Below are 57,671 nucleotides of genomic sequence, written 5' to 3'. Positions count from 1 at the left end.
GTTTGTTCGGTAATCAAGTTTGGGATGGTACAACTAGTACACTATCCATCAATCCAATCGCTCTAGCTCCAACCGGTGATACCGATTTCGAGCTTAAAGTAGTAGACAACAAGACAAATATCAGTGTTCTTAAGAATGTTACAATTACAAGACAACCACTACCATATACAATTATTTCCCCTGTACTTGTAAAGGGAGATAAAGATGAGTGGTTTGCAAACATCAAATCTAACTTCTACAACATTGAAATTAAGGCAGAAGGTGCAGACTCCGTTTTATTTGGCAAAGATCCTGCAACTCGTGTAGGTCTTTCAGATCACTTCCAATACACAGTCACGAAACTTAAGAAGGGTAAGAACTCCATTAAGTTTACAGTGAATCGTGGAAAAGAGAAGATTAATGGCAGCTTTGTCTTGAACTACTTAGAAAGTGGTATTCAAGGCACAGAAGTATTAACACCAATGAGCAATAAGATCAATGTCTTTAGTGGTGCCGTTAAGCTTGATTTCCCTAAGGATACGAAGCTAATGCGTTTCAAGCCAGATGATAAATACAAAGAACAGTTCCAAACAACAGACCGTAAGGTTTATATTGGTATTGCGGATGAGACAGATGGTCGAGTAGATAAAGTAAAGTATGGAACAGACAGCTACTTTGGATCAATCATTAACTCGAAGACAGAGCGTGATATGTTTAAAGAAGCAAGTGATCTGTACTTCATTGATGCTGGTTACATTCCAGAAGAAGCAGAGACAGGTATGATTCGAGATAAGTATTATGCAAGTGCGCTAAAAGGTACTGGTAATGATCCTTACTCCTATAACAATCCGAAGTATTATAGTCGTTTTAATATGAACGGTAACGTTGTACCTACTCAGCGTGGTAAAATCACACTTCAGTATGATCCTAATATTCGTGAAGAAGCTTGGAAGTACGTAACGGTGTTCCATTTTGGTCCTTACGAGAACCTAAATGGTGCAGCACAAATGGGCTGGTCCAATATTGGTGGAGTAGTAGATAAGAAGAACAATACAATTACAGTTCCATTCGATCAATTTGGCTATTACCAAGTCATGTACACGTATAAGAGCTATGATGATATTACAGGGCACTCATGGGCTCGTAATGAACTAGATATGATGTATGCGAAAGGTATAATGCACAATAGTATGCCTAACGCATTTGACCCAAACATTAACATTACACGTGGTGAGTTCGCACAAATTCTTGTGAAGGTGTTTGATGTTCCACTTAACTACAGTGGTCCAGGTACATTCTCTGATGTTTCTAAGTCGGTGAACTACGGTAATTTATTCGAGTACAAGTATATTGAGACAGCAGCGCGAGCTGGTATTATTCGTGGGGGCAGTAACAATAAGTTCGACCCAGAAGATCCAATCTCCAGACAAGATGCAGCTGCAATGATCGCTAGAGTCAAGGAAATGAAGCTAAGTAGTGACATTGATAAGACAACAGCTAACCTGGTGAAGTTGTATACAGATGCGCTTCTAATTGATAGTTATGCTAGAACATCTGTTGAAGCCGTATCCAAGGCAGGCTTTATGATGGGTATTGAGAATGCTATCGTACCAGGTCAGAAGAAGCCAACATATCGCTTTGATGGTGAATTGCCACTTAAGCGTGCTGAGGCAGCTATGATTGTTACGAAAGTAATGAAGTCCGAAGGTAGAATTCCTAAATAATTGAAGATCCACAAAGTGCGGTTCTAACCAAACCGCACTTTTCATTGTAAATCTTTTCAAATTGGAAAAACTTTGATAATGACGTTTATGCCCAAGACTTGTATACTTAGGGCATAGGTATCAATAGATTACATAATATGACACTACATACATAGAAATTTGGCGAAAAAACTTTTTTTCATGATCGCGCAACTTTTACGGAAAACTTGCGTTTAAGATAACATACATGAAAAAAACATAAGGAAAATAGCTTCATAATCGCGTAAATTGGCATGATTTCACAATTATGTACTTTACGTCAGTATGTAGGCGTTGTATAATGTGTAAGGTGACACCATCCGTGTCTACTTTTCTATCTATTTGGTTACTAGATTCTTGGTGGTGTTAACCACACATGAATATTAGTGTATATAATTAAACGCTCTTACTCTGGAAAGGGGGTGAATCGACAATGAGTACTACGAGCTCTCATAATTCCAATAAAAAATTAAATTTAAACGCAACTCAAGGAGGAGAAAAAAAGGTTATGAAAAAAAGTTTATCCGTAATTCTTTCAACTACTATGGCATTATCCGCATTCTCTACAGCAGCTCTTGCAGCGACTAGCGCAGATTTCTCTGATCTGTCCAAATTGTCCGCAGCTGACAAAGCAATCTTCGATCAATTGATCAAAGACGGTATCTTCTTAGGTAAAGGCGATGGCAAATTCGGCGTTGACGACAACATGAAGCGTTCCGAGTTCGCAGTAGCAATCTCCAAAGCATTGAAATTGACTGCTGATGCTAAGACTAGCTCTTTTGCAGACGTTAAAGAAGATGCTCCAGAACTTCCTTACATAGAAGCAGCTTACAAAGCAAAAGTTGCGAATGGTAATGGAACAACTCCTAATACGTTCTCACCTGCTGACGAAGTTAGCAAAGAGCACTTGGCAGTATTCTTGGTTGGTGCACTTGGTGCAGACGCTAAGAAAGAAGCTGAAGGCGCTAAAGGAACTGACAAAACTGTATCCGACTGGGCTCAAGGTTATGTAGCTACAGCTGTTAAATACAAATTGTTGGTAGCTAAAGCAGATGGTACTTTTGGTGGTACTGATAAAGCTACTCGTTACGAACTAGCTAAAGGTGTTGCAGCTACTCAAGCAGCAATCGCAGCTAAGAGCCAAGCTACTAAAGTTGAAGCAGTAACTGCTGAAAACTTAAAAGAAGTTGAAGTTAAATTCAACGGTAAAGTAGATCAAGCAAGTGCAGAAAACAAAGATAACTATTCCTTGTCTTCTGGTAAAGTATACTCTGCTGAATTGAATGCTGATGGAACATCAGTAAGATTGACAGTTGAAGGTAGACTATCCAACCAAACGGCAAACAAATTGTCCGTTAGCAATATTAAAGCAGGTAATAACATTGTAGAAACTAAGAATGTTGCTTTCACACCAATTGACAACACATTGCCAACTGTTGTAGAAGTTAAAAACTTGGGAACAAAAGCTCTAAAAGTTGTGTTCTCTGAGCCAGTTGAAAAAGCTCCAGTAGGTAGCTTCAAAATTGATGGTAAAACTTTCTATGGCGCACCAAGTGGTGAAGGCACTCGTGAAATCATCTTGACTCCATATGATGGTTCCCTAACAGTTGGTGAACACACTATTACTGTATCTGGTGTTGTTGATTTCTTCGGTTTGAAATCTTTGAGCACAGAGCACAAATTCGAAGTAGTTGAAGATAAAACAGCTCCAACAGTAACTAATGTTGATGCAACTCTTGAAAGAGCAGTAGTAACTTTCAGTGAAGAAGTGGATTCCACAACAGTTGCAGCTTCCAACGTATACTGGAAGAATGGTGATTCCAAGAAGAAAGCAGGTCTTGTTAGAAAGATCGCTGCTAACAAATATGAGTTTGACTTTACTGCTAACCCACTACCAGGATTTGAAACAATCCTATTCGTAGAAGGCGTTAAAGACTACTCCGGTAATGCAATTACTGAAACTCAAGTTAAAGTAAATGCAGAAGTTGATAAAGTGCGTCCTGAGGTTGTTGACGTTAAAGCTAGCACAGCTGCACCTAAGAAAATCACTGTTAAATTCAGCAAGCCAGTTGATGCTGCTGATAAGAAGTTCTTCACAGTGAAAAACAGCGATGGTGACGTTCTTTCAATTCGCTCAGTAACACGCGCTGCAGGTGATTATTCTTACAAAGTGTTTGAAGTTGAGTTGTTCGAAGACTTGACAGCAGGTACAAACACAATTAAAGTATCTGGCGTTCAAGACAAAACTGCTCTTAAAAACATGATGTTAGATTATGAAACAAGCATTAAATTAGCTGATGAGGCTGCTCCAACAATTGGTACTGGTAGCGTTTCTGCTAATAGTGCTGAAAGAACAATCTACATCAACTATGGTAAGAAAATGGATCTAGCTACAATTAACGATTCCCGTAACTACCTAATTAAGTACAACGGTGGATTCAAAAACTTGCCTGAAGGAACAGAAGTTACTCCAGTTCAAGACGGTAAAGCAGTTCGCATCATTCTTCCACAATACATTGGAGACATGAAAGTAACCTTCACTGCTAATGGTGTTGCAGGTTCCGTAAGTGAAATCCAAGTTGTAGGTGTAAGAGATGCTGCTGGTAACCCACTTCAAGGTCAAGGTGTAGGAATCGCATTAGCACAAGTTAATGCTGGTCTTGCAGCATATGACACTTCCAAGTACGGTAACAGCCATGCAGTATTGACTGAGAAGAACTTAATTAAAGTTAAATTCAACCAACCTATTGGTGTTGTTCGTGCTTCCGACTTCACAGTTGCTGGTCGTGACATCGTAGGTACTGAAGTTGATGGTAACGTAGTTACATTGAAACTTAATGATTCCAATTCAACTTATGTTGCAGCTAATGCGCTTGTTGTAAAAGCTAACAATGCAATTACAACAACTACTGGTAATCAAATTGGTAGCGGTGTAGCAATCACTGCTGATATCTTTGATGCAGTAAAACCAGAAGTAAGAGTAACGACTCCGGATGGAAAATTAGCAAACTCCGGTAATGTTATCTACTTAACATTCAGCGAAAACCTTCGTTCTGGTATTGGATCTTTCTACAAAGAGGATCTAGTTGTAACAAGATTGAATGGTGGTGGAGTTGTTCCTACAACTCAACTAGACACAGCAGTAGTAACTGGTAATACAATTGCAATTACTGTAAATGATGCTGTTTCTGGTGCGAAAGAATACTCTGTAAAAGTTAAAGCTAACGCTGGATACATTGCTGACTTAGCAGGTAATAAAGCTGCTGAATCAAGCACATACGAAACAAATCTTGAGTATGTATCTGTACCAGTTGCACCAACATCACCTACATTGGCACAAGGTACTACTGCTGGTCAGGTAAAAATCAATGGTGTAACTACAGCAATGGAATACCGTTTGAACTATGATGCTAATGGTTGGACTACTATTACTACAACTTCTGTAGATGTTCCTGCAAACATTGGTGATACACTTGAAGTTCGTTATGCACCAGTAGGTACTACACCTGGAAGCACTCCAAAAGTTTTCACTGTTAAAGCTACTGACATCAAAGCAGTCGCTGCTCCAACAGCAAGTTTCGCTAAGGGAGCAACTGTAGGTGCAACTACTATTACTGGTTTAACAGCTGGAACAGATGTTTACCGTGTAAATGGTGGTGCTTGGATCGAAGTACCAGCAGCATTGGTACTAAATGTAGCGCCAGGTACTGTTATCGAGTACAAAGTAAAAGCAGAAACAAATGGTAAACCAGCTAACGCAATTGGTACACACACTGTATCTCTAACTGATATTAAATTAGCAGCAGCTCCTTCTGTTACATTGGCACAAGGTACTGCTGTAGGTACTACTAATATCACTGGATTAACTGCTAATGTTGTATATGAGTATCGCCAAGTGCCTACAGTTCAAGTTCCAAACGTTGACTATACTTGGACTACACTTACTGGTGTAACAGCACAAGAAGTTAATGCTACTAGTGGCCTTAATTTTGAAATTAGAATTAAGGATGCTGGAAACGGTCTTGCATCAGATTCATACGTAGTTCTTTTAGATGCTACTAACGTTAAATTATAATACTGTAACTAATATTTAGATCAGTATGTAGGAAAGTGCAGTAATCTCTTATAGAGATTAACTGCACTTTTTTATTTTTGGGTTTTGATTCTTTGACCAATCCCCAAATCTCCATTACAATTACCTTATCCTAACAACCGAGGTGACCCATGAAAAAATACATAGCAACCTTAGCTCTTGTTTCATCGCTATCCTTTGTATCAACAGCCAACGCGAACGCACCAGTTCCTGGTTCTGTTGACGATCCGATGATTACGAAGAGCTATTTTGACCAGAATGTACAGAAGGCAGTGAAGGACGAAGTAACCAAAGCTCTAGCAGGTGGAGGAGGTAATAATACTGCAGGAGATTCGACATCAACTGGTGGAGGATCTACAGAACTTAAAGTCGTACAATTGAAAGCTGGACAGACTTTGCTTGCAAAGGCTGGCGCTGAGGTGATTGTGCGTCGTGGTAAGCTTGTTGCGGTGAGTACGGATGGAGAGAGTATTCCAGATGTGACTAGTGGCAAGGACTTGAACCCTGGGGCTCCTGTAGAGCTGAATCACTTGCTTGTCTTCCCACGTGATGGACGTGGTGTGAAGCCAGATGCGAAGAATACTGGCGATATCTTCATTATGGTACGTGGTGGCTACACGATAAAGTAAGCTTGGTCTTATAACTACATATATAATCTACATATAGTATTGCCCAATATATTGATCATGCACGGATGAACTTACATGGTAAAGACATCAGGATGAACTAGATATTGGGCATCTTTATGTCTTAGTCACATAAATTTTACCCGTATTAACAGATTGTTATTCGGGTGAGAAGATCGGAACTAGCCATAATAAATGTAATTCATCTATGAAGGAGGCATTACAATTATGGCTAGAAATCGACAATTGGTACCTGGGTGTCAGAAGGCATTGCACGCAATGAAGCATGAGTTCGCAGCGGAGATGGGCTTGTACGGTGGTGGAGCAGGACTTGGTGATGTTCATTCTGAATTTGCTTCCGAGCTTGGAGCTGCTCCAAGTGGTGGTGCAGTAAGTGGTAAGAGCTACTGGGGTAACTATTCCTCACGTGACATGGGGTACATTGGTGGATCTATCACGAAGCGCTTGATCCAGCAGGCAGAAGATACGTTATTTACTCTTTAAGAAATACAGCGTCATAAAGTAAGGACTTTCCCAGACGTGGTCAGGGTTTAGGCTATGCCAAATAATTGACATCATTTTCAGAATTTATTACATTGACAGAGATCGACAAATCACGTAATATGTTTTCTTGAAGGTCATACCTGTAACCTTTTCCGATCGGAAAAGGTTCATTTTTTGTCTTTTTGCATATACTATACTTGATCTGGGGAGGTCGATACTAATGACGCTTGAACGCGGTCGACGTTTATTTACATCCGAGTCTGTAACTGAAGGACATCCGGATAAAATTTGTGATCAAATCTCTGATTCTGTACTTGATGCTTTTCTTAAGAATGACCCGAATGCTCGTGTTGCGTGTGAAGTCTCTGTAGCAACAGGCTTAGTACTGGTAATCGGAGAAATCACATCCCAATCGGAATATGTGGATATTCAATCTATCGTTAGAGATACGATTAAGGATATTGGCTATACACGAGCGAAGTTTGGCTTTGACTATAAGACTTGTGCGGTATTGGTATCGCTTAACGAGCAATCACCAGACATTGCACAGGGTGTTAACCAAGCTCTTGAAGCTAGAGAAGGCAACATGTCTGACGCTGAGATCGAAGCGATTGGTGCAGGTGACCAAGGCTTAATGTTCGGCTATGCAGTAAATGAAACGCCCGAACTAATGCCACTTCCAATTTCCATGTCCCATCAACTAGCACGCCGCTTGGCTGAAGTTCGTAAGAATGGAACACTTCCATACCTACGTCCTGATGGTAAGACTCAAGTTTCTGTTGAGTATGAAGGCGATGTGCCAGTACGTGTAGATACAATTGTTGTGTCCACACAGCATGCGGAAGAAATCACATTGGAACAAATCCAGAAGGATATCAAGGAACACGTTATTAATCCAATCGTTCCTGCGAAATTCTTGGATGAGAATACGAAGTATTTCATTAACCCAACTGGACGTTTCGTAATCGGTGGTCCTCAAGGGGATGCTGGTTTAACTGGACGTAAGATTATCGTTGATACTTACGGTGGATATGCTCGTCACGGTGGTGGCGCATTCTCCGGTAAAGATCCAACGAAGGTTGACCGCTCTGGTGCTTACGCTGCTCGTTATGTAGCGAAGAACATCGTAGCTGCAGGCCTTGCTGATCGTTGTGAAGTACAACTTGCTTACGCGATTGGTGTTGCTAGACCGGTATCGATTTCTGTTGATACATTCGGTACAGCAAAAGTTAGCGAAGACAAATTGGTTGAGCTAATCTACAAACACTTTGACTTGCGCCCAGCGGGCATTATTCGTGAGCTTGACTTGCGTCGCCCGATCTATAAGCAAACAGCTGCATATGGTCACTTTGGACGTACAGACGTGGATCTTCCATGGGAACGTACAGACAAAGCAGATGCGCTTAAAGCTGACGCTCTTCAATAGGATATCATTAATAAGCCTGAGACATTCGTTCTCGGGCTTTTTTGCATGTAAAAATAGGGTTGGATTTGGTTTATAATAGATCATAATAAGGATTGGAAAATAGATTAGTTAAATAATATTATGGGAATGATTTCAATATACAGAACAAACGTTTGTGTTATAATGGACAAGAAGATGTACATATAGGAGGTGGGTATGGCGTGAATAACGAGTTAAAGGAAATGCTACAAGAAGTTGTTCAAGATGCGTTGAAACCGATCAGAGAAGATATTGCTTCGATGAAAGATGACATCAGATCGGTGAAAGAAGATATCGTAACGATCAAGGAAGACATCGTGGCGATTAAAGCTGAGCAACAGGTAATGAAAGAGGATATCCAGTCGATCAAAGCTGAACAGCAGGTGATGAAAGAAGATATCACATCGATGAAAGAGGATATCAAAGTAATCAAAGATGAACAACGATCGATGAAAGTTAGTTTAGATCAAGTTTCACAAGCTGTTCTTGAGACGAATGAGGCTGTGAAGCGCCTTGAAGTTGCTCATGAGCGAAATCAACAAAAGAAACAACAATTGATCGAGTTCTTAACTTAGTAATTTAGAGAATCCTTCTTACAATCAAATTACAATATAAGTAAGCCCCATATGAAAGAAGCACACTCTCGATTGGACAAGTCCCTTCGAAGTGTGCTTCTTCTGCTTCCTCTATATCTTTACTTAAGCCAATGCTCTGCAACGAGATTGCTAAGCCACTGCGCACCGCGAGAGTTCAAATGGTTTACATCGCGGAAATTATCCTTCACATCCAAGCCTTCAGCCGAGATGATCTCAAACTCTGCTCCATTGCGGTTAGCAATTGCGCGAACCTTCTCGTGGAAGGTTTGTTGCTGCGCTGCATATTTACTTCGCATATAATCCTCAAACTGTGGTGTACGAGGGATCTGCAAGATCGTTACTTTCACTCCTTGCGAACGCAAATCGCGTACAAGCGATTCAAGTGAATCGGTCAGAATCCCATTCGTATCATAGAATTCCATCCAGCGATCAACAGAATCTTTAGCCCATTTCTCGCTCAGATCGCCACCGCCATCTGGCTTAGGTGCAAGACCGAGCGGATAGAACGGAACGTCGAATGAGATTTTCTTCTTCGGAGTGGAGCCTTCCGTATTTTCCTTCTGAGACTCTAACGCTTTATCTAAGATGCCAGTCCAGCTGCTGCGCAGGTCGAACGACTTCAGAGCGTACCCAACGAGCAAGTCACCGTAGTTGTCCATGTTCATCACTTTGAAGCGATCTGTTAGACCCGCATAATAGCGGAACATGGGCTGCTGCTCGATCTTCGGAGTCGCATTATTGATCTGATGCTCATTGACGACGACAATAGCTTGCTTCAAGTTCGGCATCTGATCTTTGTATTTCAAGTACGTATGGTAAATCTCGAACGCCTTACCACCGGATAGACTAAAGTTAAACAATTGTTCGGGATTCATACCTGTAGCCTTCGCAAGCATCTCAGGTCTAAGTCCATCAATACTCTGTGAATCTCCGAATATGGCGGTGTTGATTGCTTCATGATTCGTGGATTGAAAGGAATGTTCAATTTCTGCAAATTGGGCTATAAATTTCTTCTCTGGTACATAGAAGTTCATGTTGCGGAAGATGAAGATTTCACTGAGTACTAAGAGTATCAGAAAACCGATCATCCCCCATGCAATTTTCTTCTTTACACCCTGTTTCTTACCATGCTTGTCCATCCGCGATACTGCCCGCTCAGCGAGCTCCTCATGACCTTGGGGGTTGTTGTTAGAATTGGAAGTAGATAAACCCATATTTCTCCCCCTTCATGTAGTAGATAATCGTAAGAAGCAGACACAGATAGAAGATGCTGCGAATTGGGAACGGAACTTTCGTCCAGAAGCGTCCAATTTTCGTTTCATACTTACGCAGTAACATCTCTAGGATATGCAGCAGGAACAGTCCGCAGATCCAGATGAATGCTGGCGTTTGCACGACTGCAAGCCAGCTGCTCGGATGTAACATTTTGCGAGTCATATCTAGGGCTAGAGTCATGCTGTGCGCCCGGAAGAATACCCATGTCCAGATCGTCACTTGGAAGAAGATGAACACGGCGATTACACGATACACCATGTTCGAACGCAAAGCATGAATCCACTCAATACGATTGAGCTTCAGAGATAATCTGTGAATGACAAGTAATGCCCCCCAGATCGCGCCCCAGATCACGTATGTCCACAAAGCACCATGCCATAGACCCGAGATTAGCATCGCGAGGAACAAGTTCACATAGGTACGAAATGCCCCTTTGCGATTACCTCCTAGCCCAATGTAGATGTAATCTTTGATCCAACGAGATAACGTCATGTGCCAACGATTCCAAAATTCTTGCGCATTTGCCGATAAATAAGGTGCGTCGAAGTTTTTCATGAATCGAAGCCCTAATATATAGCCAAGCCCGACAGCCATGTCGGTATAGGCAGAGAAATCATAATAGATTTGGAAAGCGAATGCAGTCGAACCAATCCAAGCTTCCGTGCCGGTCATGGCGGTTCCTTTTATAAAAATATCATCTGCTACACCAGCAATTGTATCCGCGATCACGACCTTCTTGAGAAGACCGACTATGAACATGTAGACGCCGTATTGAATATCAGCCCACGGAATTTTACGGTTAGGTAGATCATTCAGCTGTGGAATGAGTTCATCCCCCCGCATGATCGGTCCTGCAATTAAGTGCGGGAACGTCGAGACGAAGATCCAGAACTTCGTGAAAGAACGTGTTGGCGTGGAATGTCCGCGGCGTACATCGATTAAGTAAGACAAGAACTCGAATGTGTAGAACGAGATCCCGATCGGCACGACAATACTCGTCTTTGCCCAATCCGTGACCAAAAGCTCAGTCCCAGCAAACTTCTGAACGGTCGTCAATATAAATAAGCTGTATTTGAAAAAGATTAGATTCGCTAAATTCAGCCCAATTGCGATCCAGAACGTCCATTTGAGCCCTGGCCGCTGCATCAGATGTACAATCACGAAGGTGATGAGGCACATCGCGACAAAGAGCAGCAGGATGCCAAGCCCCGAGAAACCATAAAACACGGCGTTGGCGATGGCGAGCAGGATCAGCCTTTTTTTGCGGAAAGTGAAATACGGGATAAGTAAAAGGATGAAAAACACCAAGAAATTTGGCGAATGAAATAGCATGAACTCACCTCTCGGATTGTATTATATCACTCGGGTTTTTGGGTGTAAAACGACTGCTTCCAAATCTATAAATAATTTCCTGTGCCTAAAACCGTAACCTTTTGGTATATTTAGGAGTCTATTAGTTTACGTACATAGAATGAATCTATTTCTATGAAATAGATTCAAATGCACAAAAAAAGAATAGGAGTGGATATGCAGCATGAAAATACGCAAAAGCGTGTTAAGCGGTGCTTTGGCCGTTGCAATGATTTGTCAGACGTGGACTTTCGTCCCACTAGCTAAAGCAGATTCAGTAGACTTGGTCTACAGCCAAATGATTACGGCAGGCGCAGTTATGAGAGATTACAACTGGACGTCGGTGCGTAATAAGAAGACGGTCACAACTAGAGCGAATGTGATTGAAGTGGATTTAACGAATCCGTATGTATCGCTCGACACGATTACAGGCAAGGGCGGTAACTTTACGAAGAAGCAATCTATTCTTGGTATGACGAAGGAATCAGGCGCTGTAGCTGGTATTAATGGTGACTTCTTCAACACCCAAGCGGAAGGTGTGCCAATTGGTCCACAAATCAATGGGGGTCAGATTATAGCTTCGACACCGGATAATATGACGGGTTTGTACGCTTTTGCAATTGATAAGAACAATGAACCTATGGTTGATAAGTTCGCATTCAAGGGCTCGGTTACGGCAAAAGATGGTTCCACGTATAAGCTGGACGGTGTGAATAAGACGTACTACTGGTACGACGATGGTACACACAGTCATATTGATGGCATGTTCTTGTATACAAGTGCATGGGCGCAGGAAGATCGTTCGAATGATGGAAAGTCTGTTCCGACGGAAATTCTCGTGCGTAACGGCATTATCGAAGATATGGCGATTGATACAGTTCTCAAAATTGTTGCACCTAAAGATGGTTACATCATCCGTGCAGGTGGTAAAGCAGGGGAATACGCGAAAGCGCATTTCAAAATTGGCGATCCCCTTCAAGTCGATTACCAGCTAACATCATCTGATGGTAGTAAGGTGTATGACAAGGATTATTTTAAAACAATGATCGGTGGTCACTCCATCCTTCTAGACAACGGTAAAGCAACTGATTTCTCTCGTGATGTATCCGGTCTAAATGGATATCGCGCACGTACAGCGGTTGGTTACTCCAAAGATAAGAAAACAGCTTACCTAATTACAGTAGATAAAGCTGCAGGCAGTGACGGTATGTCTTTCTCGGAATTGCAATCATTCATGGCGAAAATTGGCGTATGGAAGGCAGTAAATCTCGATGGCGGTGGTTCCACACAGATGGTGTCTCGTGAACTTGGGGACAAAGAACCAACACTTAAGAACTCCCCTGAAGGCGGCGGGTACCAAAGACCTGTTGTTAACGGATTTGGTGTGTTCTCAAATGCGCCTAAAGGCACATTAGCTGCACTGTTCCTCAAAGGACCAAGTGAAGTGTTCCTCGGTGAGCGCGTTCAGTTTACACTAGAAGGTTATGATCAGTACTATAACCCACTTACAGTCGATGAGACGATGCAGAAGAAATGGTCAGTCGCTGGCGGAATGGGTACATTCGATGGCGATACATTCATCCCGGGCAAAGTCGGTAAAGCAACAATTACGGCTGAAGTGGGCAATGGTGTACAATCCAAGGAAATTCGTGTAATGGGTAAAGGTGACATAGCATCACTTGGCATGACAGCGTCCAACCAAGTGCTTAAAGCGAATGAAACGTACAAGTTCACGGTAACAGCTACGGATAAAAAAGGTCGTAAGAAGACCCTAGACTCCTCCGCTCTTAAGTGGGAAGTTAAAGGTACGAAGGCTGAGATCAAAGACGGTCAGATGAAGCTAGATAGCATTGATGGCGTTAAAGCGATTCAAGTTATTGGGACGTATGATGGCATGTCAGCGATGTTCACACTATCTTCTGGCTATGAAAAAATGTGGTATGACATGGACAACACAGCTGTTCAAACAAATGGCAGCACATACCCAGCAGAAATTGAAGGCAGTGTAACAACGCACAAAGAAGAAAACGGCAATAAGAGTCTAGAAATCAACTACGATTTCACGAATGGTACAGGCAACAAAGCCGTATACGCAGACTTTAACAATAAGAATGGTGCTCCAATTGAAGGCAGCCCACAAGCAATGAAAATTAAAGTATTCGGTGACAATTCCCGTAACTGGGTTCGTGCTGAAGTAGTAGATGCGGATGGCGACTTAAACCGTATTGATATCTCGAAAAATGTAGATTGGACAGGCTGGAAAGAGCTTGAAGTTAACCTTGCAGAGTACCACCTAACATATCCTTTTACAATTAAAAATGTGTATGTAGCAACACCGGCTGAAAGCCCGGATGAGCGTGAACTAAAGGGTCAAATGCTGATCGATGACATTGCATTCATGTACAAGGGCGGTGTATCAACACCACCGAAGAAAAAAGTGAAATTAACGATGGATCAGAAGACGGTTTACCTAGATGGAAAAGCATTTACGCTGGATCAAGCCCCTGTAGAAGTTGGGTATCGCGCAATGGTGCCAATTCGTTTCGTAATGGAAGCATTCGGCGGTGAAGTGTTGTGGGATCCTAATGACTGGAGAGCTTCCATTCTGTATGGTGATAAGCTCGTACAAATGTGGAACAACAATCCGGACATTGCCTTCACAGGTAAAAAAGTAACAAATGATGTTGCACCACAAATTATTAACGGTCTGATGATGGTTCCACTTCGTGCTGTGTCTGAGTACCTGAACTGGAAAGTTGGTTGGGATGCAGAGACACGTACGATTACGCTAGAGTAGAAGAAATAGTTCTTTTTGGGCAGTCTCAACAATAAGGAAATATGTTACTATAGATCAATGAGAGTTTTATAGTGAAGGAGACTGCCCGACCTTGCAAGCGGATGCGATCGATCAAGTCATCAAGAGTGCGATAGAAGTAATGGAAAGTAGTAAATATCAAATTTTCGATTTAGCTGAGAATGCTCGACATGAGCGTAATGAGTTAATGAAAGAACAGGAAGAAGTGAAAGCCGAGGCGATCAAGACGATTGATCTCGTCGATAAGCTTGAACTGGACCTTCGGCGGTCGCGCATACGACTGTCGGAGGTTTCCCGTGATTTCAGACGTTTTCATGAAGCAGACATCAAGACAGCTTACGATAATGCGAATTTAATGCAGCTCCAGCTCACTTTGATGCGCGAGAAGGAAAACCATCTTCGTACCAGACGAGATGAACTGCAAAAAAGGATCAAAAGCGCCGATAAACTTGTGCAGCGAGCAGAGCGAATTGTGTTTCAGATGGACATTGTACTTGGGTATTTATCCGGCGATTTAAGCGAAGTTTCGCACATCTTAGAGACAGCGAAGAACCGGCAGATGCTAGGTCTTAAGATTATTCTGGCTCAAGAAGAAGAGAGACGCCGAATCGCAAGAGAAATCCATGATGGCATGGCCCAAACACTCGCGAATCTCGTGCTGCGCAGTGAAATTGCAGAGCGGCTCCTTGCTAAGCAAGAATATGATGTGGTAAAAGAAGAGCTTCAAGTGCTGAAGAGTCAAGTGCGTGGAGGACTGGAAGAAGTCCGCAAGATGATCTTCAATCTTCGCCCGATGGCGCTGGACGATCTAGGCTTAGTTCCGGCTGTGCGCAAGTATGCGCAGGATTTTGAAGAGCGTACACGTATTCTGACAAAGCTTGAAGTAAAGGGTAAAGAAATGCGACTTCCATCTGGAATGGAAGCAGCGATTTTCCGATTAATCCAAGAGGCCTTTAGTAATGTGTTTAAGCATGCTAAAGCGACTTTCGTTGAAGTAGAGCTCTTATTCGGAATGGATTATATTCATGTGAAATTCTCGGATAATGGCATTGGCTTCAATGTAGGGAAGACGGAACAAATCATTACCAATGGAACGAATTTCGGGATTCTAGGTATGCGTGAGCGACTAGACCTGTTAGAAGGTAAAATGGAAATTGTATCTGAAATTAACTTAGGAACGAAAATCAACATGGAAATTCCGATTCGACCGCAGAACAAGGAGGAGAACACCGATGGATAATGCGAGCAACATAAAGAATAAGGTGAAGCTCATTCTTGCCGATGATCATCAACTATTCCGTGAAGGTTTGAAACGAATTATTAATATGGAAGATGACATGGAAGTCATTGGCGAAGCGGGCGATGGCATTCAAGCGCTTGAGCTGTGCAACACTTTGCAGAATGATGTACATGTTGTGCTGATGGATATTAATATGCCGGAGGAAAACGGGGTTATCGCAACAGAGAAGCTCAAGGTTATTTTCCCGAATATTAAAGTCATCATTCTATCCATTCATGACGATGAAAGTTATGTGTTCGAGACGCTTCGCAAAGGTGCGTCCGGTTACTTGCTTAAAGATATGGAAGCAGAGTCACTTATCAATGCGATTCGCTCTGTTGTAGCAGGTCATGCTTACATTCATCCGAAAGTAACAGGCAAGCTAATTAATCAATTGCGCCGTATGACGTATTTGGATGATCATGGTGTAGTAGGACCTGGCGAAGCCGTTCGTGAGAATGGACTGAAGTATGTACATGCACCAAGTTCACCACTGACCAAGCGTGAATCAGAAGTTCTACGACTGATGTCGGAGGGCAAGAGTAACAAGTTAATCGGAGAATTCCTCTACATAAGTGAAAAGACAGTTAAGAATCACGTAAGTTCTATTCTACAAAAGATGGAAGTTGATGACCGTACACAAGCGGTTATTATAGCAATTAAGTACGGATGGGTGACCTTGTAAGGCGTAGACCGGTTGCTCGAATGCGAGAAAGCACGGAACCTCTCACTTCTTGGCGGCATATATTGCTCCAAAGGAGGGAGACACCATGTGGATCGGCCTTAGTCTAATCGTAGGCACCTACGGTTTATGTGTCGCGTTAATCCATCTGTATTATGCCATGAGCAAGTGGCAGAAAGCTTCACCACAGCGTGTGTTAGTCGTAACAAGTAACAACCAACAGCAAGTGGAATGGGTTCTTCGCTCATTGTTCTTCTCCTCGTGGCTGCGAGGACGTCCAATTTCGGCAGTCGTTATCGATTCCTGCTCAACGGACGATACCCTGAAGATCATTGAGCGATTAGCCTATCAGTATTCGTTAGAGGTACACCATCACACATCCCCTACACCTCTAGACGAAATCTTCCGTAATTACCCCCACGATGTAGCCATCGTCTGCCCGAGTGTCGCGGCTTAAAGGCTAAAGTGAAACCGTAAACAATACGATTGAATAGAGATATAACAGTACACGAAGTATACGTAGTTTTTTAACCCCAGTTTATTTGAAAATACTCCTTTTATTTATTCCTTTTTAAAGTTAGATGAAAACAGTTACTAAAAAAGAACTCACAGGTAAGGTGATCTATGCTCGTTCAATGTTATGCAGTGAAGCTGCATGAAGGATGGTCGTGGCATTTCTCACTGGATGTGAGGGTCGATGTTCATTATAGGTCCGAGTGTGATCATGCCCCTCTTGGCATGGTGATACTGGAGCCTTCTATTGCGTATGGACAAGCCCTGCGTTTAGTTGAGGAGCTGCGTAGAAGTGGAACGTTGGGGGGAACTGACTCCCATGTGAAGAATAGCAAAGAAGTTGCACCGGAAGATCGGAAGCATTCGTATGGATATGAGTCGTCACATGTAACTGAGGAAGATCTTATCGAATTGCAGCGGCAGTTATCGTCTGCTCTTCGAGTGTGTAAATTACCTGCTCGTGAGCAAAAGTGGAGGCTGGTGCTTGCAGAGAAAGAGTTAGAAGCGGATCAAAAGCATATGCCTGTGAAAGAACATGAATATCGGATGTTGGTGGATGCGCTAGCAGGACGAGCATTGTTGGAGTCTGAAGTACAGTCAGTGGTGGACACCGTGTGCAGTAAAATGGGACAAGATGTTGGCTTATCGGAACATTGGAAGTCGTATGTGCAGCTAGCTGTACTTCGGGGTGATGTCGTTATGGAGCTGGGTATGCGTGTGTCTGAGCGGCGTGAGATGCCTTACTTCTGGAGGGAAGTACATACCTATACGTGTAAACGATGTGGGACAAGTGGAGAGCGGATTCATAAGACGACTTGTATAGAGTGTCATGGGGAGTGCTTCTATTGTCAGGCTTGTCTCACGATGGGCAGGGTGAAGAGTTGCTCGGTGTTGATATGGGGTGTGGGTAGAAGGTTGGATAATGGAATAGGACATTGTTCAGTGAATGAAAGTTATGCGAATGTGAAACAAGGCGTTAGTGTTGCTGATGGCGATGATGTAATGGGTATGCAACACTTCCTTCAACCCTGGGGGCTAAGCCCTGCTCAATCTGCGGCAGCGACGGCTGGCTTGGAATGGTTAAGAGGTAACTTAATGTCCACTCATAGAGGACATCCTGCATCTTTAAAGAACAACAAGTCGCAATTCTTGATCTGGGCGGTGACTGGAGCGGGTAAGACGGAGATGATCTTCCCGTTCGTTGGATATACCCTTGCTCAAGGAGGCAAGGTACTCATAGCTACGCCCCGTCGGGACGTCGTGCTTGAGCTCGCGCCGCGTATTGCGCGGGCGTTCCCTGATCAGGCCGTCGTCGTCCTCTACGGCGGCAGTGAACAGCGATGGGACAGTGGTCCCATCACGATTGCAACGACGCATCAGCTCATTCGCTTCCGAGAGGCGTACGACCTCGTCATCATCGATGAACTCGATGCGTTTCCCTACCACGGCGACCCGATGCTCGCGTTCGCCGCAGATCAAGCGTGCAAGCCCGGCGGCTGCACGCTGTTGCTCTCCGCAACGCCGCCGCAGGCGTTGCAGCGAGACTGCGTGAGGGGGCGACTCCCTCACGTGAAGGTGCCAGCGCGATTCCACGGCCATCCACTGCCCGTTCCGGGGCAGCTGGCCATTCCCGCGCTGAGGCGGGTTTTGCGGGCGGGGCAGGTGCCGCCCGCCCTGCTGACGAAGCTCCGCGCGTCGCTTGCGCGCGGAGCGCAGTTGTTCTTGTTCGTGCCGAGCATTGCGATGGTCGAACCGCTCGTGCTCCTACTGCGCAGCGCTTTGCAGGCGGGGGATTTGTCCGTGCAAGCGACAAAGTCAGTCAGCGCTGAGCAAGTACAGTCACATCTAGCTTCACCAGATGATACTGTACCTCTACATAAAGTATCATCAAATGCACGAACACCTAAGGGCGCGGAACAAACTGCCTCACATCTAGATACCACTTTAACCATCGAAGGCACCTCCTCCAAAGATCCCCTGCGCACGGAGAAAGTACAACAATTCCGAAGTGGTGAGATTCGCATTCTAGTTACCACAACCATTCTAGAACGCGGGGTCACCGTACCGAAGACCGATGTCTTCATCCTTGATGCGGATTCCAAGCAATTCGATGAAGCGGCACTCGTTCAAATGTCCGGTCGAGCTGGACGCTCGAAGGATGATCCCGCTGGAAATGTCTATTTTGCCGCCAAAGAACGCACGAAAGCGCAGTACGCCGCTATCTCACAGATCAAAAGCATGAACAAGATTGCGAGAAAACAAGGATTTTTGAAGGAGAAAAGTAACTAGCTTATCAATGATTAACTTTAAAGGAGGCACTCCCATCACACCCCCATCTTCATTCATCCAACACCTCAACCCAATCAATTGGCTTCGCCATTTCCCCAAACTATTAGCTCCAACTGGGCAGAGCTGTATGGGTTGCAATAATGAAGCGCATATCCAATCCTCACACTTAGGTTTATGCGATAGATGCTATAATAGCCTCGCGTGGATTCGGGATATTCATTGTTCACGTTGTGGTCGTTACGAGAATTGCCCCGATTGTCCGCGTATCACAGATTCTCCACTCACCTTAAACCGGAGCAGCGTTCAATATAACTCCGACATGCGTGAAATGCTAGCACGTTACAAGTATCGTGGGGATGAGCAGTTGTGTGATCTATTTGCAGAAATGCTTTGTTATTCGTACGCACTTACTCAACAAACTGACCCCACACCGCGGCGCACCCAAGAGATCTTAACCTATGTCCCACTCAGTTCAGCCCGCCTTGTCGAACGTGGATTCAATCAAGCGGAACAAATGGCACAAAGTTTAGGTGCGAAGCTCAGACTTCCCGTTGTTCCTCTTCTCTTACGTAATCGGCATACCGAGAAGCAAAGCTTAAAATCTCGGAATGAAAGACTTCTAGATTTACAGCATGTTTTTGCAATAGATTTAGTGGGTAGAGAGCAATTGACGAGTCTTCCAATCACTACAGCGCCGCGTATTTATATCATTGACGATGTCTATACAACGGGCAGTACACTTGCAGAGTGTGCCTCGATCATTCAAGAAAGTGTACCTTTTGCAAGCGTATATGGCTTGACATGGGCGCGATAAATTGCGATAAATGATATGCAATGCATTGATAGTCAAAGGGGAGGGATAAGCATGGGCTTCCAGAATATTTTCAATTGCCCAAGCTGTGGTCGTGTTTTTGTAAAGGGGGTAAGAGATATATGTAATGTTTGTTATCAGAAGGTAGAGGAGCAATATGACGCTTGTGTCAAATACCTGAGAGAACAGAAAACAGCAACCCTATACGAAGTCAGCGATGTGACGGGAGTCTCTGTGAAACAAATTACTAAATTTGTGAGGGAAGGCCGAATTTCACTTGCTGGGCACCCGAACATGACTTACCCGTGTGAGATCTGCTCCACACCAATCCGTGACAACATGATGTGCGACTCTTGCCGGAATAAGCTAGCGAAAGATTATAAACAAGTTCAAGCGAGTGAACAGCATCGCAAAGCTGCAGCAGAAGAGGATACGAAGCTTTCTTATAATATTCAAGATCGTATTAATAATCGTAGATAGCATTTTGTCAACAATCGAATATAAAGTTTTCATTACCAAGTGCCGATAATAGAATTAAATGTTATCGGCTATTTATTTTTTCGTTGGAAGATGAGGTGAAATTCCATGAAAATCAGCGACATACACCGTATTGGGGCGATGAACCCATATAAACAGGCAGGTGGAGCGAAAGCACAAAGCGGTTTGAACCGATCCTTACGCAAGGATGAAGTCCAAATTTCGCCTGAAGCAATGGAATTATTGGAAAATAAAGTTACGAATAAAACCGAGCGTATTGCTGAACTTAAACAATCGGTTGCAACAGGAACTTACCATGTAGAAGCAAACAAAATCGCGGAGAAACTATTGCCTTTTATCAAATAAAAAGGTGAAAAGTAATGTTAAAGGAGCGGGTTTTCGAACATGTCTATTACAGCACTTCTTGAGGTGATGGGGGAAATAACGGAAGTTCATACAGAATTGCTTGCGTTAGCCAAAGAGAAGACCCCTCTGCTTGTCCGTAATGAAGTTGAAGAATTAAATCGAGTTATTCATAAAGAAAATAATTGTATTAAACGGATGACGGAGCTGGACCAGAGCCGCCTGCATTTCTTAGGGGAGTATCTGGTGAAACGTGGTTATCATCCGAATCCGAAAGTGACGATAAGCGATCTAATTCGCATTATTTATAAAGCAGAAGAGAAGCAGTCTCTTACAGACGCACAAGTTGCGCTTGCGAAGGTGATTGCTGAATTACAGACAGTAAATACGCTTAATCAGGAGATGATTAAGCAGTCCCTTGCGTTTATCGATTATTCGCTTGATTTGCTTGTCGGTTCCCCTGAGAACGAAGTGACCTATCAGCACCCAGCTATGCAGAAGCAGACAGGCACTCGCGCAGGTGTTTTTAATGCGAAGGCTTAACACGGAAGGGGTATCCTCATGAGATCAACATTTACAGGACTCGAAATATCGAAGCGCAGTTTGTTCACGCAACAAGCCGCTTTGCAAACAACGGGACATAACATTTCCAATGTGAACACACGCGGATTTTCCAGACAAGTCGTAAATATGGTTGCGTCCAGCCCGCTTGAAGCGTACGGCATGATGCGCAGCACCGTTCCCGGTCAGATGGGACAAGGTGTTGAGTTTGACCATATCAATCGAATCCGCGATCAATTCTTGGATCATCAATACTACAATGAGAATAAAGGCTTGGGTGAGTGGACAACGAAGAAACTTGCGCTTGAGAAGCTTGAGAACATTGTGAATGAACCGTCCGACTCCGGGGTTCGTCAAGTTATCCAAAATTTCTGGAATTCATGGCAAGAACTAAGTAAAGCGCCTGAGAATCTAAGTGCACGTGCAGTTGTGAAGGAAAGCGCGCTCGCGATGACAGAGGCTTTTAATCATACAGCAACACAGCTTAAAGATTTTGAAAAAGATTTAACCGATAACATCAACGTAAAAGCGAAACAGGTTGACTCTCTATTGGGTCAAGTTGCGAACTTAAATAAAGAAATTTACCGCATTGAAGGCTTGGGCGATAACGCGAATGATCTTCGTGACCAGCGTGATGTGCTCATGGATGACATGTCGAAAATTGTTAATATCGAGATGGTAGAAGATTCGACAGGTTATAACATCACAATGGGTGGAGTTGAACTACTTAACTCGGCAGATACAGAGCCAGCAGTTGAAGTAACGGGCGACTTCCTAGTAACGAGTGTGCAGGGTGGCACGTTAAATAGTGGTGAAGTATATGGACTTGTGTATTCTCGCGATACGCTTGTGAAGAGCTACCGTGATCAATTAGACAACATGGTGAAGACTTTCGTTGGCGGAGATATTAAAGTAACGCTTCCAGCAGGCAGTGTAATCCCTAGAGGCGTTGTCGTTGACGGTGTATCAGGAACGCTTACTAAAGATACAGAAGTTACGGTAAAAGGATTTAACCAGCTGCACCAGCTCGGTTATACCGGTGAGAAAACATTGTCCGCAGGCGGCGTGTTCTTCACAATGAAGCCAGGGGCAACCGAAATTAATGCAGAGAGCATTACGGTTAACCCAGCTATCGTTGCAGACGTTGGTAAAATTGCATCCTCCATGCGTACTTATATGGATGGCGGTGTAGAGAAAGTCGTATCCGGGAATAACTCCCTTGCTCTTCTCATGGCAGGGATGAAAGATATGAAGTTCGATTATGATCCAGGCAATACAGGAACCGCGGTTCTGAATGCAGGTACTTTGGATGAATACTTACGCTCTGTTGTTGGCAGTATCGGGGTACTTAGCCAAGAAGCGAAGCGTCAGACAGTAAACCAAGACTTGCTGGTTCAGCAAATTGAATCCTATCGCCAGGCAGTAAGCGGCGTTTCACTCGACGAGGAAATGGCGAATTTAATTAAATTTCAACATGCTTATAATGCAGCGGCACGTGCTATGACAACATACGATCAAGTGCTGGATAAGGTCATTAACAGCATGGGTGTCGTAGGCAGATAATCTTTCGAACTTGAACTTGTAGGAGGTATATAGATGGCTAGAGTCACGCAGAACATGCTGAGTTCACAGCTACTTACGAACCTGAACAGAAACCTGAACAGATCACAAATCTATCAAAACCAGCTATCCACTGGCCAAAAAATTAACAAACCTTCCGATGATCCCGTTGGAATCAGCTTCTCTATGCGCTACCGCAACGAGTTGTCGGTGAATGATCAGTACGAGAAGAACGTGGATAACGCAATCTCATGGTTGGATTATTCGGATACGATGATGAGCCAAGTGGGTAAAGTATTGGATCGTGCGCGGGAATTAACGGTTAATGCATCGAACAGCCCGAATCCAGATACGGCGCTTGATGCGATTAATAGTGAAATTAAGCAGCTCTATAGTCAATTAGTTACGATAGGCAATAGTCAATTTAATGGTAAGTATGTGTTTAATGGTGAGAAGACCGATGTAAAACCATACACTGAGGCAAAAGCATTTGATGAATCGACAGATAACGGTATTATCAAAATAGAAACAGGCGTCGGCGTTACGATGGGCGTTAATATAACAGGTAATGAAGTGTTTGGAGAACCTGGGAGCGACAATGCCTTTCAAATCCTAAAAGATTTAAGTGCAAAGCTTACGGCAGTGCCCGTAGATTCCGTTGCAATATCGGACATGTTAACAAGATTCGATAGTCGTATCGATAAGAATCTTGAGACAAGAGCGGATATTGGCGCAAAAGCGAATCGTATTGAGCTATCTCAAGATCGCTTGGCTGACATCAATCTCAATTTGACCAGTCTTCGATCTAAGACAGAAGATGCTGATATGTCGGAAGTCATTTTGCATATGAAAGAAAATGAGAATATTTATCAAGCTTCACTATCCGCAGGATCGAAAATTATTCAGCCAAGTCTTGTTGATTTCTTAAGATAATCGAATTTAGTAGCTAGGAGGGTAGTTTATGGTTTCATTCCCTGTTGTTCAAATTCAGACGCAGAATGCGAAGTTAGGTATTGTTGCTAATCGTGGTGTGTTAGATTTCGAGCAGCCGCGTGCAACGATGGAAATCAAGACTACACCTCCTAAGCTGAATATAAATTCAGAGAATGGTGAGTTACATATTGACCAAAGCCGAGCATGGGATGCATACGGTACAGGCGGTCATTTAAAAATGATGAATAGTATCTATCAAGAAGCTCGGCGTGTTGGGATGGAAGGCATTGCTCGCATCGTAGATGAGGGGAATCGAATGGCAGCTATTCAGAATAAAGCGGATGCTTTTGTCGAGCTAGCACATTTTGCTCCGATACGATTTAATGAGTTCAATTACTGCGGAGATGCATCCTTCGATAATGTAGATATCAATTATATCGCGCATAAGCCGGACATTCAGGTGCAAGATGGTCAGCTATCTATTGAAACGCAGGTCAACAAGCCAATTATGAATAACCGAAGCGGTATACTAGATATTTATATGATTCAATATCAACAAATTCAGTTCACGCCACCACAGATTGATGTGATGAAGTGATCAGATCAGGTATAATTAGCGATAGATGAGAGTCTATGGCTATTTTTTATATGAAGATAACTTGATACTAGGAGATGATCTTGGTGCTAACAATTGATACTATACATTTTGGTGAAATGAACATAACAGAAGAACGAATGATTGAATTTTCCCATGGACTACCTGGTTTTGAAGAATTAACGAACTTTATAGTCGTTGTGCCAGACGAGAGTTTGCCATTTGCTTATCTACAGAGTGTTGACAGCGCAGAAGTGAGTTTCTTAATGGCAGATCCCTTTCAATTCTACGGCGACTATGAGTTTGAATTGAGTGAAGCAGCACAAGCTGAACTTGAAGTCAGTGTACCTGCGGATGTACAAGTGCGCGTGATTGTAACAGTGCAGGAAAGCTTGCAAAGTGCGACAATGAACCTATTAGCTCCAATTATAATAAATCCAGTTAGACGCAAGGGTAAGCAGATTGTGCTGCACCAGACCTCTTACACAACCAAGCACTCTCTTATTCAAGTGACATCAGATGCGAAATCACCCACGAAAGCCGGTGAATCCACATGCTAGTGTTATCTCGTAAGAAAGGGGAGACGATCGTCATAGATGGGAACATCGAGGTAACTATTCTGGACACAGAGGGTGATTCTGTTCGCATTGGGATCAACGCCCCGAAGCATATCGACATTTATCGGCAAGAAGTGTTCCTTGCTATTCAACAATCGAATCAAGAAGCGGCAAGAACGATCGTTAATCCTCTAGATTTAAAAATTTTTGATAAAAAATAAATTTTGATCTTCATTTCTAAAGAGGATAGTACGATAAATAAGTATAAACGATTTACGAGGGCGGCCGACCTTAGTAAGTCGTGAGGGCCCCGCAAGGATGTGGGGTACTAACAGACACCTTCAAGGAGGAAGAAAATAATGATTATTAACCACAACTTAGCTGCAATGAACACACACCGTCAACTAGGTGTTAACACTGGTGCTTCTGCGAAGAACCTTGAGAAATTATCCTCAGGTCTTAAAATCAACCGTGCTGGCGATGACGCTGCAGGTCTAGCAATCTCCGAAAAAATGCGCGGTCAAATCCGTGGTTTGGACATGGCTACTAAGAATGCTCAAGATGGTATTTCCCTAATTCAAACAGCTGAAGGTGCTTTGACAGAAACTCACAGCATTCTACAACGTATGCGTGAACTTGCGGTTCAATCCTCAACTGATACGAACGAAGGCGTTGACCGTCAGAAGTTACAAGCTGAAGTTAATGAGCTTTCCAAAGAAATCAAACGTATTTCCACGGATACAGAGTTTAATAACCAAAAAGTATTGAACGGTGAATTCAAAGATAAGACTTTCCATATTGGTGCAAACTCCGGTCAAAACATCAAGCTTACAATCAATGATATGAGCAACATTTCACTTGGTGTGAATGGTTACGATGGTAAGACAACTCCAGTTACTGGAACAAATATTTCAATTGTAAATCATGATAATGCAGCGTATGATATTAGTTTTGCTGATACAACTGCTAAAGATAATGCTGCAGTGGAAAAGACAACTGCAACTAGAGATAAAGATGGAAACATTACAATTACTTTAGCACAAGCTAAAGGTACTACTGGAGCTGCAGGTGCTGTAACTGCAACGGAACAAGATGTTCTTGACGCTTTGAAAAAGTTAGATGTTGATGCTATAGGAACTGGTGCTTTAGGTGGTCTTGTTGATCCTACAAAAGCTACTGGCGATAATATTGCAGCTGCAGATATTAAAAATGATACAATCGGTGTTAACATCTCGACTCAATTTGCAGCTGACAAAGCGATCACAACAATCAACAACGCTCTTAACAATGTATCAGTTGAGCGCTCCAAGCTTGGTGCAAACCAAAACCGTCTTGAGCACACAATCAACAACTTGGGAGCTACTTCCGAGAACCTATCTGCTGCTGAATCCCGTATTCGTGACGTAGACATGGCAAAAGAAATGATGAACTTCACGAAGAACAACATCTTGACTCAAGCAGCTCAAGCAATGTTGGCTCAAGCGAACCAACAGCCACAAGGCGTTCTTCAATTGCTTCGTTAATCTTAATTGAAAAGCACGGGAGACCTTAGTTTATCTAAGGTCTCTTTTTTTTCTGAATTATTTTACTTTCACATATGTGAGAAATTATCTTCAATTAGAAGTAAGGAGTGACGATAAAGGGGTAAGCGCGATGAATAGAAGTATTGACAAATTAAGGCCGGGCTTATTATTATCGCGAACACTCCACAAGGATGTGGGGGATACAAATTACTTACTTCAAGGAGGAAGAACAAGATGATTATCAATCACAACTTAGCAGCAATGAACACACACCGTCAGTTAGGTGTGAACACAGGAGCTTCCGCAAAAAACTTGGAAAAACTATCTTCAGGATTGAAAATTAACCGTGCAGGAGACGATGCAGCAGGTCTAGCAATCTCCGAAAAAATGCGCGGTCAGATCCGTGGTTTGGACATGGCAACTAAGAATGCACAAGACGGTATTTCCTTGATTCAAACAGCAGAAGGTGCATTAACAGAAACACACAGCATCTTGCAACGTATGCGTGAGCTTGCAGTTCAATCTGCAACTGACACAAACGAAGGTGTTGATCGTCAGAAGTTACAAGCTGAGGTGGACGAGCTTTCCAAAGAAATCAAGCGTATCTCCACAGATACAGAGTTCAATAACCAAAAAGTATTGAACGGTGATTTCGACGATAAGACGTTCCATATCGGTGCAAACTCTGGTCAGAACATTAAGCTGACAATTAATGATATGAGTAACTCAAAGTTGGGTGTGTCTGGTTTTGAAGGTAAAGAGACAACACTTGCTGACCTTGGGGTAATCGTAACTAATTCTGATAATGTCGATGCAATTAATATTCAAATTGGAGCCGATGCAGGTAAAGACGTTAATGAAACTACCGCAACAGTAGATAAAAATGGGAATGTAACTTTAAAATTAGCACAAGATGCTAGTGGTGCTGTTACTGCTACAAAAGCTGATGTGCTAAAAGCGCTTCAAGACGCTGGGCTAGATGTGAAGACAGATGGATCAGCGGCAGGAACCATAGATGATGGTCAACTAGGTGCAGCACATGCGGCTGTTGTAGCAGATGTACAAGATGACTCCAAAGGTGTTAACATCTCCACTCAAAAAGCTGCTGACCGCGCAATTACAACGATTAATGACGCTTTAAATACAGTATCGGTTGAGCGTTCCAAGCTAGGTGCAAACCAAAATCGCCTAGAGCACACAATCAACAACTTAGGTGCTACTTCTGAGAACCTATCTGCTGCAGAATCCCGTATTCGTGACGTAGATATGGCGAATGAAATGATGCAATTCACGAAGAACAACATCTTGACTCAAGCGGCTCAAGCGATGCTTGCACAAGCTAACCAACAGCCACAAGGCGTACTTCAATTGCTACGCTAATCATAAAACTTAATGTCAAAGAGGCTCTAGTAGGACTAGAGTCTCTTTTCTTTTTGGAAATAGGTAATTTTTAATCCGTTTACTAAAAAATGATCTAATATCGATTGTCCGATCTTCCGATATATATAGTACTTATATATCGAGGTGGGGGGTATCGTTATGAATGTAAATTTTTCAGGTGGAAACTCGGGTTCACCAACTGGTTCAGAGAAAGCCTCAGTTGACGCTGCAAGTCAAATGTTGGCTACCAATGATGGAATTCGTATTCAGCAGATTTCAACATCAACGGAGTTGAAGAATGCCGTTGCACAAGGGCAACCGATTCCGGTTAGTGAGGAGCAACTAATTAAGGCTATTGATCGGGCTATTAAAGCTGTTCAGGGTACTTCAACGTCATTGAATTTCTCGGTTCACGAGAAGACAAAGCAAATTATGGTCAAGGTGATTGATAATGATTCTGGAAAAATCATTCGTGAGATCCCCCCAGAGAAAAATCTTGATTTTCTAGCAAAGGTATGGGAAATGGCTGGTTTACTAGTAGATGAGAGAAGATAAATTTTATATTTAATCGGAGGAGGAATAGTAGATGGTGGATCGTATTGGTGGTTTGGCTTCTGGAATAAATACAGATGAGGAAGTTCAAAAATTGTTGAAGGCAAATAGACAGCCTGTGAATAAGCTGTTCCAGAAGAAACAAACTTTGCAGTGGGCAAGGGAAGATTATCGGAACATAAATTCCAAGATCTTGGAATTCCATGATAGTAAATTACATAAGTATCGGTTGCAGAGTACATTTGCTGCGAGAACAACATCTATCAGCGGAACGGATGCAAGCTCATTATCAGCTAAGGCAACTGGCGCTTCTTTTGCAGGTGCGATAACGGTTACGAATACGAAAATCGCTACTCCAGAATCAATGGAGGGTGTCTTAGATTTACGTACGGTAAGCAAGGACTTTAACCCTAATTTGCCGCTCGCTTCTCAATTAGGTAATAAACCTGTTGATTTGAGTAAAGAGGAGAATCGAGTATTTAAGATTAATGGTAAAGAGGTGAAATTCGGAGAGAAGGAATCTTTGAATGATGTCATTCGAAAAATTAACCTCACTACGGATATGAACGCTGCGTATAACTCATTGACAGGAAAGCTTACCTTAAGTTCGAAGACAACAGGCGAAAAGGTACCTAGTGAAGAGATGAAGCTATCTGGTGATTTCTTAACACAGACACTGGGTATGTCAGGGACAATAAAGACGGGTTCGAATGCAGAAGCTACGATTAATGGTGTACCTATGAAGCAAAAAAGTAATACATTCAACGTGAATGGAACAGAAATTACAATAAAGACGAATAGTACGGCAACAACTACGATTAATGTGACTACGGATACAGATGGTATTGTTAACGCAGTCAAAGATTTTGTCAAAGATTTTAACGAGATGTTAAAAGCTCTTCAAGATAAGGTCGGCGAAGCCAAATATCGTGATTATAAACCTCTTACTGACGATCAACGCAAAGCGATGAAGGAAGATGAAGTTAAGAAGTGGGAAGAAAAAGCTAGAAGTGGTATGCTAAAGAATGATGATATTCTTAGCGATGCGATTAGCAAATTACGTCTATCCGCGGTAAGCAGCGTTAGTGGAGGAGATCCAAGATATAACACGTTATCTTCCATTGGTATTTCGAGTGGAAGTTATTTAGATAACGGAAAGCTATATGTGGATGAGGACAAGCTTCGCAAAGCGATTGAGGCGAATCCAGATGCCATTGCACACATATTTGCTGCTCCAGGTGATGGGGGCAATGATAAATCTAGCAGTGGTCTGGCTGATCGCATGTATGCAGATATGAAGAATTCGCTTGATAAAATTAAAAGTCGTTCTGGATTAAGCTCGGTTGGTATTGATGCTTCAGATGAAAGTACAATTGGTCTTCAACTACGTCGTGTGAAGGAAGACATTACGGCTGGCAATGCAAAACTGAAGCAAGCGGAAGATCGATATTATAGAAAATTTGCGGCAATGGAAGCTGCAATTAGTAAATTGAATGCCCAAGGAAGCAACTTGTTAAGTCAATTTGGGGGATAATAGTTATTTAGGGGGATCCACATGATAAATTCACAACTTCAGAAGAATCGTTATTTGGAAACAGCTGTACAGACTGCGACGCCTGCTCAACTTCTCATTATGCTGTGTGACGGAGCGGTGCGCTTTACAAGGCTTGCCATTGAAGCGATGAAAAATCATCAGTATGAGGATGCGAATCGCAATTTATATCGGACACAAGACATCATTAAAGAATTTATGGTGACCTTGGATCAAAACTCCCCAATTGCGGAACAGTTAATGCCTTTGTATGAATACTACCTTCAACGGCTTATTGAAGCTAACGTGAAGAAACAGATCGAGCCTGCTGAAGAAGTGCTAAACTATCTTATAGAATTAAAAGAAACATGGTTTCAAGCTGCAAAAATTGCTGCTACAGGCACACCTGGAGTTGTAACTCATGGATAGTTGGATTACACAATTAGAAGAATTAACAGAAGACATGCTTACCCGTTTGCAATTTGCAGATTCAGATGATTTAGAGGAGTTCATAGAGAGCCGCGATCATATTGTCGTTCAGTTGAATGGTTATGATCAGGATCCTACTTCACAGCAGTGTGAGCGAGTATTAAAAGTGCAATCCTATGATGTTCTAATTGCAACAAGGATGGAGCAGCTTCGATTAGAGGCGAGTCAGGGGATTTCTAAGATGGACACGGCTCGCATGCAGCGAAATATGTATGAATCTAGCTTCGATCAGGAAAGCGTCTTTTTTGATAAGCGAAAATAGATTGAACTCCTATTGGTTAATTGACCGTAGGAGTTTTTTTGTGAACAGAATTCATCCCCACTTATTCACACCCTGTGTACAATGTGGATAACTCTGTGTATAACTCTGTTGGTAAGTGATAAAAACCCGCCAAAATCAGCTTTTTTCCACATGTGGATGACTATTAAAAATGTTTGAACAAGTTGTGAATAGCTTTGTGGATGAAATGTTTTTAATTGTTAAGGTTTTTTGAAGTCAGGTGCGGAATATAGTATAATGTAGACAGAAGGGAGGAATTACTATGAAATTCAATATCCGTGGAGAACATCTAGAGGTTACGACAGCCCTGAGGGACTACGTTGAGAAGAAGTTGAGCAGGCTCGAAAGATATTTTGAGGCCCCCCTTACAAATGAAGTGAATGTAACAATGAACGTTGTGAAAGGTATGCATATTGTTGAGGTGACGATTCCACTGCAAGGTGTGATCCTACGTGCTGAAGTCAAGCATAGCGATATGTACGCATCGATTGATCTTGTGGTAGACAAGCTTGAGAGACAAATTCGCAAACACAAAACAAAAACAAACCGCATTATTCGAAGTGAAGGTGGCAAACGCGATCTTTTCAAAATGGAAGTATCCCCGAACTCTTATGAGGAAGAGGATGAACTTGAAGTGGTGCGTACGAAACAATTCGATTTTAAACCGATGGACATAGAAGAAGCGATTCTTCAAATGAATTTAATAGGTCATAATTTCTTCGTTTTCTCTAATACAGATTCGCAGCAAGTAAGTGTTGTGTATCGTCGTGATGATGGTAAATACGGTTTGATTGAACCAGCCGTACGATAGATAGGAAAGCTTGGTCCCTGATTGTGGGATCGAGCTTTTTTCTTTCTGTGTGAATAACAGATGAAATTTATTGCTATAGGAAAAAAATGAGCACTGTTAAATCATGTATCGTTTGTTGCGACTAGCCTGCTAAACTGTTACAATTTATGCAAACTGTTTTTTGTAGGAAGGGGTTCGCCCATGCTAGGATTAGTAAAGAAAATATTCGGTGATTCCAACGAACGGGAAATCAAACGAATGTTAAAAGTGGTAGATCACATTAATTCGATCGAGCCTCAATTTACAGGTTTATCGGACGAAGAATTGAGAAACAAGACGGTTGAATTCCGTGAACGTATTGAAAAAGGAGAAACACTGGACGAATTGCTACCGGAAGCATTCGCAGTGGTTCGTGAGGCGTCTAAGCGTGTGCTTGGTAAACGCCACTATGATGTACAGCTTGTCGGGGGTATGGTGCTTCACGAAGGCCAGATCGCAGAGATGCGTACAGGGGAAGGTAAAACACTGGTAGGTACCCTGCCGGTTTACTTAAATGCTTTGCTTGGTCGTGGTGTACACGTAGTTACGGTCAATGATTACTTGGCAACACGTGATAGCGGCGAAATGGGTCAGATTTATGAGTTCCTTGGCCTTACAGTCGGTGTGAACTTGCACGAACTGTCGCATGAAGAGAAGCAGGAAGCTTACGCATGTGATATTACTTACGGTACGAACAATGAGTATGGCTTTGACTATTTACGCGATAACATGGTGCTCTATAAGGAGCAGATGGTACAGCGCCCATTATATTTTGCAGTAATCGATGAAGTGGACTCCATTCTAGTCGATGAAGCGAGAACACCGCTTATTATTTCTGGACAAGCAGCGAAATCTACAGATATGTACTATGCAGCAGATCGCTTTGTGAGCCGTCTGAAGGAAGAGGAAGACTACACAATCGATATTAAAGTACGTGCAGTTGCGCTTACTGAAGCGGGTGTGGCGAAGTCTGAGCGTGCATTTGGCATTGATAACTTATTCGATCATCAGAACGTTCAACTTAACCACCATCTTACACAAGCGCTAAAAGCACATGCGATCATGAAGCGCGATGTGGATTATGTAGTCAGTGACGATGAGATCATCATTATTGATGAATTCACAGGTCGTATGATGACAGGTCGTCGTTATAGTGATGGCTTGCACCAAGCGATTGAAGCGAAGGAAGCATTGCAAGTTCAGAACGAGAGTATGACACTTGCGACGATTACATTCCAGAACTACTTCCGTATGTACCGCAAACTTTCGGGTATGACAGGTACAGCGAAGACAGAGGAAGAAGAGTTCAAGAAGATCTACGGTCTTGAGTGTATCGTTGTGCCAACGAACCGTCCGATGATTCGTCAAGATAAGCCAGATACGGTTTATAAGTCGGTAAAAGGAAAGTTCACAGCGGTAGTGAATGAGATTGTGGAGCGTCATAAGGAAAACCAACCTGTCCTTGTCGGTACAGTATCGATTGAGAACTCCGAATTGTTATCGGAAATGCTCAAGCGCAAGGGCATCAAACATAAAGTATTGAATGCGAAGTACCATGAAGAAGAAGCTGAGATTGTATCCATGGCAGGTCAAGCCGGTGCAGTTACGATTGCGACGAACATGGCAGGTCGTGGTACGGACATTAAGCTTGGTGATGACGTAGAAGGGTTTGGCGGATTGTACATTATCGGTACAGAGCGTCATGAGAGCCGTCGTATTGATAACCAGCTTCGTGGTCGTGCAGGTCGTCAAGGTGACGCGGGTGCGTCCCAATTCTATATCTCATTAGAAGATGATTTGATGCGCAGATTCGGTGCAGAGAACATCATGGCGATTATGGACAAAATGGGCATGGAAGAAGACCAGCCGATTGAGAGCCGCCTAGTAAGCCGCGCAATTGAAGGCGCACAAAAACGTGTCGAAGGTAATAACTTTGACGTTCGTAAAGTCGTTCTTCAATATGATGATGTGATGAACCAACAACGTGAAATTATTTATAAGCAACGCCGCGAGGTACTCGAGTCCGAGAACATTCGTGCCATTGCAGAGGGTATGATTGATTCTGCGATTGAGCGTATCGTGAAGGTACACTGCCCAGGCGATCAAATTCCGGAAGAATGGGATTTGGAAGCTGTTGCGGAATACATGAATAACAACATGCTGGGTGAAGAAGCAGTTGACGAGAAGATGATCTGGGGTAAAGAAGCAGACGAAATCGTTGAACTTCTGAAAGAGCTTGTGAAGAAGAAGTACGATGAGCGTGAAGAGATGATCGGCGCTGATAACATGCGTGAGTTCGAGAAAGTTGTTGTGCTACGTGCAGTAGACAGCAAGTGGATGGATCACATTGATGCAATGGATCAGCTTCGTCAAGGTATTCACCTTCGTGCTTACGGCGGTACAGATCCACTTCGCGAATACCAATTCGAAGGCTTCGAAATGTTCGGCGAGATGGTTGAAAGTATCCAAGATGAAGTTGCGACATACATTATGAGAGCACACATGGAAAGCAACCTTGAGCGTCAAGCAGTTGTAGAGGGTCAAGCGGTTGATCCTAAAGCTGAATCTGCTGGCAAGAGACCGGTACAACGCGATGACAGTGATCGTATTGGTCGCAATGATCCTTGCCCATGTGGCAGCGGTAAGAAATTTAAGCAATGCCACGGCAGCTAATTTTTCAGTAGCGAGTGGTTAGAATAAAACATAACAACTATTATTAGCAAAAGGTTCGTTAGCAGCCGCAGCCCTTCAGGGTTAGTAGGTAGATCTAACGAACCTTTGCGTGCAAAGAGGTGCTCACGATGCTGGATCCAGAGGTAAAGCATGGTTTACGAGGAATTGCGAAGCGATTAACTGAACTTAGGGGGTCTCTTTGACTTAGATCATAAGCTTGAGATGGTCGAAGATTTTGAAGAGAAGATGAGTGCACCTGATTTCTGGGACGATAATGTAAAGGCACAGAAGTTAATTGCCGATATTAATGTGGTAAAAGCGGTTGTTGATCAGTTTAATGGCATGTCGGGTGAATATGATGATCTCGATCTGATGGCTCAGCTTGCAGAAGAAGAGTCGGATGAAGACATGGCTGCGGAAGTGGCACAGGCTGTACAAGGGCTGACAGCGAAGCTTGCGAGCTTTGACTTGCAGCTGCTTCTTAACCAACCTTACGATAAGCTGAATGCGATTCTTGAATTGCATCCAGGTGCGGGTGGTACGGAGTCTCAAGACTGGGCGGAGATGCTTCTTCGCATGTATCGCCGCTGGGCAGAGAAACGTGACTTCAAGGTTGAAGTACTCAACTATCTCCCAGGTGATGAGGCAGGCGTGAAGAGCGTGACGCTACTGATTAAGGGCTTTAATGCTTATGGCTACTTGAAGGCTGAAAAAGGCGTCCACCGTCTTGTACGGATCTCGCCGTTCGATTCCTCTGGTCGTCGTCATACATCCTTCGTATCGTGTGATGTGATGCCGGAGATTGATGATGATGTAGAGGTTGAAATTCGTACAGAAGATCTTAAAGTGGATGTATACCGTGCATCGGGTGCTGGTGGTCAGCACATCAATACGACGGATTCCGCGGTACGGATGACGCATATGCCATCGGGCATTGTTGTAACGTGTCAGACAGAACGCTCCCAGATCAAGAACCGGGAACGTGCGATGAAGATGCTTCGCTCTAAGCTCTACGAGAAGAAGATTGAAGAACAGCTGAAGCATCTGGCTGAGATTCGTGGTGAACAGACGGACATCGCTTGGGGTGCACAGATCCGCTCTTATGTATTCCATCCTTATTCCATGGTTAAAGACCATCGGACGAGTGTGGAGACGGGGAATGTAGGCGCTGTGATGGACGGCGATCTGGATGCATTCATTGATGCTTTCCTTCGCTTGCAAATTAAACACGACTAATCATTGAGCATGTGCTCCAACATTTAGAACATGCTCGAATCGGATATTTTATTAGAGATAAGTAAAATCCTACACAGTATGGTGTAGGATTTTCTATGGTATGGGGTGTGGACAAGATGGCAAAGAGACAGACTGAACCACGAATTAAGCCAGGCTCACCGATGCATACGGCTTGGGAGTATGCGCAGCTCACAATAGGATGCTTTGTGCTTGCGTGTGCATTTAATATGTTCCTGAACCCGAATAAGATTGCATCGGGCGGGATATCAGGGGTTTCAACTATTTTACAAGTCGTATTCGGATTTGAGCCTGCGATGACACAGTGGTTTTTTAATATTCCTTTATTTATTCTAGGTGCGGTTCTACTCGGCAAGAAGTACGGCATTAAAGTGGCGGCTGGAACTGTGCTGCTTCCATTCTTTGTACTGATGACCAAAGGTCTGCCAGTACCTACGTCAAATATGCTGCTTGCATCGGTGTATGGTGGTATTGGTGTAGGGCTTGGTGTAGGGATTACGTTCCGCGGTCGCGGTTCTACAGGCGGATTTACGGTGGCTGCGCAAATTGTACATAAGTACACGGGGCGCTCTCTAGGCGTTTGTGTGGCGATGTTCGATGGCTTAGTTATTTTAATGGCAGGGATTCTTATCTCCTGGGAAAATGCGCTTTATGCACTCATCGGTCTTTATGTTACAAGTAAAGTGATTGACATTGTACAAGTTGGTCTAAGTGTATCGAAAGTGGCTTACATCATCACGGATAAGCAAGAAGAGATGAAAGAAGCGATTCTTTATGATCTAGATCGTGGTTTAACCCAATTAGAGGCGGCGGGTGGTTATACAGGCACAACTCGTAATGTGTTCATGGTCGTCGTTTCGCAAAGCGAAGTAATGAAGTTGAAGGTGTTGGTCAAGGCTATTGATCCGCAAGCCTTTGTTATTTTTACAGATGCACAGGAAGTATTGGGTGAAGGTTTTAAACATCATCATGCATAGAGCTGTATAAAAGTCGATTTCCTTTCAAAAGGAGATCGGCTTTTTTTGTATGCCAAAATGCCTATGAAATAAGGCGAATTTGGTAACAAAATAGTCATTGAATTATTATACCGTCGTATGTATAATAATACATAGTTTTTAAAAATCACAATTATTAATTTACATATATAAATCAGAGTTATTTTAGAGAAATAATGTTTCTGCGGGGGAGGCAGGGGTTCATATGGGAGTGAATCAGAAGGTTCGTGTTGCAATTGTTGGGTCAACAGGTTACGGCGGGGTGGAGCTAATCCGCTTGCTGCTAGCACATCCGAATGTGGAGATTACGTCCGTGATTTCTTCGTCTAGTGCAGGTGTTCCGATAGCAGACGGGTTTCCGCATTTGACAGAGATTATGCTCGATAACTTGGATGGCGTAGATGTAGATCTGATCGCGCAAAAGGCGGACGTGGTGTTCCTGCCGACCCCTGCGGGTGTAGCGGCTGAACTTGCTCCGAAGTTAATTGAAGCGGGTCTTAAAGTGATTGATATTTCCGGTGACTTCCGATTGAAAAATCCGGCTTCCTACGAGCAGTGGTACAAACACAAAGCCGCAGATGAGAATTACTTGGTAGAAGCCGTGTATGGACTATGCGAAGTTTGGGGCAATGAGGTAACGGAGACTACAAGGTTACTTTCTAACCCAGGATGTTTCCCGACTGCGACGCTGCTGGGATTAATTCCTGCCATTCAGGCAGGTTGGGTTGATCCCGATTCGATCATTATTGATGCGAAGTCTGGTGTATCTGGCGCAGGTCGTGGATTAAACTTGAGTGCACATTACTCCGAAGTGAATGAGAACTTAATCGCTTATAAATTAAATAAGCATCAACATATTCCAGAGATTGAACAGGCGCTTAGCCGTATTGCAGATCGTCCGGTAACGACAACATTTACGACACATTTAGTTCCGATGACGCGCGGGATTATGGCAACGATGTATGCGAAAGTCGTTGGCGAACACAGCGATACAGACTTTGTTGAGCTGTATAACCAATATTACGAGGGGCGCAAGTTCGTGCGTGTAAGGCGTACAGGAACTTGGCCGGCAACGAAGCATGTGACAGGCTCGAACTATTGCGATATCGGCTTTAACTATGATGCGCGTACGGGTCGGATTACGATCATTGCGACAATCGATAATGTGGTCAAAGGCGCTGCAGGTCAAGCGATTCAGAATTTGAATTTGATGATGGGCTGGGACGAGACGACAGGCCTACATTTTACACCGATTTATCCTTAAAAATGAACGTATAGATGATGGAATGGGATTGGAGAGAGGACATATGGCTGGGGAATTGTTTACAGTACTACCCGAAGGCACGGTTACGACGCCAAAAGGATTCATCACAGGCGGACTGCACTGCGGACTGAAGAAGAACGGTCGCCATGATCTTGGCGCGATCGTATGTGAAGTGCCGGCAGCGGCGGCAGGCGTGTATACGCTGAACGCGTTCCAAGCGGCGCCGCTGAAGGTGACGCAGGAGAGTGTGGCTAGCTCCAGCGGCATGCTTCAGGCATTGCTCGTGAACAGCGGCAATGCCAATGCTTGCACGGGCGAGCAGGGCGAAGCCGACGCTCGCCAGATGCGTGCCGGCTTCGCGGCGGCGCTCGGGGTAGATGCAACGCTCGTTGGCGTTGCATCTACAGGCGTCATCGGCGAGTTGTTGCCGATGGACAAAGTAAACGCTGGCGTCGTAGACTTGCCAGCGAAGCTTACCGCGGACGGCGGCGAAGACTTCTGTCAGGCGATCCTCACAACGGATCTTGTGCAGAAGATGACATGCGTCCGCGTAAGTGTAGGCGGCAATGTCGTACACATTGCCGGGGCAGCCAAAGGTTCGGGTATGATTCACCCGAACATGGCAACGATGCTCGGTTTCATGACAACCGACGCGAAGATTGCTCCTGAGCACCTGCAAGGGCTGCTCGGTGAAATGACCGATTCCACGTTTAATATGATTACCGTGGATGGTGACACAAGCACGAACGACATGGTCGTCGTGCTAGCGAGCGGGCTTGCGGATCACAGTGAGCCGTTAAGTCCAGCGCATCCTGACTGGGATGCGTTCGCAGCAGGCTTCCGCTACGTATCGGAATACTTAGCGAAAGCAATCGCACGCGATGGCGAAGGTGCAACTAAGCTGATTGAGGTGAACGTCAGCGGTGCAGTGACAATGAATGCAGCTCGCGCCATTGCGAAAACGGTTGTAGGTTCCAGCCTAGTGAAGTCTGCTTGCTTTGGCGCAGATGCGAACTGGGGACGTATTATCGCGGCAATTGGTCGCGCTGGGCAGCCGGTGGATGTAAACACAGTAGACATTAACGTAGGTGACTACACGGTGCTTACACAATCTCGTCCAGTTTCATTCGATGATGCGGCTGCGACAGAGTACTTGAAGGGTGACCTCGTACAGATTTATGTGCAATTGAACAACGGTGAAGGCAATGCTACAGCATGGGGCTGTGACTTAACATATGACTACGTGCGGATCAATGCCGCATATCGAACTTAATTGTTTTTGAAGGAAGAAAATGTTTAGTGAATGTATACGCACAAAACATGGATGCGAAAGAGAAAGGATGTGCTGGAGGAACGAAGTGATCGCCTTTGAAATCGTGAAAATACCATTAATCCAATTCAAAACTTTCACGATTGAGACAGCGACCGTAAGCATTTCCTTTCTCTGCAGCACACTCGCATGTTAGGAGAGTATTGCCGAATGAACAAACAGTCTTTTGTAATGAAATGCGGCGGTTCTACACTTGCGGCATTACCGCAAACCTTTTTCGATGATCTACATGATCTTCAGCAAAACGGACATATGCCCGTAATTGTACATGGTGGTGGTCCTGCGATCTCGGAGACGCTCGAGCAACTTGCGATTACGACTGAATTTGTCGGTGGGTTGCGTGTTACGAATGAAGCAGTACTCGATGTCGTTGAGATGGTGCTCGCGGGTCGCATCAACAAAGAAATCGTTCGCCGCATCGGTATCTCGGGTGCGAAGGCACTCGGAGTCAGTGGTGTGGACGGTGGACTGATTGAAGCGGTGCCTGTTGCGAATACGCAAGAGGTTGGATTAGTCGGTGATGTGTCTGCAGTAAACCGTGAGCTAGTTGAAGGAATCATGGAGATGGGCTATATGCCGGTTATCGCGCCAGTCGGCATTAGCGCAGATGGCACACAGCGATATAACATCAATGCTGACACAGCAGCAGGTGCTGTTGCATCTCGGATTGGCGTGAAGCGAATGATCGTTGTAACGGACGTGCCAGGCATTATGAAGCCGATTGACGGTGTGAAGACAGTATTGCCGCAAGTGACGGTGGCAGAGATTGAAGAAATGATCGCAAGCGGTGATATTTACGGCGGGATGATCCCGAAAGTAGGAGCAGCGATTCAGTGCATTCAAGGTGATGTAGAAGAAGTCGTGATCGTCCAGGGCGAAGAGCCACAGGTGCTCTCTCGTGTACTTAGCGGCGAGGCGATTGGCACACGCATTTTGAACAAATAAAAACAAAACAATTCACTATAAATCGGGGTATACCCGACCTAAATATGGAGGGATGAGCGATGGGTCAAGAGGAGAAGCAAAGCTACTTATTTCCGCTTTTTTCAAAGTTTCCAATTAAGCTGGTGAAGGGGCAGGGCAGCCGATTATGGGATGATACGGGAAAGGAATATATCGATCTTATGTGTGGGCTGGCGGTGACAAACCTTGGCCACGTTCATCCGAAAGTGAAAGCGAAGTTAGTCGCACAACTTGATGAGCTATGGCATGGTTGTAACTTATTTTATTTACCACATCAAGAGCGCTTAGCACAATTGTTAGTGGAGAACAGTTGCATGGATGCAGCGTTCTTCTGCTCCACAGGTGCAGAGGCGAATGAGGCGGCAATCAAAATTGCACGTCGTTATGCGCAGAAAGTTCAAGGGACAGATCGTTATGAGATCATCACATTCAAACAGTCGTTCCACGGTCGTACGTTAGCAACTCTTACAGCAACAGGGCAAGCGAAAGTACAAGAAGGCTTCTTGCCGCTTCCTGAGGGCTTTGTATATGCGGATTATAACGATATTGAGTCTGTTCGTACGCTTCTAAGTGATCGTACTTGTGCTGTTATGGTAGAGATGATTCAAGGTGAGGGCGGTGTCATCCCGGCGGATCTGACATTCGTTCAACAGCTTGCACAATTGTGCGAGGAACAAGACATTCTATTAATCGTGGATGAGATTCAGACGGGCATGGGACGTACGGGCAAGTTATTCGCCTATGAACATTATGGCATTGAACCAGACGTCATTACCCTTGCAAAAGGCTTAGGCAGCGGCTTCCCAATCGGTGCAATGCTTGGTAAAGCCAAACTAATCCCTGCTTACACAGCAGGTGTGCACGGCACGACCTTCGGTGGTGTGCCTACAGCTATGGCAGCTGGCGTAGCAACAATGGAAACAATGCTAGAAGAAAACTTGGTTGAACGCGGAGCTGAAATCGGCGAATATATGCTAGCGAAGCTAACTGAGAAATTAGCAGGCAACCCACTTGTATCGACTGTTCGCGGCAAAGGCTTACTGCTCGGTATCGTATGCAACGAACCAGTAGCGGATATCATCAGCGAAGTCCACGCGCGTGGCGTCCTAGTCGTCCCTGCCGGACCAAACGTCATTCGCGTCGTCCCAGCTATGACTATCCCACAAGAGGATCTCGATCAAGGACTAGACATTCTCTGCGAAGTCTTCGCTGAAAAAGCTGCAGCTCTTGCAGTTGACGTGAAATAAGTTGAATTCAAAACTCTAATTTTAAAGAAAAAAGCAATTAGCGCTTACAGAAATTTTCCATCGGAAAATTTTGAGCACTTGCTTTTAAATTATACCAACCTAACCGTGATCAAAACTCAAACGAAGGAGATAAAATGCACCGGAGGAACGAAGTGTTCGCCTTTGAAATCGTGAAAATACCATCTGATCTAATCAAAAATTTCACGATTGAGAGAGCGACCGTAAGTGTATTTTATATCCGCAGTGACCTGAGTTTTGAGCACGCACCCCTTCCCCGAAAGGATGAATCCAATGAGCGTTTTAATCGAAAACGAACTAGCATTAGGGCTGAAAGGACGCGATTTTCTTGCATTGGTTGACTATACACCAGAAGAACTCGAGTACCTGGTCCAGCTTGCGATAGATCTCAAAGCCAAACAAAAAGCAGGAGAGCAACACCATCTCTTGAAAGGCAAATCCTTAGGGATGATTTTTGAAAAATCGTCCACACGCACGCGTGTTTCCTTCGAAGTAGGGATGTATCAACTTGGCGGTCAGGCGTTGTTCCTAAGTAAGAACGACATCCAACTAGGACGCGGTGAGACGATCTGGGATACAGCTCAGACCATGTCCCGTTACTTGGACGGCATCATGATTCGTACGTATGGACACCGCAATGTCGTTGATCTAGCGCGCGGCGCAACAGTACCCGTCATCAACGGACTAACCGACTTGTCCCATCCATGCCAGGCGTTAACAGACTATATGACCATCCTTGAACATAAAGGTAAGCTTAAAGGTTTGAAAATAACCTACATCGGCGACGGCAACAACATGGTGCACTCCCTGATGGTTGGTGCAAGTAAGCTAGGCATAGATTGCAGCGTTGCAACACCAGTTGGTTACGAGCCAGACCCAGAGATGGTCAAACTTGCTGTAGAAACAGCAAAAACAACAGGTGCCAAGATTCATGTCTGCCACGACCCGCGTGAAGCGATGGAAGGTGCAGACGTTGTCTATACCGACGTATGGGCAAGCATGGGCTTTGAAGCGGAACAAGCGAAACGTGAGATCGCATTCAGCAACTTCCAAGTCAACGAAGACTTAGCGAAGTACGCGAAATCCGACTACCTGTTCATGCACTGCCTACCCGCACACCGCGGCGAAGAAGTAAGCGCAGGTGTCATCGACGGCAAGCACTCCATCATTTTTGATCAAGCTGAAAACCGTCTCCATGCACAAAAAGCCATCATGGCAGCGATTATGTAATTTGGTTAGTGAATGAATAGCGCCACAGTAGAACGTAAGAGAAAGGATGTTCTGTAGGAGTGTTAGCGTTCGCCTTTGAAATCGTGAACATACCATTAATCCAATTCAAATTTCACGATTGAGACAGCGACCGGAAGAATTTCCTTTCTCTGAAGTGGCTACCACGCTCATGATGAACGAAACAAATTAGGGGGAGCAAAACATTATGGCTAAACAGAAAATAGTACTCGCCTACTCAGGCGGTCTTGATACATCTATCATCTTAAAATGGTTAAAAGAAACTTACGACGCTGAAATCATCGCATTCACAGCAGACATCGGACAAAAAGAAGAATTAGACGGTCTAGAAGAAAAAGCACTAGCAACAGGCGCATCTAAAGTGTACATTGACGACCTACGTGCAGAGTTCGCATCTGATTTCATCTATCCGATGTTCCAATCCGGCGCATTGTATGAAGGTCAATACTTGCTTGGCACATCCATCGCTCGTCCGCTTATCGCGAAACGTATGGTTGAAATCGCTCGTGCAGAAGGCGCAACAGCAATCGCACATGGCGCAACTGGAAAAGGGAATGACCAAGTACGTTTCGAGCTTGGTGTAGCTGCTCTAGCACCTGATTTACAAGTAATCGCGCCTTGGCGTTTAGAGTCATTCCGTGAGCAATTCCCTGGACGTGCAGAGATGATCGCATATGCAGAGAAACATGGTATTAAAGTAACTGCTTCCGCAGCGAAGCCGTACTCCACAGACCGTAACTTGCTTCATATCTCCTTTGAGAGTGGTATGTTAGAAGATCCTTGGTTCGATTCAAGTGCAGAGTCCAACAAAGACATGTTCGTGATGTCCGTATCACCTGAAGATGCGCCGGATCAAGCTGAATACCTTGATTTAGGTTTTGAAAAAGGCGATTGCGTAACGATTAACAACGAGTCCTACAGCCCGCTTGAAGTCATGGAGAAACTGAACGAAATCGGTGGTAAGCATGGTGTGGGACGCGTGGACATGGTGGAGAACCGTTTTGTCGGCATGAAGAGTCGTGGCGTGTATGAAACACCAGGCGGTACAATCCTGTTCGCAGCTCACCGTGTGATGGAATCCTTGACGATGGATCGTGATGTGATGCATCTTCGTGATTCCTTGATCTCCAAGTACAGCACACTCGTATACAATGGTTTCTGGTTTGCTCCTGAGCGTTTAGCTTTGCAAGCTTTGGTAACCGAGAGTCAGCGCAACGTGAGTGGTACAGTTCGTTTGAAATTGTACAAAGGCAACGTCATTACTGCAGGTGTGAAGAGCCCTGTGTCTTTATATAATCCAGATATTGCAACAATGGAAGCAGATCCAACACAAGCATACGATCAAGGGGATGCAACAGGATTCATTCGTCTGAATGCACTTCGCTTGAAAGTATCTTCTGGCGTGGAACAAAATGCGAAGAAATAAGAAATAAACGTAAATGATAACATGTGTTCAAAAAGTTAAACGGAGAAGAAAGAGAGTGCTGGAGGAGCGAAGCGTTCGCCTTTGAAATCGTGAAATTACCTTTAAATTAATTGAGAATTCACGATTGAGACAGCGACCGGAAGTACTCTTTTTCTTCGCAGTGTCCCGACTTTTTAAACACATAATAGGGGGCGAACTGCTTATGGCAGGTCGCTTTTCCGTTATTTTGAACAAGATAGCAGGGAGAGATGGACATGAGCAAGTTATGGGGCGGTCGTTTTACGAAGAAGACGGATCAACTCGTGGAGGAGTATACAGCTTCGATCACATTCGATAAAGAGTTAGCAGAAGAAGATATTCAAGGTTCAATGGCGCATGTCACGATGCTTGGCAAATGCGGCATTTTGCCACTAGAAGATGTTGCGAAGATTAAGGATGGATTGCAGCAAGTATTAGCGATGATCCGCAAAGGTGAACTCGAATACACAATTGCGAACGAAGACATTCACATGAACATTGAAAAGACGTTAATCGACTTGATTGGACCAGTTGGCGGTAAGCTTCATACAGGACGTTCTCGTAATGACCAAGTGGCGACAGATATGCATTTGTACTTGCGTAAGCGTGTGGTCGAGTTCGTGGGACTACTGCAAAAGCTGCAGGAAGCGCTAATCGCACAAGCAAAAGCAAACATCGACACAATCGTACCGGGATATACGCATCTGCAACGCGCACAGCCGATTTTACTTGCTCATCACTTGATGGCATATGTATCGATGTTCCAACGTGATATAGATCGCCTTAAGGACAGCTACAAGCGTATTAACGTGCTTCCACTTGGTGCTGGCGCATTAGCAGGCACAACTTTCCCAATCGATCGTCATTATACGGCGGAATTGCTTGGATTTGACGGTGTATATGAGAATTCCTTGGATGCGGTGAGTGACCGTGATTTCATTATCGAATTCCTAGGTGCTGCGTCTACACTGATGATGCACTTGTCCCGCCTCAGTGAAGAGATGGTACTATGGATGAGTACAGAATTTGGTTTTATCGAACTTGATGATGCATTCTGCACAGGATCGTCCATTATGCCGCAGAAAAAAAACCCAGACGTTGCTGAGCTTGTTCGTGGTAAGACAGGACGTGTGTACGGAAATCTCGTTGGCTTGCTGACGGTGCTTAAGTCCCTTCCGCTTGCCTATAACAAGGACATGCAGGAAGACAAAGAAGGCATGTTCGACACCGTTCGCACGCTGCAGGGTGCTCTTCAATTATTCGCGCCAATGGTTGCGACGATGAAAGTGAACAAAGACCGCATGCGTCAAGCTGTGAATCAAGACTTCTCCAATGCGACAGACATTGCGGATTTCCTCGTGAACAAAGGTCTTCCGTTCCGTGATGCGCATGAAGTGATCGGTAAGACGGTGCTGTATTGCATCCAGAATGGCAAGTTCCTCCTTGATCTGACGCTAGAAGAGTTCTTGCAGTTCTCTGAGTTGTTCGATGAGCGAATTTACGATGTGCTTCAACCTGAAGCGGTAGTGAATGCACGTAATGTCTATGGTGGTACAGCAGCACCTCAGGTAAACGCCGCAATTAGCCGTGCAGAGGCTGCAATTGTCGAAACAGGCACTTGGGTGGAAGAGTACTTGGAACGCTCTAATAAGTCCGTTTAGGTCCCAGGATTCAAATTGAATGTGGGTTAACATAGAAAAAGACACTTTCATTTCATGAGAGTGTCTTTTTTTGATTTAAAAGTGTCTGATTTAAATGAGTAAGAACCTATTTTTTGTACTGGGAGGCGGGGCAATTAGGACAATCTCTTCCGTCTTGGACTCCCATTTAATCACAAGCTGAATTTTATTTGCATGAGTAAGCTTGGCGGTACCTTGACTTCTTGATTTTTTGTGAAGGAAATTGTCTTTAAGTCTTAACCCGCTACTTCGGAGGCTTCCAGCAGCAGATTTATAGTAAATTTCTACAGGATCCTCATAAGGAGAATCGTCATTCTTATACTTCACTGATCGATTCATTAACTACCCCTTGATCGTCAACCACAAATAGGAATGCGGCTTTCCAATACTCGCCTTCACCTGAGAATATCGTTCTGCTTTCAATAGAGCATCCAACTAGAGTAAGTAGCAATATGAAGCTTAGCATCCATTTGAATTTCATGGAAATCTTCTCGATTTGTCTGTCTCAATGGAATTTTTTATAAATCTATTACCTATTATTGTTAAAATAAAGTATAATCTTTTAAAAATTTGTATTCAATTTATTCATTTTTTAGAAAAAGGAGAGAATCAAGATGGACAAAGTGATGGCTTACTATAACAAATTCGATGAATGGGGACGCTTGGATCGGGAGCCGCTCGAGTTTCTCGTGAATTGGCATTACATGCGCAAGTATTTACCGCAGTCGGGTCATGTGCTGGACAATGGAGCGGGTCCTGGGAAATATGCGATGGAGCTTGCGCGTGCAGGATATAACGTAACACTTACGGATTACACCCCAAGACTTGTTGAAGTGGCGCGTGAGAAAGCGCAAGAGCTTGATCTCTTCGATCAATTCCAAGGGTTCGCTGCCGCAGATGCTCGCGATTTAGGAGAGTTTCCAGACAACGAGTTTGATAGTGCTTTAATGCTAGGGCCACTCTATCATTTGCAAGAAGAAGTTGATCGGGTTAAAGCTGTACAGGAGCTGCATCGTGTAACCAAGCAAGAGGGCATTGTCTTTGTGGCATTCATGACACGGATTAAATTCTTAACAACATCGCTCATGTTTCCTGAACATTGGAAGCCGCATAATCATGTCGACAACATCGAGTCTTTTTTGGAAAAGGGGACGTTTAATCATGCGGATGAAGGTCGGTTCACGGGTGCGTACTATTTTGCAATCGAGGATATTAAGCCGTTTATGGAGTCTTGCGGGTTTGAGACATTAAACCTGATTAGCTCATCCAGTGTTGCTGGTGCCATGCAGCCGGAGCAGTTCGATTATTGGCGTGATCGTGGGGGTGAAGAGTATAACCGAATGATGGAATTAGTCTATAAGGCGGCAGCTGATCCAAGTATTCTAGGTGTTGGATCGCACTTATTATATATCGGTAAGCGTAAGTAAATAGGGGGGTGCCAAGGGGATGAGGTCAGATGCGGCGGTAGAGAAGGAGCGTATGTCGAAAGTAAATCAAGCGATGAAGCCACTTCGTCGATCAAGGCTTCGATTGTGGTTAGGAACGCGCTATTATCGCTGCAAAAGGTACATCGAGTGGTACTTCGGACGAACGCGATTTGCCACGGAAATGCGTGCTGACCTACTACCTGCTCGCATCTTTCAACATCAAACACCCCTACGCAGGCAATTAAAGGACGTGGACATGTGGTTACAGGAAAATAAAATCCGCAATCTGCAAATTGCAATTCGCAAGCTTAACGGGATCATCATACGCCCTGGTGAGACGTTCTCGTATTGGAAGCTAATTGGGCATCCAACTGCGCGCAAAGGCTATGTAGAGGGTATGGTGCTTTTCTATGGCGGCTTTAAAGCAAGTGTTGGTGGTGGATTGTGTCAGCTATCGAATTTAATCTATTGGATTACACTGCATACACCGCTTGAAGTGACAGAGCGGCATCGACATAGTTATGACGTGTTCCCAGACAGTAATCGGACGCAGCCATTTGGCAGTGGAGCGACTTGTGCATACAACTATCTCGATTTACAGATTACGAACTCTACCGAACAACCTTATCAATTGCATCTCTATTTGACTCAAGATCATCTCGTAGGGGAGTGGCGATCTGTTGACTCGCATCCCTTACGATATGAAGTCTACGAAAAAGACCATCAGATGATGCAAGCGCATTGGGGTGGCTATGTGCGACATAATGTCATTCATCGCCGTGTGTTTAATCAAGAAGGTTTGCAAGTGAATGATCAATATGTGACGGAGAATCATGCGCTGATGATGTATCGACCTTTTTTAGAAAGTGGACGAAGTTAGAAGTGGTCGGATAATCTTCCTGTGAAATTATTGATATACGCACCAATGACAGATTATTAAAATAGTGTGAGCGAGTGCAACAATCACCTACATACATCTTAGATTGGTTTACTTGAAGGGAGATTTGCAGTTTTGTCTGAATCCATGCTCATCACTTTAATTGTGCTCGTCATCGTCTCTGTATTGTTCGTATCGGGAAAAGTCCGTTCGGATCTCGTCGCAATCGGGTCGTTGCTTGTACTTATGCTTTTCAATGTATTAACACCGGCAGAAGCACTCTCTGGATTCTCGAATTCGGTTGTCATTATGATGATAGGGTTATTCGTAGTAGGGGGCGGGATCTTCCAGACGGGACTTGCCAAGATGGCAAGTCGTAAGTTGTTACAACTAGCAGGAACGAATGAAACGAGACTGCTCGTCATGGTCATGCTCGTGACCGCTCTTATTGGGACGTTCGTTAGTAATACGGGAACGGTTGCCGTGATGATGCCTATTGTTGTCAGTCTTGCGAAGCGGGCAGAGACACATCCGGGCAGACTCCTTATGCCGCTTGCTTTTACCAGTAGTCTTGGTGGCATGTTGACCTTGATCGGGACACCGCCGAATTTAGTGATTCAAGAAACACTTATTCACGCAGGGCTTGATAAGTTATCTTTCTTCTCTTTTACACCGATGGGTGTGATCTGTCTGGTGACGGGAATTATCGGGATGATTGTTTTGAGACGTTTCTTGCCGAACAATCAGAAGAAGGAAAACAAGTCGAAACGTACACCAGGCTCACTTAAAGATTTAGTACGTAAATATCAACTATCGCAAAACTTATTTCGTGTACAAGTTGGTCAAGAATCTACGATTCGATCCAAGACCCTGCTTGAGCTGAACATTCCAGTAAACTTTAAGCTTACGGTTATTGAAATTAGACGTAAAATTTCAGCGAAGAATCAATTTTTCAAGACAATTAATCAAGAAATTGCAGGGCCAGATACGGTTATTGATGAGAATGATATTCTCTATGTCCACGGTTCTTATGAAGATGCAGAGCGGTTTGCGCTAGAGTACGGACTTAATCTATTGGACGAGGAAGCTGCAGAGCAGCAGCCCTTTTCTAATGGAGAACAGTATGCAACAAGTGAAGTCGGAATTGCAGAGGTGATGTTGACCCCGAATTCCAAGCATATCGGTAAATTAGTCAAGCACTCGGAGTTTCGGGAGAAGTATCGGGTGAATATCTTGGGTATTCAGCGGCGAGAACAGTACTTGCTCCATCATCTGAAAGAGGAGAAAATGCGCTTTGGTGACGCACTGCTCGTCCAAGGGACATGGACAGATATCGCACGACTTGCCGCGGAGAAAGGTGATGTCGTCGTTGTAGGTCAACCACTCGAAGAGTCACGTAAAGTAACGATGGATCAGAAAGCGCCAATTGCAATTGGCATCATGGTCCTTATGGTGCTTCTACTTATTACAGAAATTGTTCCTGCGGTTGCTGCGATTATGGTTGCTGCGATTCTGATGGTAATCTTCGGTTGTGTAAGAAGTATGGATGAAGCGTATAAGACCGTGAACTGGGAAAGCATTGTCTTAATCGGTGGTATGATTCCAATGTCAATTGCGATCGAGAAGACCGGTGCTGCACTATTATTATCCGATGCGCTTGTGAACACATTAGGAAGTTATGGATCGGTTGTACTGCTTGCAGGGGTTTATTTTACAACCTCATTACTAACGTTGTTCATTAGTAACACGGCATGTGCAATCCTATTCGCGCCTATTGCTTTAACAGCTGCTACGCAACTAGGAGCTAATCCACTTCCGTTCTTGTTCGCTGTATCGATTGGGGCTAGTATGTGTTTCGCCTCCCCCTTCTCTACGCCGCCGAACGCTTTGGTTATGTCCGCAGGACGATACAAGTTCAGCCACTATATTAAAGTTGGGTTGCCGCTTCAACTATTAATCGGAATTGTAATGGTCGCGACTTTGCCGCTTATTTATCCTTTTTAATAGCATGATTAAACCTAGATCAATAGAGGAGAAATCCTTTCTTTCATCTAGGTTTTTCTCTGTGCAAAACTACGCAGTGATTTTTTTCACAAAAAAAGATTGCATTCTAAAACTTTGTGAATTATAATACAAGTATGAGTTAGTGATAAATATCACAATCTCTTGAAAGTAGATGATTTCATGAGAGACATACCTTTCATAATTGATTAGAAAGTTCAATGGTATTCAGCTACATGCTTTTTTTTAAAGCTATAAGTGAATATTTTCACAATAAAAGTTTGAATTATTGATTTATTACACCTGGGGAGGTTTTATTGATGAAAGTAGCAGTAATTGGTTGTACACATGCAGGGACAGCGGCAATTGTAAATACGGCAAAACTATATCCGAATGCGGAAATTACGGTATATGAGCGTAACGATAATATTTCATTCTTATCTTGTGGTATTGCACTTTATGTTGGCGGCGTAGTTGCAGATGCGAAGGGCTTGTTCTATTCTTCACCTGAGCAATTAGCAGATCTAGGTGTGACAATGCGTATGCAGCATGAAGTCGTATCGGTAGATACAGCAGGTAAATCCCTATGCGCTCGCAACTTAGTGACAGGTGAAGAATATGAGGATACTTTTGATAAATTAATTATGACGACAGGTTCATGGCCGATTATTCCAAAGCTTGAAGGTATTGAACTAGACAATATTGTACTATCTAAGAACTTTAATCACTCGAACACGATTATTGAGAAAGCGAAGACTGCGAAGAACATTATCGTCATTGGCGCGGGTTACATCGGCATTGAGTTGGTAGAAGCTTTTGAAATGAATGGAAAGCAAGTGACATTGATCGATAGCAGTGAACGTATTCTGAATCGCTACCTCGACCAAGAGTTTACAGATGTTACGGAACAAGAATTCCGCGATCGTGGTGTGAAACTTGCACTTGGTCAGACGGTGACTCGATTCGAAGGCAAGGATGGTAAAGTGAGTAAGGTTGTAACAACTAGCGGGGAGTACGAGGGCGATCTTGTCCTACTATGCATTGGTTTCAGACCGAATACGGGTCTTGTGCAAGGGCAAGTGGATATGCTCGGTAATGGCGCGATTCTAGTGGATGAATATATGCGTACAAGTAATCCAGATGTATATGCTGCGGGTGATAGCTGTGCCATCATGTACAACCCAACAGGTGAACACGCGTATATTCCACTTGCTACGAATGCCGTTCGGATGGGGACGCTAGTCGCGAGAAATCTGGTTACACCGACCATTCCTTATATGGGTACGCAAGGGACATCAGGGATCAAGATCTATGATTATAACATCGCATCGACGGGTATGACGGAAAGTGCGGCGACAGAAGCAGGACTTACAGTTACAGCGATTACGATTGAGGACAATTACAGACCTGACTTTATGCCAACGAATGAGCCTCTGAACTTAAAAGTGGTATATGAGAGTGAATCACGTCGGATTGTTGGTGCACAATTGATGTCGAAGGCAGAGTTAACCCAGTCGATCAATACGCTGTCTGTATGCATCCAGAACAAGATGACAATTGAGCAGCTTGGCTTCGTGGATTTCTTCTTCCAACCGCATTATAACAAGCCATGGAATTTCTTGAACTCGGCGGGTTTGCAGGCGCAGTGATGTGCGAAAGTTTCATTTCATAAATTAGGCTCATCATCCCAAGGGATGTTATGAGTCTTTTTTTGTTTGAAAAAGCTCAGGTATAGACAACATGTTTTGGAAAATGTTACCTTGATAAACAATAAGTTAGATTCACCCATCATAGTGGAGGAGGTTATTAGTGATGAAGATTAGAGTCGCACGACCTCAAGATGCTAAACAAATTGCCGAGGTGCATGTAGGAAGCTGGCAAACGACATACATAGGGTTAGTTTCAGATGAGTTCTTAGCAAGTTTGAATGTTGATGACAGGGTGAAGCGCTGGGATGGGATATTAGCCAACTTAACCGAAGATCATCAAATTTGGGTCGCAGAAGATGAGGGGAAGATCGTCGGATTCGCAAATGGCGGTAGGAATCGAGATACCGAGTACCCGTCCTACACAGGGGAAGTATATGCAATCTACTTGTTGCAAGCTTATCAAGGGCAAGGTATAGGCGCAGCTTTATTTACACGGGTTGTGCAAGAGTTAAGCAAACTCCAATACGATTCCATGCTATTGTGGGTCCTTGAGGGCAATCCAGCGCAATTATTTTACGAAAAACTTGGTGGTGTGGTCGTCGGGGAGAAGACGCTCGAGATCGGCGGTAAGTCTGTCAGAGAGTTCGCTATGGGATGGAACAGTCTGCAAGCTTTTGATCGAAAAAGAACCCAGCTTATCCTTGACGCAGGTGGTGTGCTGATTCCGAACTTTACTACAGAATTCTGGATGCAGTTCGCAAATCAGCTCGGTGTCTCTGCTAGTGAGATAGCAGATAAATTCGGTAGAGAAATGAAGAAGAAACTGTGGTGTGGGGAAATAACGGAACCGGCATTCTGGGAGTGGTTAACACAAGAGTATCCAGTAGTAGATCGTGAACAAGCCCAGCAGCTCCTTCTCGCACATATTAAGCCATTGCCGACAGTCGAACATTTGGAAGCATGGAGTAAGTACGCAGACATCCATATTCTCAGTAATCACCGAGCAGAATGGCTGAAGCCGATCTTAGAGTCACTGCCCGAAGGTGTTATTCAATCGATTACGATCTCAAGTGAAGTCGGTTGCTGCAAGCCAGATTTGGCTATATATGAGATTGTGCAGACCAAGCTAATGCAGGGAGAACCCATCCTATTTGTCGATGATCAGGAACGTAATTTTCCACATGCTGAAGCATTAGGTTGGCAAACAGTACTTGCAGATGATGAGAGCAAATGGGTTGAGGCAGTCCATTCGACAATTATCTCTACATAAGTGAACCAAAAAAAAGCACCCGAAGGTGCTTAATTAAGCTTGTCCCAAATCTGTGCGGGCAAAGAATGGCTATTTAATAATAAGCACAGGCACTTTGGAGTGTTGCGCCACATGATGGCTAACGCTGCCCAACATGAATTCACGTAAGCCCGTCGCTCCGCGGTTGCCGATGATGATGAGATCACTGCCGCATTCGGTTGCTTGCTCAAGAATACCTTCAGATTGCTCGCCCTGTTTCAAGTGGAAATTCGTCACAAGTGTGTGATAAGTGGACGCAACGACAGATTTGGCTTCATCGATCACCGCTTGTGCTTTTTCATATACCTCAGCTTCTTTATTTGGCAGTGGTAGCACACCTTCTCCGAGGATCAGAACAGGGACTTGGAAGACGTGAACAACGTCGACCTTACCGTGTCCACTTGCATTTGCAATCGCGATTCCTTTTCGAAGTGCTTTATTGGATAGATCAGAGCCGTCGTAGGCAATTAATATTTTGGAAAAAGACATGCTAAACACCTCTTCTAAGTTGTGTATTTATAACATGAACGAAATGGATACAAAAAATACCCCTCTTAGTAGAGGGATATCGCCAATGAGTCTATTTCACGTCTTGTATGCAAGATTGCTTCAGATCCAACGATCTCGATGCTGATCAAGGATTTAAGGCAAGTTTGGAGCGCACGTTTGCCGCTCGTGATTTTTTTGTTTAGTGTTGCGATTAATATGGGTAGTGCATTGGATTTGGTCTGAACAGTTGGAGAAATGTAGACCGGGATCATTTTATTCTGGAAGCTAATGAGTGTCTTCATCATGAGTCTCCTCCTTTAGGTCAAGATTATCTTAAGGACATTATAAAACACGAATATTAAATTAAGATTAAGATATTGTGAAAAAAATAATTTATTTTTCATAGAGGTGCAAACATGATCGAAAATATCATAGAGCAAGCTAGAATACTCGCGATAGATGCGGCTAGAGCAGCTGGACAGATTGCAAGAGAGCGCTTTGGGACGACTTTGTCGATGGAAGAGAAGGGACAGCACGGCGATCTTGTAACGGAAGTCGATCATTTGGCGGAGAATGTGATTGTAAGTCGAATTCGTTCATCGTTTCCCGATCATCAGATTGATAGTGAAGAGATTGGTAGAGATGAGCAGGAGAGTGATTGGCTGTGGCTGATCGATCCACTTGATGGAACGAATAACTATGCGATTGCGCTACCTGTATTCTCCGTTTCGATTAGTCTTGCGTATCAAGGGCAGCTTGTCCTCGCGGTTGTGTATGAGCCGATGGTTGACCGCATGTTCGTGGCGGAACGGGGCAAGGGTGCGACATGTAATGGTGTACCGATGCGAGTGACGAAGAAAGATGGAACGCACCGAACTACGATTGGCTGGATTCAAGGGCATAACGTGCAGAATGAGGAGGAAGCGGTTCGTTTACGTAACCATATTGATATCAGTTGCAAAAGAATGCTGCGTCTCTGGGCGCCAACTCTGCTCTGGTGCATGGTCGCAAAGGGGGACATGGATGGACTAGTGTTGTACCGCTCAGCGGGTGCTGACTTGTATTCTGGCATTCTAATGGTGCAAGAAGCGGGTGGGGCAGTCGTAGATTTTGAAGGTAAGCCATACACGGATATGCTGGATAGGCCTTATCTAGTTGCTTGCCATCCCGCTCAGCAGGAATCTTTTATTGGGCTTGTAAAAGAAGGGTTAGACCGCAAAGTGCACGCATAATGAATATATAAATATGTGATTATGGAGGTATCATCACTTGGAGAAAAAACTAATTAAAGGCGCAATATACGGATTTATCATGGGGTTATTACTCGGGATTGTATTTATTTCGGATACGCAGCAAGTGAGTATGAACACAACAATTGATTTACCGCTGCGCACCTATATTTTAAAAATATTATGATTATCCAGCATGTGCTCTTTAACAACTGTAGCCGTAATGGGGGTTCAATATGTATTTAGACCGAAGCAACAAAACGAAGAATCTTTCGCTAAAGGTTTCGCCAAATCATTCTTTTTCACTCTTGCTGTAATTGTGATGTTTGTCTTAATCATAAGTGTGATCAAGAACATTGCATAATCGACTCATGCCCCACAGACCCCCCATATGTTGATGTGAATAACAGAGAAATAGCGAGGAAACCTATGATTTTGTTGGAACTTTGCAGGCTCATGCTAAACCCGCACGGGTTTCGGAGCATTTACCACGATTGGGAAGACTTGAGTTATGAGGTAGAGAAGGGTAAAATTATAGGTGTAGCACCGAAGAAACGATTTTTGTTTAAACAGTTTCCTCGTGGCGAATGAGTGGAGGATTGATAATGAAAGATCGGATTGCAAAAGCATTTATAGAAGAAATTCATGATAAGGGCATGAAGTTTACGATGGATGATCTCGCTAGGAGACTTGGGATCAGCAAGCGCACACTTTACGAACATTTTTCCTCGAAAGTGGAAGTGCTGGATATGATTGTCGATCAAGTTTCGCAAGAAGCGGACGATAAGACAGAAGCCATCGTACATAATGAATCACTTACTTTGATGGAGAAGATCAAAGGGGTTATGACCGTATTACCAACACATTATGAACTTTATGACCTGCGAATTCTAGATCAAATGAAGCGTTACTACCCCGAGCAATGGGCGAAAGTAAATGCCGCGCTTGTCGATGATTGGGACACGCTGCGGGTGCTGATTGAAGAAGGAATTCGTGAAGGAATCATTCTAAATAAGAATACAGCCTTAATTATGAAACTAATCGTAGATGCAACCAATTCGACTCTGGACCAACGGTTCTATATGAACAATAATATCAGTGTTTCAGAAGCTCTATCGTCAATTGTGGATGTCTTATTATACGGATTAGTGGCAAGGGATTCGTAAGAATAAAAGACTAACTTTTATTCTTTTTCTTTACCACCAGAAAACTATTTAAACAAAAATCGTTTCGCTAGTTACAGAACTGGCGATTTAAAAACAAAGGATGTACAACTATGGATATCATCGATATCAGACCAGCTAGAAAAGAACATGCCGGAGTCATTGCTCAGTTAATTTATAGTACAGAAATTGATCCTCAGTTAATTTGGGGTGAAGGTAGCTCGGAAGAAGTACTTGAACGTTTAACGAAAATCGTAGCAACCAAAGGAAATCGTTACAGTTATGAATTTGCAACAGTTGCCATGTGTAAGGGTGAAGTTGCTGGGGTGATGATCGCCCTGCCTTATGAATTGCTAAATGAACTAAATGCACCAACGGAGAAAATGATTCGCAAAATGCAAAAAGGCTTTTTGACAAAACTCAAATTCATGTCTCGTATATATAAATTTTTCGGATTTAAAGAAGCAGAAGAGGGAGAACTATTCGTAGCAAATTTAGCAACATTAGAGAAGTTCCGCGGTAAAGGAATCGGTTCTAAGCTGCTGAAGGAAGCAAACCGTCTTGCTTATATAAATGAAATGACGAAATGTTCGTTGATTGTGAACGCAACTGACGACGCTGTCGTAAGATTATATGAAAGAAATGGATATCACACGGTAGAAGATAGCCATATTGGCGACAAAAGCTACTTCCGTATGGTAAACGGATTACCTGCATTACCTCGCCAGCAGCGTCTTATGACGGTATAAAATGTAAATGACTAAACAGCCCGATTCATCCAGAATCGGGCTGTTTAGTGTTTTTTGTGGAAATATGCATTTTATGCTTGATTTATTGTTCAAAAAACAGTACTGTGAAACTTGTCGATTTTTTTTAATAGGAAAATCAAAAACAAAATAGTTGAAAGTCGAATAGGGGGCATTTGTATTGGAAAAACAGGCTTCTCTGCGGCGGACGTTGACGCTGGGGCCACTAGTGGTGATCGGTTTAGCGTATATGGATCCGCTCGTTGTATTTGATTCATACGGTGTAGTATCCAAGCTTACAGAAGGACACGTACCAATTGCTTACATTCTAACGTTAGTTGCATTGCTGTTTACAGCGCTTAGTTATGGCAAAATGGTGCAGGTGTACCCGTCAGCTGGCTCAACTTACACGTATGCGCAGAAAAGTATTCATCCGCATGTCGGATTTCTTGTCGGTTGGTCGGTTATGCTTGATTATTTGTTCTTACCCATGGTTAACTTTGCAATCGGAAGTGCGTATTTAACGGCTGCTTTCCCTGCAATTCCAGGACCAGTATGGGTCTTGATCTTAGCTGTGATGATCACAATAATCAACTTATTTGGAATTAAACTTACTGCCAATATGAGCGCATTGTTCGTAACATTTCAGACGCTTGTGGCGCTTGTATTTGTCGGTTTTATGATAAAAGGTATTTCAGGCGGTATGGGAGAAGGTACGCTGATCTCGTCAGCTCCATTCTTCACTTCTGATATGAACGTCGGTTTAGTGTTCTCCGGTGCGTCGATTCTATGCTTCTCCTTCTTAGGGTTTGATGCAGTAACGACATTGTCCGAAGAAACGGTTAATCCGAAGAAAAATATCCCGCGTGCGATTCTAGCGATTGCGTTTACCGGCGGTATTCTGTTCACAGGTATTTCGTATTTATTGCACATGGTGCACCCGAACTTCTTGGCTTTCCAAGATGTTGATGCTGCTTCGCTTGAAGTTGCTTCATATGTCGGCGGATCATTCATGCATTCCTTATTCTTAGCTGGTACGATGGTTGCAGTTATTTCTTC

General features: G+C 43.8%; 52 protein-coding genes (2 of these 52 cut by a window edge). 47 read left to right on the top strand and 5 right to left on the bottom strand.

The genetic code is table 11. The annotated features are described in order from the left end of the window. From NV379_RS20620 to NV379_RS20595, 6 genes are all read left to right on the top strand, one after another. Nucleotides 1–1,703 carry the 3' end of an S-layer homology domain-containing protein gene (locus NV379_RS20620; protein ID WP_258209236.1) on the top strand. Its footprint begins 2,194 nt before the window's first position, so 1,703 of the gene's 3,897 nt are visible here — the last part of the coding sequence; its start codon lies off the left edge, out of view; the stop codon is at nt 1,701–1,703. Between the two features lie 526 nt (nt 1,704–2,229). Then, nucleotides 2,230–5,796 (top strand): S-layer homology domain-containing protein, encoded by a 3,567-nt coding sequence (locus NV379_RS20615; RefSeq protein ID WP_258209235.1) that lies wholly within the window; start codon nt 2,230–2,232, stop codon nt 5,794–5,796. A gap of 149 nt (nt 5,797–5,945) precedes the next feature. Further along, entirely contained in the window at nt 5,946–6,443 is a 498-nt protein-coding gene (locus tag NV379_RS20610) for a hypothetical protein (RefSeq protein WP_258209234.1), read from the top strand. 225 nt (nt 6,444–6,668) lie between these two features. Further along, the gene (locus NV379_RS20605; protein ID WP_258209233.1) at nt 6,669–6,944 is read left to right on the top strand and encodes an alpha/beta-type small acid-soluble spore protein; all 276 of its coding nucleotides are present in this window, start codon (nt 6,669–6,671) and stop codon (nt 6,942–6,944) included. A 220-nt stretch (nt 6,945–7,164) separates the two neighbouring features. Next, nucleotides 7,165–8,370: a methionine adenosyltransferase gene (metK, locus tag NV379_RS20600; RefSeq protein WP_258209232.1), complete on the top strand. Its 1,206-nt coding sequence runs from the start codon at nt 7,165–7,167 to the stop codon at nt 8,368–8,370. 200 nt (nt 8,371–8,570) lie between these two features. Beyond that, nucleotides 8,571–8,963: a hypothetical protein gene (locus NV379_RS20595; RefSeq protein WP_258209231.1), complete on the top strand. Its 393-nt coding sequence runs from the start codon at nt 8,571–8,573 to the stop codon at nt 8,961–8,963. Between the two features lie 119 nt (nt 8,964–9,082). On the opposite strand, the gene NV379_RS20590 is transcribed toward NV379_RS20595, so the two are convergent. Then, a complete protein-coding gene (locus NV379_RS20590) occupies nt 9,083–10,198 on the bottom strand; it encodes a hypothetical protein (RefSeq protein WP_258209230.1) in 1,116 nt (371 codons plus the stop codon). Continuing rightward, nucleotides 10,173–11,591, bottom strand: a complete 1,419-nt coding sequence (locus NV379_RS20585) for an MBOAT family O-acyltransferase (protein WP_258209229.1) — start codon at nt 11,589–11,591, stop codon at nt 10,173–10,175. The genes NV379_RS20590 and NV379_RS20585 overlap by 26 nt, the downstream gene beginning before the upstream one ends. A gap of 202 nt (nt 11,592–11,793) precedes the next feature. Between NV379_RS20585 and NV379_RS20580 the strand changes: the two genes are divergently transcribed. The 31 genes from NV379_RS20580 (at nt 11,794) to argH (ending at nt 45,725) form a co-directional block, all read left to right on the top strand. Further along, on the top strand, nt 11,794–14,406 hold the full coding sequence (locus NV379_RS20580) for a stalk domain-containing protein (protein WP_258209228.1): 2,613 nt from the start codon (nt 11,794–11,796) through the stop codon (nt 14,404–14,406). Nucleotides 14,407–14,497: 91 nt separating this feature from the next. Then, nucleotides 14,498–15,664, top strand: a complete 1,167-nt coding sequence (locus tag NV379_RS20575; protein ID WP_258209227.1) for a sensor histidine kinase — start codon at nt 14,498–14,500, stop codon at nt 15,662–15,664. After that, on the top strand, nt 15,657–16,388 hold the full coding sequence (locus tag NV379_RS20570; protein ID WP_258209226.1) for a response regulator: 732 nt from the start codon (nt 15,657–15,659) through the stop codon (nt 16,386–16,388). Before NV379_RS20575 ends, NV379_RS20570 begins: the two co-directional genes overlap by 8 nt. A gap of 85 nt (nt 16,389–16,473) precedes the next feature. Then, nucleotides 16,474–16,842, top strand: a complete 369-nt coding sequence (locus NV379_RS20565) for a glycosyltransferase family A protein (RefSeq protein ID WP_258209225.1) — start codon at nt 16,474–16,476, stop codon at nt 16,840–16,842. A gap of 167 nt (nt 16,843–17,009) precedes the next feature. Next, nucleotides 17,010–19,187 carry an ATP-dependent helicase ComFA gene (locus NV379_RS20560; protein WP_258209224.1) on the top strand — a complete coding sequence of 726 codons (2,178 nt, stop codon included), beginning with the start codon at nt 17,010–17,012 and terminating at the stop codon, nt 19,185–19,187. Nucleotides 19,188–19,515: 328 nt separating this feature from the next. Further along, nucleotides 19,516–20,001 (top strand): ComF family protein, encoded by a 486-nt coding sequence (locus NV379_RS20555; protein WP_258209223.1) that lies wholly within the window; start codon nt 19,516–19,518, stop codon nt 19,999–20,001. 51 nt (nt 20,002–20,052) lie between these two features. Continuing rightward, nucleotides 20,053–20,478, top strand: a complete 426-nt coding sequence (locus NV379_RS20550; RefSeq protein ID WP_258209222.1) for a TIGR03826 family flagellar region protein — start codon at nt 20,053–20,055, stop codon at nt 20,476–20,478. Between the two features lie 105 nt (nt 20,479–20,583). Then, a complete protein-coding gene (gene flgM, locus NV379_RS20545; protein WP_258209221.1) occupies nt 20,584–20,841 on the top strand; it encodes a flagellar biosynthesis anti-sigma factor FlgM in 258 nt (85 codons plus the stop codon). A gap of 39 nt (nt 20,842–20,880) precedes the next feature. Then, complete coding sequence (locus NV379_RS20540; protein ID WP_258209220.1) at nt 20,881–21,381, top strand: flagellar protein FlgN; 501 nt, start codon at nt 20,881–20,883, stop codon at nt 21,379–21,381. A gap of 18 nt (nt 21,382–21,399) precedes the next feature. Further along, nucleotides 21,400–22,962: a flagellar hook-associated protein FlgK gene (flgK, locus tag NV379_RS20535; RefSeq protein WP_258209219.1), complete on the top strand. Its 1,563-nt coding sequence runs from the start codon at nt 21,400–21,402 to the stop codon at nt 22,960–22,962. A gap of 33 nt (nt 22,963–22,995) precedes the next feature. Then, nucleotides 22,996–23,892: a flagellar hook-associated protein FlgL gene (gene flgL / locus NV379_RS20530; protein WP_258209218.1), complete on the top strand. Its 897-nt coding sequence runs from the start codon at nt 22,996–22,998 to the stop codon at nt 23,890–23,892. A gap of 28 nt (nt 23,893–23,920) precedes the next feature. Continuing rightward, nucleotides 23,921–24,490, top strand: a complete 570-nt coding sequence (locus NV379_RS20525; RefSeq protein WP_258209217.1) for a DUF6470 family protein — start codon at nt 23,921–23,923, stop codon at nt 24,488–24,490. An 83-nt stretch (nt 24,491–24,573) separates the two neighbouring features. Further along, a complete protein-coding gene (gene fliW / locus NV379_RS20520; RefSeq protein WP_258209216.1) occupies nt 24,574–25,047 on the top strand; it encodes a flagellar assembly protein FliW in 474 nt (157 codons plus the stop codon). Beyond that, entirely contained in the window at nt 25,041–25,265 is a 225-nt protein-coding gene (csrA, locus tag NV379_RS20515) for a carbon storage regulator CsrA (protein WP_258209215.1), read from the top strand. Before fliW ends, csrA begins: the two co-directional genes overlap by 7 nt. 138 nt (nt 25,266–25,403) lie before the next feature. Then, nucleotides 25,404–26,567, top strand: a complete 1,164-nt coding sequence (locus NV379_RS20510; RefSeq protein ID WP_258209214.1) for a flagellin N-terminal helical domain-containing protein — start codon at nt 25,404–25,406, stop codon at nt 26,565–26,567. Nucleotides 26,568–26,801: 234 nt separating this feature from the next. After that, entirely contained in the window at nt 26,802–27,947 is a 1,146-nt protein-coding gene (locus tag NV379_RS20505) for a flagellin N-terminal helical domain-containing protein (RefSeq protein WP_258209213.1), read from the top strand. A 159-nt stretch (nt 27,948–28,106) separates the two neighbouring features. Further along, a complete protein-coding gene (locus NV379_RS20500) occupies nt 28,107–28,502 on the top strand; it encodes a flagellar protein FlaG (protein ID WP_258209212.1) in 396 nt (131 codons plus the stop codon). Nucleotides 28,503–28,533: 31 nt separating this feature from the next. Next, a complete protein-coding gene (fliD, locus tag NV379_RS20495) occupies nt 28,534–30,033 on the top strand; it encodes a flagellar filament capping protein FliD (RefSeq protein ID WP_258209211.1) in 1,500 nt (499 codons plus the stop codon). A gap of 21 nt (nt 30,034–30,054) precedes the next feature. Then, nucleotides 30,055–30,459 carry a flagellar export chaperone FliS gene (gene fliS, locus NV379_RS20490; protein WP_258209210.1) on the top strand — a complete coding sequence of 135 codons (405 nt, stop codon included), beginning with the start codon at nt 30,055–30,057 and terminating at the stop codon, nt 30,457–30,459. Continuing rightward, nucleotides 30,452–30,781, top strand: coding sequence for a flagellar protein FliT (fliT, locus tag NV379_RS20485; RefSeq protein ID WP_258209209.1), 330 nt, complete (start codon nt 30,452–30,454; stop codon nt 30,779–30,781). Before fliS ends, fliT begins: the two co-directional genes overlap by 8 nt. Nucleotides 30,782–31,061: 280 nt before the next feature. Beyond that, nucleotides 31,062–31,610 (top strand): ribosome hibernation-promoting factor, HPF/YfiA family, encoded by a 549-nt coding sequence (gene hpf / locus NV379_RS20480; protein WP_258209208.1) that lies wholly within the window; start codon nt 31,062–31,064, stop codon nt 31,608–31,610. Between the two features lie 180 nt (nt 31,611–31,790). Next, nucleotides 31,791–34,301, top strand: a complete 2,511-nt coding sequence (secA, locus tag NV379_RS20475; protein ID WP_258209207.1) for a preprotein translocase subunit SecA — start codon at nt 31,791–31,793, stop codon at nt 34,299–34,301. Nucleotides 34,302–34,429: 128 nt separating this feature from the next. Beyond that, a protein-coding gene (gene prfB / locus NV379_RS20470; RefSeq protein WP_258209206.1) for a peptide chain release factor 2 occupies nt 34,430–35,537 on the top strand; the annotation gives its coding sequence in 2 pieces (ribosomal slippage) (nt 34,430–34,501 and nt 34,503–35,537; 1,107 coding nt in all). Between the two features lie 116 nt (nt 35,538–35,653). Next, on the top strand, nt 35,654–36,532 hold the full coding sequence (locus NV379_RS20465) for a YitT family protein (RefSeq protein WP_258209205.1): 879 nt from the start codon (nt 35,654–35,656) through the stop codon (nt 36,530–36,532). A gap of 223 nt (nt 36,533–36,755) precedes the next feature. Continuing rightward, nucleotides 36,756–37,814: an N-acetyl-gamma-glutamyl-phosphate reductase gene (gene argC / locus NV379_RS20460; RefSeq protein ID WP_258209204.1), complete on the top strand. Its 1,059-nt coding sequence runs from the start codon at nt 36,756–36,758 to the stop codon at nt 37,812–37,814. A 43-nt stretch (nt 37,815–37,857) separates the two neighbouring features. Then, a complete protein-coding gene (gene argJ, locus NV379_RS20455; RefSeq protein ID WP_258209203.1) occupies nt 37,858–39,087 on the top strand; it encodes a bifunctional glutamate N-acetyltransferase/amino-acid acetyltransferase ArgJ in 1,230 nt (409 codons plus the stop codon). A gap of 207 nt (nt 39,088–39,294) precedes the next feature. Continuing rightward, nucleotides 39,295–40,089 (top strand): acetylglutamate kinase, encoded by a 795-nt coding sequence (gene argB, locus NV379_RS20450; RefSeq protein ID WP_258209202.1) that lies wholly within the window; start codon nt 39,295–39,297, stop codon nt 40,087–40,089. A gap of 59 nt (nt 40,090–40,148) precedes the next feature. Continuing rightward, nucleotides 40,149–41,354 (top strand): aspartate aminotransferase family protein, encoded by a 1,206-nt coding sequence (locus NV379_RS20445; RefSeq protein ID WP_258209201.1) that lies wholly within the window; start codon nt 40,149–40,151, stop codon nt 41,352–41,354. 291 nt (nt 41,355–41,645) lie between these two features. Next, nucleotides 41,646–42,602 carry an ornithine carbamoyltransferase gene (gene argF, locus NV379_RS20440; protein ID WP_258209200.1) on the top strand — a complete coding sequence of 319 codons (957 nt, stop codon included), beginning with the start codon at nt 41,646–41,648 and terminating at the stop codon, nt 42,600–42,602. A 205-nt stretch (nt 42,603–42,807) separates the two neighbouring features. Next, a complete protein-coding gene (locus NV379_RS20435; protein ID WP_258209199.1) occupies nt 42,808–44,046 on the top strand; it encodes an argininosuccinate synthase in 1,239 nt (412 codons plus the stop codon). 254 nt (nt 44,047–44,300) lie between these two features. After that, nucleotides 44,301–45,725, top strand: coding sequence for an argininosuccinate lyase (gene argH, locus NV379_RS20430; protein WP_258209198.1), 1,425 nt, complete (start codon nt 44,301–44,303; stop codon nt 45,723–45,725). Nucleotides 45,726–46,059: 334 nt separating this feature from the next. Here argH and NV379_RS20425 read toward each other — a convergent pair whose 3' ends face one another. Further along, nucleotides 46,060–46,224, bottom strand: coding sequence for a hypothetical protein (locus NV379_RS20425; protein ID WP_258209197.1), 165 nt, complete (start codon nt 46,222–46,224; stop codon nt 46,060–46,062). A gap of 133 nt (nt 46,225–46,357) precedes the next feature. On the opposite strand from NV379_RS20425, the gene NV379_RS20420 reads away from it, so the two are divergent. The 5 genes from NV379_RS20420 (at nt 46,358) to NV379_RS20400 (ending at nt 52,967) form a co-directional block, all read left to right on the top strand. Continuing rightward, the gene (locus NV379_RS20420; protein ID WP_258209196.1) at nt 46,358–47,170 is read left to right on the top strand and encodes a class I SAM-dependent methyltransferase; all 813 of its coding nucleotides are present in this window, start codon (nt 46,358–46,360) and stop codon (nt 47,168–47,170) included. Nucleotides 47,171–47,189: 19 nt separating this feature from the next. Continuing rightward, on the top strand, nt 47,190–48,050 hold the full coding sequence (locus tag NV379_RS20415; protein WP_373426141.1) for a VanW family protein: 861 nt from the start codon (nt 47,190–47,192) through the stop codon (nt 48,048–48,050). Between the two features lie 132 nt (nt 48,051–48,182). Then, nucleotides 48,183–50,051, top strand: coding sequence for an SLC13 family permease (locus NV379_RS20410; RefSeq protein ID WP_258209195.1), 1,869 nt, complete (start codon nt 48,183–48,185; stop codon nt 50,049–50,051). Nucleotides 50,052–50,368: 317 nt separating this feature from the next. Next, a complete protein-coding gene (locus NV379_RS20405) occupies nt 50,369–51,697 on the top strand; it encodes an FAD-dependent oxidoreductase (RefSeq protein ID WP_258209194.1) in 1,329 nt (442 codons plus the stop codon). A 163-nt stretch (nt 51,698–51,860) separates the two neighbouring features. Beyond that, complete coding sequence (locus NV379_RS20400; RefSeq protein WP_258209193.1) at nt 51,861–52,967, top strand: GNAT family N-acetyltransferase; 1,107 nt, start codon at nt 51,861–51,863, stop codon at nt 52,965–52,967. A 69-nt stretch (nt 52,968–53,036) separates the two neighbouring features. On the opposite strand, the gene NV379_RS20395 is transcribed toward NV379_RS20400, so the two are convergent. Then, a complete protein-coding gene (locus NV379_RS20395; protein ID WP_258209192.1) occupies nt 53,037–53,474 on the bottom strand; it encodes a universal stress protein in 438 nt (145 codons plus the stop codon). A 65-nt stretch (nt 53,475–53,539) separates the two neighbouring features. Continuing rightward, the gene (locus tag NV379_RS20390; RefSeq protein ID WP_258209191.1) at nt 53,540–53,776 is read right to left on the bottom strand and encodes a hypothetical protein; all 237 of its coding nucleotides are present in this window, start codon (nt 53,774–53,776) and stop codon (nt 53,540–53,542) included. A 114-nt stretch (nt 53,777–53,890) separates the two neighbouring features. Between NV379_RS20390 and NV379_RS20385 the strand changes: the two genes are divergently transcribed. From NV379_RS20385 to NV379_RS20365, 5 genes are all read left to right on the top strand, one after another. Beyond that, entirely contained in the window at nt 53,891–54,706 is an 816-nt protein-coding gene (locus NV379_RS20385) for an inositol monophosphatase family protein (protein ID WP_258209190.1), read from the top strand. A 37-nt stretch (nt 54,707–54,743) separates the two neighbouring features. Next, complete coding sequence (locus NV379_RS20380; protein WP_258209189.1) at nt 54,744–54,890, top strand: hypothetical protein; 147 nt, start codon at nt 54,744–54,746, stop codon at nt 54,888–54,890. Between the two features lie 418 nt (nt 54,891–55,308). Continuing rightward, a complete protein-coding gene (locus NV379_RS20375; protein ID WP_258209188.1) occupies nt 55,309–55,869 on the top strand; it encodes a TetR/AcrR family transcriptional regulator in 561 nt (186 codons plus the stop codon). Between the two features lie 110 nt (nt 55,870–55,979). Further along, the gene (locus NV379_RS20370) at nt 55,980–56,615 is read left to right on the top strand and encodes a GNAT family N-acetyltransferase (protein WP_258209187.1); all 636 of its coding nucleotides are present in this window, start codon (nt 55,980–55,982) and stop codon (nt 56,613–56,615) included. A gap of 178 nt (nt 56,616–56,793) precedes the next feature. Further along, nucleotides 56,794–57,671: the 5' portion of an APC family permease gene (locus NV379_RS20365; RefSeq protein WP_258209186.1), read on the top strand. The gene runs 451 nt beyond the window's last position; 878 of the gene's 1,329 nt are visible here — the first part of the coding sequence; its start codon is at nt 56,794–56,796; the stop codon falls past the right edge of the window.

Source organism: Paenibacillus radicibacter, assembly GCF_024721995.1.
Classification (GTDB): domain Bacteria; phylum Bacillota; class Bacilli; order Paenibacillales; family NBRC-103111; genus Paenibacillus_AM; species Paenibacillus_AM radicibacter.
The sequence above is the reverse complement of the archived record's forward strand: the minus strand, read 5'-3'. Positions and strand labels throughout refer to the sequence as shown.

What these genes read in the sequence shown, in the direction of transcription:
- NV379_RS20615 (WP_258209235.1), top strand. Translation starts at nt 2,230, where the DNA reads ATGAAAAAAAGTTTATCCGTAATTCTTTCAACTACTATGGCATTATCC.
- NV379_RS20610 (WP_258209234.1), top strand. Translation starts at nt 5,946, where the DNA reads ATGAAAAAATACATAGCAACCTTAGCTCTTGTTTCATCGCTATCCTTT.
- NV379_RS20605 (WP_258209233.1), top strand. Translation starts at nt 6,669, where the DNA reads ATGGCTAGAAATCGACAATTGGTACCTGGGTGTCAGAAGGCATTGCAC.
- metK (WP_258209232.1), top strand. Translation starts at nt 7,165, where the DNA reads ATGACGCTTGAACGCGGTCGACGTTTATTTACATCCGAGTCTGTAACT.
- NV379_RS20590 (WP_258209230.1), bottom strand. Translation starts at nt 10,198, where the DNA reads ATGGGTTTATCTACTTCCAATTCTAACAACAACCCCCAAGGTCATGAG.
- NV379_RS20585 (WP_258209229.1), bottom strand. Translation starts at nt 11,591, where the DNA reads ATGCTATTTCATTCGCCAAATTTCTTGGTGTTTTTCATCCTTTTACTT.
- NV379_RS20580 (WP_258209228.1), top strand. Translation starts at nt 11,794, where the DNA reads ATGAAAATACGCAAAAGCGTGTTAAGCGGTGCTTTGGCCGTTGCAATG.
- NV379_RS20570 (WP_258209226.1), top strand. Translation starts at nt 15,657, where the DNA reads ATGGATAATGCGAGCAACATAAAGAATAAGGTGAAGCTCATTCTTGCC.
- NV379_RS20565 (WP_258209225.1), top strand. Translation starts at nt 16,474, where the DNA reads ATGTGGATCGGCCTTAGTCTAATCGTAGGCACCTACGGTTTATGTGTC.
- NV379_RS20560 (WP_258209224.1), top strand. Translation starts at nt 17,010, where the DNA reads ATGCTCGTTCAATGTTATGCAGTGAAGCTGCATGAAGGATGGTCGTGG.
- NV379_RS20555 (WP_258209223.1), top strand. Translation starts at nt 19,516, where the DNA reads ATGCTAGCACGTTACAAGTATCGTGGGGATGAGCAGTTGTGTGATCTA.
- NV379_RS20550 (WP_258209222.1), top strand. Translation starts at nt 20,053, where the DNA reads ATGGGCTTCCAGAATATTTTCAATTGCCCAAGCTGTGGTCGTGTTTTT.
- flgM (WP_258209221.1), top strand. Translation starts at nt 20,584, where the DNA reads ATGAAAATCAGCGACATACACCGTATTGGGGCGATGAACCCATATAAA.
- NV379_RS20540 (WP_258209220.1), top strand. Translation starts at nt 20,881, where the DNA reads ATGTCTATTACAGCACTTCTTGAGGTGATGGGGGAAATAACGGAAGTT.
- flgK (WP_258209219.1), top strand. Translation starts at nt 21,400, where the DNA reads ATGAGATCAACATTTACAGGACTCGAAATATCGAAGCGCAGTTTGTTC.
- flgL (WP_258209218.1), top strand. Translation starts at nt 22,996, where the DNA reads ATGGCTAGAGTCACGCAGAACATGCTGAGTTCACAGCTACTTACGAAC.
- NV379_RS20525 (WP_258209217.1), top strand. Translation starts at nt 23,921, where the DNA reads ATGGTTTCATTCCCTGTTGTTCAAATTCAGACGCAGAATGCGAAGTTA.
- csrA (WP_258209215.1), top strand. Translation starts at nt 25,041, where the DNA reads ATGCTAGTGTTATCTCGTAAGAAAGGGGAGACGATCGTCATAGATGGG.
- NV379_RS20510 (WP_258209214.1), top strand. Translation starts at nt 25,404, where the DNA reads ATGATTATTAACCACAACTTAGCTGCAATGAACACACACCGTCAACTA.
- NV379_RS20505 (WP_258209213.1), top strand. Translation starts at nt 26,802, where the DNA reads ATGATTATCAATCACAACTTAGCAGCAATGAACACACACCGTCAGTTA.
- NV379_RS20500 (WP_258209212.1), top strand. Translation starts at nt 28,107, where the DNA reads ATGAATGTAAATTTTTCAGGTGGAAACTCGGGTTCACCAACTGGTTCA.
- fliD (WP_258209211.1), top strand. Translation starts at nt 28,534, where the DNA reads ATGGTGGATCGTATTGGTGGTTTGGCTTCTGGAATAAATACAGATGAG.
- fliS (WP_258209210.1), top strand. Translation starts at nt 30,055, where the DNA reads ATGATAAATTCACAACTTCAGAAGAATCGTTATTTGGAAACAGCTGTA.
- fliT (WP_258209209.1), top strand. Translation starts at nt 30,452, where the DNA reads ATGGATAGTTGGATTACACAATTAGAAGAATTAACAGAAGACATGCTT.
- hpf (WP_258209208.1), top strand. Translation starts at nt 31,062, where the DNA reads ATGAAATTCAATATCCGTGGAGAACATCTAGAGGTTACGACAGCCCTG.
- secA (WP_258209207.1), top strand. Translation starts at nt 31,791, where the DNA reads ATGCTAGGATTAGTAAAGAAAATATTCGGTGATTCCAACGAACGGGAA.
- NV379_RS20465 (WP_258209205.1), top strand. Translation starts at nt 35,654, where the DNA reads ATGGCAAAGAGACAGACTGAACCACGAATTAAGCCAGGCTCACCGATG.
- argC (WP_258209204.1), top strand. Translation starts at nt 36,756, where the DNA reads ATGGGAGTGAATCAGAAGGTTCGTGTTGCAATTGTTGGGTCAACAGGT.
- argJ (WP_258209203.1), top strand. Translation starts at nt 37,858, where the DNA reads ATGGCTGGGGAATTGTTTACAGTACTACCCGAAGGCACGGTTACGACG.
- argB (WP_258209202.1), top strand. Translation starts at nt 39,295, where the DNA reads ATGAACAAACAGTCTTTTGTAATGAAATGCGGCGGTTCTACACTTGCG.
- NV379_RS20445 (WP_258209201.1), top strand. Translation starts at nt 40,149, where the DNA reads ATGGGTCAAGAGGAGAAGCAAAGCTACTTATTTCCGCTTTTTTCAAAG.
- argF (WP_258209200.1), top strand. Translation starts at nt 41,646, where the DNA reads ATGAGCGTTTTAATCGAAAACGAACTAGCATTAGGGCTGAAAGGACGC.
- NV379_RS20435 (WP_258209199.1), top strand. Translation starts at nt 42,808, where the DNA reads ATGGCTAAACAGAAAATAGTACTCGCCTACTCAGGCGGTCTTGATACA.
- argH (WP_258209198.1), top strand. Translation starts at nt 44,301, where the DNA reads ATGAGCAAGTTATGGGGCGGTCGTTTTACGAAGAAGACGGATCAACTC.
- NV379_RS20425 (WP_258209197.1), bottom strand. Translation starts at nt 46,224, where the DNA reads ATGAAATTCAAATGGATGCTAAGCTTCATATTGCTACTTACTCTAGTT.
- NV379_RS20420 (WP_258209196.1), top strand. Translation starts at nt 46,358, where the DNA reads ATGGACAAAGTGATGGCTTACTATAACAAATTCGATGAATGGGGACGC.
- NV379_RS20415 (WP_373426141.1), top strand. Translation starts at nt 47,190, where the DNA reads ATGAGGTCAGATGCGGCGGTAGAGAAGGAGCGTATGTCGAAAGTAAAT.
- NV379_RS20405 (WP_258209194.1), top strand. Translation starts at nt 50,369, where the DNA reads ATGAAAGTAGCAGTAATTGGTTGTACACATGCAGGGACAGCGGCAATT.
- NV379_RS20400 (WP_258209193.1), top strand. Translation starts at nt 51,861, where the DNA reads ATGAAGATTAGAGTCGCACGACCTCAAGATGCTAAACAAATTGCCGAG.
- NV379_RS20395 (WP_258209192.1), bottom strand. Translation starts at nt 53,474, where the DNA reads ATGTCTTTTTCCAAAATATTAATTGCCTACGACGGCTCTGATCTATCC.
- NV379_RS20390 (WP_258209191.1), bottom strand. Translation starts at nt 53,776, where the DNA reads ATGAAGACACTCATTAGCTTCCAGAATAAAATGATCCCGGTCTACATT.
- NV379_RS20385 (WP_258209190.1), top strand. Translation starts at nt 53,891, where the DNA reads ATGATCGAAAATATCATAGAGCAAGCTAGAATACTCGCGATAGATGCG.
- NV379_RS20375 (WP_258209188.1), top strand. Translation starts at nt 55,309, where the DNA reads ATGAAAGATCGGATTGCAAAAGCATTTATAGAAGAAATTCATGATAAG.
- NV379_RS20370 (WP_258209187.1), top strand. Translation starts at nt 55,980, where the DNA reads ATGGATATCATCGATATCAGACCAGCTAGAAAAGAACATGCCGGAGTC.